This window comes from Ensifer sp. ZNC0028, from assembly GCF_000799055.1.
Taxonomy (GTDB): domain Bacteria; phylum Pseudomonadota; class Alphaproteobacteria; order Rhizobiales; family Rhizobiaceae; genus Ensifer.
In genome coordinates, this window is the sequence record NZ_JTLA01000075.1 from 1 (window position 1) to 45,000 (window position 45,000).

47 protein-coding genes and 2 pseudogenes are annotated in these 45,000 nt (G+C 62.3%); 40 read left to right on the top strand and 9 right to left on the bottom strand.

Annotated features, from left to right (window positions below; translation table 11 throughout):
* The 14 genes from L981_RS17625 to L981_RS17685 all read left to right on the top strand — a co-directional run.
* Positions 1–364 (top strand): zincin-like metallopeptidase domain-containing protein (locus tag L981_RS17625; protein WP_043618956.1); only part of this gene is annotated, 364 nt, incomplete at its 5' end.
* On the top strand, positions 361–756 hold the full coding sequence (locus L981_RS17630) for a DUF2958 domain-containing protein (protein ID WP_013368622.1): 396 nt from the start codon (positions 361–363) through the stop codon (positions 754–756). The genes L981_RS17625 and L981_RS17630, both read left to right, overlap by 4 nt.
* Before the next feature lie 124 nt (positions 757–880).
* Positions 881–3,019, top strand: coding sequence for a ParB N-terminal domain-containing protein (locus L981_RS17635; protein ID WP_043618960.1), 2,139 nt, complete (start codon positions 881–883; stop codon positions 3,017–3,019).
* A 97-nt stretch (positions 3,020–3,116) separates the two neighbouring features.
* Positions 3,117–3,422 (top strand): hypothetical protein, encoded by a 306-nt coding sequence (locus L981_RS17640; RefSeq protein WP_043618963.1) that lies wholly within the window; start codon positions 3,117–3,119, stop codon positions 3,420–3,422.
* Positions 3,423–3,839: 417 nt separating this feature from the next.
* Complete coding sequence (locus tag L981_RS34565) at positions 3,840–4,004, top strand: hypothetical protein (protein ID WP_013368625.1); 165 nt, start codon at positions 3,840–3,842, stop codon at positions 4,002–4,004.
* A 198-nt stretch (positions 4,005–4,202) separates the two neighbouring features.
* The gene (locus tag L981_RS17645) at positions 4,203–4,751 is read left to right on the top strand and encodes a hypothetical protein (RefSeq protein WP_043619062.1); all 549 of its coding nucleotides are present in this window, start codon (positions 4,203–4,205) and stop codon (positions 4,749–4,751) included.
* Positions 4,752–4,816: 65 nt separating this feature from the next.
* The gene (locus L981_RS17650; protein WP_043618966.1) at positions 4,817–5,233 is read left to right on the top strand and encodes a hypothetical protein; all 417 of its coding nucleotides are present in this window, start codon (positions 4,817–4,819) and stop codon (positions 5,231–5,233) included.
* Positions 5,226–5,870 (top strand): hypothetical protein, encoded by a 645-nt coding sequence (locus L981_RS17655; protein ID WP_043618968.1) that lies wholly within the window; start codon positions 5,226–5,228, stop codon positions 5,868–5,870. Before L981_RS17650 ends, L981_RS17655 begins: the two co-directional genes overlap by 8 nt.
* A gap of 158 nt (positions 5,871–6,028) precedes the next feature.
* On the top strand, positions 6,029–10,351 hold the full coding sequence (locus tag L981_RS17660) for a strawberry notch-like NTP hydrolase domain-containing protein (protein WP_043618971.1): 4,323 nt from the start codon (positions 6,029–6,031) through the stop codon (positions 10,349–10,351).
* On the top strand, positions 10,351–11,388 hold the full coding sequence (locus L981_RS17665) for a toprim domain-containing protein (protein WP_043618974.1): 1,038 nt from the start codon (positions 10,351–10,353) through the stop codon (positions 11,386–11,388). Before L981_RS17660 ends, L981_RS17665 begins: the two co-directional genes overlap by 1 nt.
* A 306-nt stretch (positions 11,389–11,694) precedes the next feature.
* The gene (locus L981_RS17670) at positions 11,695–12,621 is read left to right on the top strand and encodes a DUF2493 domain-containing protein (RefSeq protein ID WP_043618977.1); all 927 of its coding nucleotides are present in this window, start codon (positions 11,695–11,697) and stop codon (positions 12,619–12,621) included.
* Between the two features lie 151 nt (positions 12,622–12,772).
* Positions 12,773–13,213 (top strand): hypothetical protein, encoded by a 441-nt coding sequence (locus tag L981_RS17675; RefSeq protein WP_013368632.1) that lies wholly within the window; start codon positions 12,773–12,775, stop codon positions 13,211–13,213.
* A gap of 101 nt (positions 13,214–13,314) precedes the next feature.
* On the top strand, positions 13,315–14,442 hold the full coding sequence (locus L981_RS17680) for a DUF3800 domain-containing protein (protein WP_082006071.1): 1,128 nt from the start codon (positions 13,315–13,317) through the stop codon (positions 14,440–14,442).
* Positions 14,443–15,190: 748 nt separating this feature from the next.
* Complete coding sequence (locus L981_RS17685) at positions 15,191–15,517, top strand: DUF736 domain-containing protein (RefSeq protein ID WP_013368635.1); 327 nt, start codon at positions 15,191–15,193, stop codon at positions 15,515–15,517.
* A gap of 79 nt (positions 15,518–15,596) precedes the next feature.
* Here L981_RS17685 and L981_RS35905 read toward each other — a convergent pair.
* Positions 15,597–15,810: pseudogene (locus tag L981_RS35905) on the bottom strand (VapC toxin family PIN domain ribonuclease); the annotation flags it as partial.
* Positions 15,811–16,026: 216 nt separating this feature from the next.
* On the opposite strand from L981_RS35905, the gene L981_RS35580 reads away from it, so the two are divergent.
* A complete protein-coding gene (locus L981_RS35580) occupies positions 16,027–16,242 on the top strand; it encodes a transcriptional regulator domain-containing protein (protein WP_082006073.1) in 216 nt (71 codons plus the stop codon).
* 46 nt (positions 16,243–16,288) lie between these two features.
* Positions 16,289–16,822 (top strand): DUF2285 domain-containing protein, encoded by a 534-nt coding sequence (locus L981_RS17695; RefSeq protein ID WP_043619066.1) that lies wholly within the window; start codon positions 16,289–16,291, stop codon positions 16,820–16,822.
* 7 nt (positions 16,823–16,829) lie between these two features.
* Here L981_RS17695 and L981_RS17700 read toward each other — a convergent pair whose 3' ends face one another.
* Positions 16,830–17,120, bottom strand: a complete 291-nt coding sequence (locus L981_RS17700; RefSeq protein WP_043618984.1) for a DNA -binding domain-containing protein — start codon at positions 17,118–17,120, stop codon at positions 16,830–16,832.
* Between the two features lie 467 nt (positions 17,121–17,587).
* Between L981_RS17700 and L981_RS17705 the strand changes: the two genes are divergently transcribed.
* The 10 genes from L981_RS17705 (at position 17,588) to floR (ending at position 25,794) form a co-directional block, all read left to right on the top strand.
* Positions 17,588–17,860: an AlpA family transcriptional regulator gene (locus tag L981_RS17705; RefSeq protein WP_043618987.1), complete on the top strand. Its 273-nt coding sequence runs from the start codon at positions 17,588–17,590 to the stop codon at positions 17,858–17,860.
* Positions 17,861–18,952 carry a replication initiator protein A gene (locus L981_RS17710; RefSeq protein ID WP_043618990.1) on the top strand — a complete coding sequence of 364 codons (1,092 nt, stop codon included), beginning with the start codon at positions 17,861–17,863 and terminating at the stop codon, positions 18,950–18,952.
* On the top strand, positions 18,949–19,602 hold the full coding sequence (gene parA, locus L981_RS17715) for a ParA family partition ATPase (protein WP_043618994.1): 654 nt from the start codon (positions 18,949–18,951) through the stop codon (positions 19,600–19,602). The genes L981_RS17710 and parA overlap by 4 nt, the downstream gene beginning before the upstream one ends.
* Positions 19,599–19,853 (top strand): hypothetical protein, encoded by a 255-nt coding sequence (locus L981_RS17720; protein WP_043618997.1) that lies wholly within the window; start codon positions 19,599–19,601, stop codon positions 19,851–19,853. The genes parA and L981_RS17720 overlap by 4 nt, the downstream gene beginning before the upstream one ends.
* Complete coding sequence (locus L981_RS17725; RefSeq protein WP_043619000.1) at positions 19,850–20,368, top strand: DUF2840 domain-containing protein; 519 nt, start codon at positions 19,850–19,852, stop codon at positions 20,366–20,368. The genes L981_RS17720 and L981_RS17725 overlap by 4 nt, the downstream gene beginning before the upstream one ends.
* Positions 20,365–20,910, top strand: a complete 546-nt coding sequence (locus L981_RS17730) for a S26 family signal peptidase (protein WP_043619068.1) — start codon at positions 20,365–20,367, stop codon at positions 20,908–20,910. Before L981_RS17725 ends, L981_RS17730 begins: the two co-directional genes overlap by 4 nt.
* A 35-nt stretch (positions 20,911–20,945) precedes the next feature.
* Positions 20,946–21,281, top strand: coding sequence for a DUF736 domain-containing protein (locus tag L981_RS17735; protein ID WP_043619004.1), 336 nt, complete (start codon positions 20,946–20,948; stop codon positions 21,279–21,281).
* A 4-nt stretch (positions 21,282–21,285) separates the two neighbouring features.
* The gene (locus L981_RS17740; protein ID WP_043619007.1) at positions 21,286–21,996 is read left to right on the top strand and encodes a lytic transglycosylase domain-containing protein; all 711 of its coding nucleotides are present in this window, start codon (positions 21,286–21,288) and stop codon (positions 21,994–21,996) included.
* Positions 21,997–23,239: 1,243 nt separating this feature from the next.
* Entirely contained in the window at positions 23,240–24,361 is a 1,122-nt protein-coding gene (locus tag L981_RS35120) for a DUF3363 domain-containing protein (RefSeq protein ID WP_231555347.1), read from the top strand.
* 218 nt (positions 24,362–24,579) lie between these two features.
* Positions 24,580–25,794, top strand: a complete 1,215-nt coding sequence (gene floR / locus L981_RS17750) for a chloramphenicol/florfenicol efflux MFS transporter FloR (protein ID WP_036703303.1) — start codon at positions 24,580–24,582, stop codon at positions 25,792–25,794.
* A gap of 182 nt (positions 25,795–25,976) precedes the next feature.
* Here floR and fabF read toward each other — a convergent pair whose 3' ends face one another.
* The 5 genes from fabF to L981_RS17775 all read right to left on the bottom strand — a co-directional run bounded on the left by fabF (position 25,977) and on the right by L981_RS17775 (position 30,453).
* Positions 25,977–27,236 (bottom strand): beta-ketoacyl-ACP synthase II, encoded by a 1,260-nt coding sequence (gene fabF / locus L981_RS33920; RefSeq protein WP_081973111.1) that lies wholly within the window; start codon positions 27,234–27,236, stop codon positions 25,977–25,979.
* A 4-nt stretch (positions 27,237–27,240) separates the two neighbouring features.
* Positions 27,241–27,750, bottom strand: a complete 510-nt coding sequence (locus tag L981_RS17760; protein WP_043619017.1) for a helix-turn-helix domain-containing protein — start codon at positions 27,748–27,750, stop codon at positions 27,241–27,243.
* A gap of 105 nt (positions 27,751–27,855) precedes the next feature.
* Complete coding sequence (locus tag L981_RS36050) at positions 27,856–28,200, bottom strand: NAD(P)H-binding protein (protein ID WP_052201851.1); 345 nt, start codon at positions 28,198–28,200, stop codon at positions 27,856–27,858.
* 17 nt (positions 28,201–28,217) lie between these two features.
* Entirely contained in the window at positions 28,218–29,249 is a 1,032-nt protein-coding gene (locus L981_RS17770; RefSeq protein ID WP_043619020.1) for an NADP-dependent oxidoreductase, read from the bottom strand.
* Positions 29,242–30,453, bottom strand: a complete 1,212-nt coding sequence (locus L981_RS17775; RefSeq protein WP_052201852.1) for an MFS transporter — start codon at positions 30,451–30,453, stop codon at positions 29,242–29,244. Before L981_RS17775 ends, L981_RS17770 begins: the two co-directional genes overlap by 8 nt.
* A gap of 83 nt (positions 30,454–30,536) precedes the next feature.
* Between L981_RS17775 and L981_RS17780 the strand changes: the two genes are divergently transcribed.
* The gene (locus L981_RS17780) at positions 30,537–31,175 is read left to right on the top strand and encodes a TetR/AcrR family transcriptional regulator (protein WP_036703309.1); all 639 of its coding nucleotides are present in this window, start codon (positions 30,537–30,539) and stop codon (positions 31,173–31,175) included.
* Positions 31,176–31,410: 235 nt separating this feature from the next.
* Here the strand turns inward: L981_RS17780 and tetR are convergent, their stop codons facing one another.
* Complete coding sequence (gene tetR / locus L981_RS17785; RefSeq protein WP_043619023.1) at positions 31,411–32,037, bottom strand: tetracycline resistance transcriptional repressor TetR; 627 nt, start codon at positions 32,035–32,037, stop codon at positions 31,411–31,413.
* Positions 32,038–32,142: 105 nt separating this feature from the next.
* Here tetR and tet(G) point away from each other — a divergent pair, with 105 nt between their 5' ends.
* The 12 genes from tet(G) (at position 32,143) to trbF (ending at position 44,357) form a co-directional block, all read left to right on the top strand.
* Positions 32,143–33,318, top strand: coding sequence for a tetracycline efflux MFS transporter Tet(G) (gene tet(G) / locus L981_RS17790; protein WP_043619026.1), 1,176 nt, complete (start codon positions 32,143–32,145; stop codon positions 33,316–33,318).
* Positions 33,319–33,339: 21 nt separating this feature from the next.
* The gene (locus tag L981_RS17795) at positions 33,340–34,359 is read left to right on the top strand and encodes a LysR family transcriptional regulator (RefSeq protein WP_052171892.1); all 1,020 of its coding nucleotides are present in this window, start codon (positions 33,340–33,342) and stop codon (positions 34,357–34,359) included.
* 95 nt (positions 34,360–34,454) lie between these two features.
* Positions 34,455–36,443 carry a conjugal transfer protein TraG gene (locus L981_RS17800; RefSeq protein ID WP_043619029.1) on the top strand — a complete coding sequence of 663 codons (1,989 nt, stop codon included), beginning with the start codon at positions 34,455–34,457 and terminating at the stop codon, positions 36,441–36,443.
* 10 nt (positions 36,444–36,453) lie between these two features.
* Complete coding sequence (locus tag L981_RS17805; RefSeq protein WP_043619078.1) at positions 36,454–36,903, top strand: CopG family transcriptional regulator; 450 nt, start codon at positions 36,454–36,456, stop codon at positions 36,901–36,903.
* Between the two features lie 145 nt (positions 36,904–37,048).
* Complete coding sequence (trbB, locus tag L981_RS17810; RefSeq protein ID WP_043619032.1) at positions 37,049–38,032, top strand: P-type conjugative transfer ATPase TrbB; 984 nt, start codon at positions 37,049–37,051, stop codon at positions 38,030–38,032.
* Complete coding sequence (locus L981_RS17815) at positions 38,029–38,355, top strand: TrbC/VirB2 family protein (RefSeq protein ID WP_043619035.1); 327 nt, start codon at positions 38,029–38,031, stop codon at positions 38,353–38,355. Before trbB ends, L981_RS17815 begins: the two co-directional genes overlap by 4 nt.
* Positions 38,355–38,636, top strand: a complete 282-nt coding sequence (locus tag L981_RS17820) for a VirB3 family type IV secretion system protein (RefSeq protein WP_043619038.1) — start codon at positions 38,355–38,357, stop codon at positions 38,634–38,636. The genes L981_RS17815 and L981_RS17820 overlap by 1 nt, the downstream gene beginning before the upstream one ends.
* Positions 38,637–38,649: 13 nt before the next feature.
* A complete protein-coding gene (gene trbE / locus L981_RS17825) occupies positions 38,650–41,217 on the top strand; it encodes a conjugal transfer protein TrbE (RefSeq protein WP_043619041.1) in 2,568 nt (855 codons plus the stop codon).
* Positions 41,214–42,005, top strand: coding sequence for a P-type conjugative transfer protein TrbJ (gene trbJ, locus L981_RS17830; protein WP_043619044.1), 792 nt, complete (start codon positions 41,214–41,216; stop codon positions 42,003–42,005). Before trbE ends, trbJ begins: the two co-directional genes overlap by 4 nt.
* A 13-nt stretch (positions 42,006–42,018) precedes the next feature.
* A complete protein-coding gene (gene trbK-alt, locus L981_RS17835) occupies positions 42,019–42,306 on the top strand; it encodes a putative entry exclusion protein TrbK-alt (RefSeq protein ID WP_043619047.1) in 288 nt (95 codons plus the stop codon).
* 3 nt (positions 42,307–42,309) lie between these two features.
* Positions 42,310–43,671, top strand: coding sequence for a P-type conjugative transfer protein TrbL (gene trbL / locus L981_RS17840; RefSeq protein ID WP_043619050.1), 1,362 nt, complete (start codon positions 42,310–42,312; stop codon positions 43,669–43,671).
* Positions 43,668–44,357, top strand: coding sequence for a conjugal transfer protein TrbF (trbF, locus tag L981_RS17845; RefSeq protein ID WP_043619053.1), 690 nt, complete (start codon positions 43,668–43,670; stop codon positions 44,355–44,357). The genes trbL and trbF overlap by 4 nt, the downstream gene beginning before the upstream one ends.
* Positions 44,358–44,362: 5 nt before the next feature.
* Here the strand turns inward: trbF and L981_RS17850 are convergent, their stop codons facing one another.
* Complete coding sequence (locus L981_RS17850) at positions 44,363–44,740, bottom strand: nuclear transport factor 2 family protein (protein ID WP_043619056.1); 378 nt, start codon at positions 44,738–44,740, stop codon at positions 44,363–44,365.
* A gap of 18 nt (positions 44,741–44,758) precedes the next feature.
* Between L981_RS17850 and L981_RS35585 the strand changes: the two are divergent.
* Positions 44,759–45,000, top strand: a pseudogene (locus L981_RS35585) (P-type conjugative transfer protein TrbG); the annotation flags it as partial.

A 45,000-nucleotide genomic window follows, 5' to 3' on the forward strand; every position in this document is an offset into this window, starting at 1 on the left:
TTTCGAGCCGATCAACTGGCACCGGACGGCCCTGCACGAGCTGGGTCACGCCAGCGGCCATCACAGCCGCCTCAACCGCAATCTGACCGGCTCGTTCGGCTCGAAGAAATATGCCTTTGAGGAAATGATTGCAGAACAGACTGCGGCTTTCAGCTGCGCCGCGCTCGGGATCGTGCCGACCGTGCGTCATGCCGACTATATCGGGTCGTGGCTGGAGGTCATGCGCGAGGATTCCCGCGCCATCGTCCGCGCGGCCTCGCAGGCCAGCAAGGCGGCGGACTGGCTGCTGTCGCATCTGCCGGCCGAGGACGCCGGGGAGCCGGATGCCAGCGTAACCGAGACCGACCGGAGGGCTGCGGCATGATCCTCCTGACCGGCACACAGCGCGACCGCCTGCTGGCGAATGGTCGCCAGCGCGATCAGGATCACATCCCGGTCGTGAAGTTCTTCAACCCACTCGGTGAAGGCGTCTGGCTCGCCACCGAACTGGATGACGATGGCGACATCATGTTCGGCCTGGCCGATCTCGGCTATCCCGAACTGGGGTCATGGAGCCTGAGCGAGATGCAGTCAGTCCGGCTGCCCTTTGGCATGGGCATTGAGCGCGATCTGCTGTTCACCGGGGATTTCCCGATCTCGGTCTGGGCCGAGGCCGCCCGTGAAACCGGCAGCATCCGCGCCGCCGAGCGTCTGCTCTACCGCGTCGGCGCGGGCTTTTCCCGTACATCCGCCGATACAGAAAACCGGAGTGCCTGATTTCCGGGTTTCAGGTTCTGCGGCTGGCGTCGCTCTCTTCAGAGGAAGAGGGCGGCGCTTCGCTTCGTGACGGGCTGATAGCCGGAGAGAGAGGCTCACCGGCGTCCGTCATGGAGTCACTGACATGGCCACTGCCGTTCAGAAGATCACGCTGTCGTCCTCGCGCGACATTCCCTTCAACAAGCTGGTGCTCAGCCAGTCCAACGTCCGGCGCGTCAAGGCCGAGATCTCGGTCGAGGAACTGGCCGAGTCCATCGCCCGTCGCGGCCTGATCCAGTCCCTGCATGTCCGCCCGGTCGTGGATGCCGAGGGGAAGGAAACCGGCATGTTCGAGGTGCCCGCCGGCGGTCGCCGTTTCCGCGCGCTGGAACTGCTGGTCAAGCAGAAGCGCCTCGCCAAAATTGCGCCGGTTCCGTGTGTGGTGTCGGAGGCCAGCGCCGATGTGCTGATCGACGAGGTTTCGCTCGCCGAGAACATCGAGCGTGCTCCGCTGCATCCGCTGGATCAGTTCCGCGCTTTCCATGCCATGCGCGAAAAGGGCATGACCGAGGAAGCCATCGCCGCCGCGTTCTTCGTGGATGCCAAGGTGGTGAAGCAGCGCCTGCGTCTGGTTTCGGTCTCACCGGCATTGCTCGACATCTATGCCGAGGACGGCATGACGCTGGAACAGCTCATGGCCTTCACCGTCAGTTCTGACCATGCGCGTCAGGAGCAAGTCTGGGAAGCGATCAAGGATGGCTGGCAGAAGGAACCCTACCACATCCGCCGCCTGCTGACCGAAACCACGGTCCGCGCCGCCGACAAGCGGGCAGTGTTTGTCGGAATTGCCGCCTATGAGGAGGCTGGCGGCTGCGTGCTGCGCGATCTCTTTCAGCAGGACGATGGTGGCTGGCTGCAAGATCCGGTGCTGCTCGACCGGCTGGTGGGCGAAAAACTGAAGGCCGAGGCCGAAGCCATCGCCGCAGAGGGCTGGAAGTGGATCGAGCTCGCCATCACCTTTCCCTACGGTCACGATCATGGCCTTCGTCAGATTGTCGGCACTACGGTCGATCTGAGCGAAGAGGAACGCGCCACCCGCGAGGCATTGCGTGACGAATATGACCGGCTCGAAGCAGAATATGGCGAGGCTGACGAACTGCCTGACGAGATCGACGCCCGCCTCGGTGAGATCGAACAGGCGCTGGAAACCTTCGAGCGCCGCCCGATGACCTTCGAGCCGGAACAGATCGGCATGGCGGGTGTCTTCATCAGCATCGACACCGATGGCGCATTGCTGATCGAACGCGGGTATGTTCGCGCCGAGGACGAAACGCCTGCGGAACCGGAGGCTGAGATCATTGACCCGGAAACCGGCGAGGTGATCCAGCGGGCTGAACCGGAGGTGAGCCGCATGCATGCGGTTATCACGCTGGGCGGCCAGCCGGTCGAAACGGAGGAGGAAGACGAGGCCGACACCATCAAGCCGCTGCCCGATCGTCTGGTCAGCGAACTGACCGCGCATCGCACGCTGGCGCTGCGGGATGCGGTGGCGGTGAACCCGCATGTCGCCATGACGGCACTGCTCCACCGACTGGTCATGGATCGCTTCATGCCGCATTCCAGCAAAGGATGCCTCGAAGCGCAGGTCCGAAAAGTGGATCTGCCCGCACAGGCCGAAGATCTGCGCGATAGCGCCTCAGCCAAGGCCATTGCAGACCGGCACGAACGCTGGGGCGATCATGTCCCGGCAGACGATGCCGCTCTCTGGGATTGGCTGACCGATCTGGACGATGGTTCGCGCATGGATCTGCTCGCCCATTGCGTCAGCTACGGTATCAACGCGCTCTATGAAAAGCCCAACCCCCATAGCGGCACGGGCGTCAGTCAGCACGGGCTGGACATCCGCTTGTCACAAGCTGATCGGCTGGCCCGTTCGACCGGCCTCGACATGGTGGTCGTGGGCTGGCGGCCTACAGTTGGCAATTATCTAGGCCGCGTGACCAAGCCGCGTATCCTTGAAGCTGTGCGCGAAGGGGCCGGAGACCGGGCCGCCGATCTGATCGGGCACCTCAAGAAGGGCGACATGGCCAAGGAAGCCGAACGCCTACTGGCCGAGACTGGCTGGCTGCCTGAGCCGCTGCGCATGGTGGACGATGGTATCGAAGTCGATCCGACATCGGGCGCTGCGGCGGAAGTCGACGATCTGCCCGATTTCCTCTCCAGCGATGGCGAGGACGACCCGGCTGACGACGAGGAAGAACAGCATATGGTCGCTGCTGAATAGCACTCATGCGGGGCGGCTTCGGTCGCCCCGTTTACTACCCTCCGTTTCCGCAACTCGCCCGGTCCTCGTGATCGGGCTTTTTCTTTGGAGAGCCGCCATGGCTGCCAGCATCAGCATTGACGAAATCATCGCCCAGGATCGGGAGAACCGTCCGATTGAGCGCACGCTGCCCTGGGAGGAAACCCGCGACGGCATCACCGTCGTCGTGGAACCAAAGCCCCATTGGGCCGAAGAAATGCGGGTGTTCCGGCTCGATGCCCGTAAATATTGCCGCTACGCCGAATGGACTGCCCATGGCGGCCGCGCGCGCTTCTATGGTCATGTCGACACATCGGGCGACGATCTGATGATGAAAGCACGCGCCATGATCGCCCGCGAAATTGCCGATGGGCTTTGGAGCTGAAGGCCGGATCGCAGGGTGTTGGGCCGTGAGGATGGGAGGCCTGCACCGGACGGGTCCAATCCGGCTTCACCATGCAATCCGCCATCCCCACCAGGACAAGCGGCAGCCATCTCTGGCCTGAAGGGAACACGATCCTGATACCAGCATGGTGGCAAGGCTGGCGCGGCAGAGCATCTGCGACGGGTATCCGGCATCCTGTCAGATGCGAAAAACCACCCCCGCTTCCATTCGCAAACCTTGGTCCGATCCGTCTCTTTGACATTCAACCCCAAAGGGGTCGGCTTACGCGCGCGTGCCGCCCTCGGGGATTCGGAAAAAGTCCGAACGCCCTCGAGTGATTGCAGATCCGGTCAGACACTTCGGGCGCCTGTCGCGCGGGGGATGGTCCCCCGCCTCCCAAGACAGGAGCCGGAACCCATGTCCTATGCAGATGCCACTGCCTTCGCCGCCAGCCTCGCCACCACGCTGATGGTCTCAATCGTCGTGTTCCAGGCCGGAGACGGCACCCACGCCGCTTGCCCCGCCGCCGAGTTCGACGGCGACGAGGATATGGTGAAGCTGGAGCTGGACCCGTGGGAATAAGGCGCGAAAGCGCCTCATCCCCGACGGCCCGAGGGCAGCAGCCCGTGCTTCGGGCCTTCAGCCTTGCGATGGTCGCCCATCGCCGGCAGCGGAACCGGGAACAAGCCCGGTCAGAGAGGAAGAGTGCGGGCCGTTCGGCCGTGACGGGTTGAGGGCTGGAGAGAGAGGCTCACCGGCGCCCGTCATGGAGTGATCCCGATGACCTTTGCCCGTTCCGAAACCTTCCGTTCCATCGGTCATATTCTGGCTGCCGATGTTCTGCCCGCGCTTTATCGGTCGCAAAAGCTGCCGCTGCGCATCTCGTGCCTCGGCGTGGCCAGTTACGACGCCGGTGACGATGCAAACAGCTTCGACCGCGTGATCCCGCTTGGGGAATGCCCGTCACCGGAAGGGGCTATACAAGCCGCAGCCTTGCGCGTGGCGCGCGGTGATATTTGCACGGGGCCGGACAGCTTCCCGTATTTTCAGCCGCGCATCATGCTCATTCAGGACCGCGATCAGCGCCTGGTCCTCGCCGGCGAAATCCGCGCCGACATTATCCTCTGGGAACAGCCCGTCGCATCCGATGCCGAAGCCCGTCGGATCGTGACCGAAGCCAGCCGTCTGCGCGGCATGGCCTTCAGGACGCTGGCCCATGCAGATGCACGCGCGCTGCGCTACCGAGCCGCTGTGCTGGAGGCTCGGCTGGTCGATCCCTTCTGGCGCGAAACCTCCGCCGATCTGCTCCGTCTGCCGCAAGCGGCTTGAGCCTCACCCATTCTCCATCATCTCGCCCGGTCCTGCGCCGGGGGTTCTTATCTCAGGAGGCTGACATGGCCGACTATTTCACCCATTTCTCCTGCATTCTCGATGTTGGAACGCATGAGAATGCAGTTCGCGCACTTCATCTCTACACCGCACTGTCGGATCACAATGCCGGTGAAGACCCGCCCGAGAATGGCTTCCAGCTTTCCATCCAGCCGGAGCATCGCGGTTCTGAACTCTGGATGCACGATGATGGCAACGGCGATCCCGCGCATGTCATCAAATTCGTGCTTCGTTGTGCCAAACAGTTCAGCCTGACCGGCCTATGGGGGATGCAGTGGGCAAATAGCTGCTCACGCCCGAGGATCGACGGCTTTGCTGGCGGGGCGCATGTCCTCGATCTCGCTACCGGCGAGACGGTGGACTGGATCAATACCGATGGCTGGCTTTCCACCGTGCTGGAGGGAGGCGATCCCTATGCCTGAGATCATTGAAACCACCGTCTATCGCCTCGACGAGCTTTCCGATGGGGCAAAGGACAAGGCCCGGGCGTGGTATCGCGAAGGCGGCTTCGACTATGGCTGGTACGATGCCGTCTATGATGATTTCCAGCGCATCGCGAAAATCGTCGGGCTGAACCTCAAGACCCGCACCGTCCGGTTGATGGGCGGGAGCACACGGCAAGACCCCTGCATCTGGTTCCGGGGCTTCTCCTCGCAGGGGGACGGTGCCTGCTTTGAATCCTGGTATTCCTACCGGAAACATGCGCCACGCCTGATCCGGGAATACGCCCCGCAGGACACCGAACTGCACCGCATCGCCGATGCCCTTCAGGCAATCCAGCGCCGCAACTTCTATCAGCTTCGCGCCGAGGCCAGCCATCGCGGCCATTATTATCACGAATACTGCATGGCGATCTCGGTCGAGCGAGACAGCCCGACCTGGCAGGACATGACCGCCGATGCCGAGGAGACGATCACCGAGGCGCTGCGCGATCTGGCCCGCTGGCTCTACCGCCAGCTTGAGCGCGAATATGAATATCTATCCTCGGACGAAGTGGTCGATGAAACCATCGCCGCCAATGAATACACCTTTACCGAAGCCGGTCGCCGGTTCGGATGATCCCGGGAAAACACTGACAAGCGCCCCGCCGTCCGGTCGGGGCGCTTTTTTCATGCTGCGCTTTGAGAGTGAGAGGCGGGCCGGAAGGGGTTAAGTCCGGGCGGTCGAGAGAGAGAGCTGCCCCGGCTTGTCCTTCCCGCTCTCCTGAGGTTCCCGACATGAACATGGTTTTCCCCGTGACCGATCCGGTCACGCCGCTGGCGGCTGCGCCTGCGATCCTGGCTGCGGCCAATCTTCTGCTTCCCCATCTCGAATGCGGTCAGCGCGTCGATGCCGTCACCTTGCGCGGTGCTATGGAAACCGCCTTCGGCGCATCCGATGCTACCGGGGCCTGGGACTGGAAGTTGGCCTATGAGGCGTGCGAGGTCGCTACCGTCCTTTTCTTACGCAAATACGGAAAGGCGCTTTTCCGTAAAGCCGCGTCTCCGGCTGCACGGATTTCCGTGCTGGCAAAGATCGCGGCGCTGCTGCCCACGCAGACCCGGCGTTCCGAGGAAAGCCAGAACTTCCAGCAGTTTTCGACGCCGACCCGGCTTGGTCTTGCCGCTATGACGGCCGCTGCGATCACGCCTGATGACAGGGTTCTGGAACCATCGGCTGGCACCGGCCTTCTCGCGATCCTGGCGCAGACCATCGGCGGTTCGCTGATCCTCAATGAACTCGCCGATACCCGCGCCGATCTTCTTGCCCAGCTCTTTCCGGCCTTTGCCGTCACCCGCTTCGACGCCGCCCAGATCGACGATCATCTGGCTCCAGATGCCGTCCCGTCCGTTGTGCTGATGAATCCGCCATTCTCGGTTATGGCCAATGTCAGCGGGCGTGTCGCTGATGCGGCCTACCGCCATGTTGCCTCGGCGCTGGCCCGTCTTGCTCCGGGCGGTCGGCTGGTGACGATCACCGGCGCTGGCTTTGGCCCCGAAGCTCCAGCATGGCGGGAGGAGTTCATCCGCTTGCAGGCGCGTGGCCGCGTGGTGTTCACCGCCGCCGTCGATGGCGCGGTCTATGCAAAGCACGGCACCACAATCGACACGCGGCTGACGGTGATCGACAAACTGCCCGCCGACGACCCGACCAGTTTTCCGGCCTCACCGGGCATCGCGCCTGATATTGCCACGCTGATCGGATGGATCGAGGTGCATGTCCCGCAGCGTTCGCCGGTTTCATTACCTAAGATCGCGGTGCCCGCTTCAACCACCGCGCCGAGAACCGTGCGGGGCTATCTGGCCCGCGCGACAGTTGCGCGACCTGCCGCTGCTCCCGCCGATGATCCCGAGGGCGTCGAACTTTCCTATGAGACCGTGGACTGGACGCCACCGGACGGCGCTCGCCTGTCCGACGCGATCTATGAGGAATATGCGCTGCAATCGGTGCGCATTGCTGGCGCGCAGCCTCATCCGACCAAGCTGGTGCAATCCGCCGCCATGGCCTCGGTCGCACCGCCGAAGCCCTCCTACCGGCCCATGCTGCCCGCCGACATCTGCGCGCGTCTGTCGGACGCCCAACTCGAAACGGTGATCTATGCCGGGGAAGCCCATGCCGATCATCTCGCGGGTGCTTGGACCGTAGACGAGCATTTCGACACTGTGAGCGCCGCGCACGAAGATGCTGCCGGATCGATCCGCTTTCGCCGCGGCTTCATGCTCGGTGACGGAACCGGCGCTGGCAAGGGCCGCCAGTCCGCTGCCATCATTCTCGACAACTGGCTGCGCGGTCGGCGCAAGGCGATCTGGATCTCCAAATCCGACAAGCTGATCGAGGACGCGCAACGCGACTGGTCGGCGCTCGGCATGGAACGGCTGCTGGTCACGCCTCTGTCACGCTTCCCTCAAGGCGCAAAGATCGCGCTGTCGGAAGGCGTCCTATTTACAACCTATGCCACGCTACGCTCCGACGACCGGGGTGAGAAGGTTTCCCGCGTCAAGCAGATCGTCGAATGGTTGGGGTCCGATTTCGACGGGGTCATCATCTTCGACGAGAGCCATTCCATGCAGAATGCCGGTGGCGGAAAAGGTGAACGCGGCGATGTCGCCGCTTCTCAGCAGGGAAGGGCGGGCCTGCGGCTACAGCACGCTCTGCCCGATGCCCGCGTGGTCTATGTCTCGGCAACCGGCGCCACCACGGTTCACAATCTTGCCTATGCGCAGCGCCTTGGCCTCTGGGGCGGCGAAGATTTCCCGTTCCAGACCCGCGCCGAGTTCGTCGAGGCGATCGAAGCTGGTGGCGTTGCGGCCATGGAAGTGCTGGCCCGCGACCTGCGATCCCTCGGCCTCTATACCGCCCGTTCACTCTCCTATGATGGCGTCGAATATGAACTGATCGAGCATCAGCTCACGGACGAACAGCGGCACATCTACGATTCATATGCTGCCGCTTTCGCCGTGATTCATGGGAATCTCGATGCGGCGATGGAAGCCGCCAATATCACCGGCAGCGAGGGAACGCTGAACCGGCAGGCCAAATCCGCCGCCCGTTCGGCGTTCGAGAGCACCAAGCAGCGCTTCTTCGGCCATCTGCTGACTTCCATGAAGACCCCGACACTGATCCGCTCCATCGATGCCGATCTGGAAGCGGGCCATGCCGCCGTCATCCAGATCGTCTCGACCGGCGAAGCGCTGATGGAACGCCGGCTGTCCGAGATTCCGACCGAGGAATGGAACGATATTTCCGTCGATGTGACGCCCAGGGAGTATGTAGGCTCGTATTTGCAGCATTCCTTCCCGGTGCAGCTCTATGAGCCGTTCAGCGATGGCGAGGGGAACCTGTCGTCACGCCCTGTCTTTCGCGATGGTCAGCCGGTGGAATGCCGCGAAGCCGTGGCGCGGCGCGACGAGATGCTCGAGCAACTCGGTTCGCTTCCACCCGTGCCGGGGGCGCTCGACCAGATCGTGCAGCGCTTCGGCACGGATATGGTGGCGGAAGTCACAGGCCGTTCGCGCCGGATCGTGCGCAAGGGCGACGGAGAATCGGCACATCTTGCGGTCGAGAACCGAGCGCCTTCTGCCAACCTCGCCGAGACTTCGGCCTTCATGGATGACCAGAAGCGCATTCTGGTTTTCTCTGATGCCGGTGGCACCGGACGCAGCTATCACGCCGAACTCTCGGCGAGAAACCAGCGCCTGCGCGTGCATTATCTGCTGGAACCGGGCTGGAAGGCCGATGCCGCCATTCAGGGGCTTGGGCGCACCAACCGGACCAATCAGGCGCAGCCGCCGCTGTTCAGGCCCATCGCCACGGACGTCAAAGCCGAGAAGCGCTTCCTCTCGACCATCGCCCGCCGCCTCGACACGCTGGGCGCGATCACCCGCGGCCAGCGTCAGACCGGCGGTCAGGGGCTGTTCCGTCCCGAGGACAACCTCGAATCCGCCTATGCCCGCGACGCGATGCGCCAGCTCTATCTGCTGATCGTGCGCGGCAAGATCGAGGGATGCTCGCTCGAACGGTTTGAATCCGCCACCGGGCTGAAGCTGATGGACAGCAACGGGGTGAAGGATGAACTGCCGCCGATCACCACCTTCCTCAACCGCCTGCTGGCGCTGACCATCGAGTTGCAGGGCATTCTGTTCTCGGCCTTCGAGCAGCTTCTCCAGGCGCGGATCGACGGGGCGATTGCATCCGGCACATATGACATGGGGCTGGAAACGCTGAAGGCCGAAAGCTTCATCGTCACGGACCGGCAGGTGATCCACACCCATCCGGGCACCGGCGCGGAAACCCGGCTCCTGACCCTGACAGAGCGCAAACGCAATCAGCCGGTCACGCTCGATGCAGCCCTGGCAGAACTGGATGATCCCCGTGCAAGATTGCTCATCAACGAGCGATCCGGTCGTGCCGCTGTGCAGATCCCGACCACCAGCGTCATGCTGGATGATGGCGAGATCGAACGGCGCGTTCGGCTGATCCGCCCCATGGAGGCGATGAACGTTCCGGTGCGGGCGATGGGGGAAACCCATTGGCTTGAGGCCGACCGTGCCGACTTCTGCGCAGCCTGGAAGGCTGAACTGGCCGAGGTGCCAGAGTTCAACGATAACATCCTGCACATGGTGACGGGACTTTTGCTGCCAATCTGGAAGCGCCTGCCGCAGGACTCGGCCCGCGTCTATCGGCTCCAGACCGACGAGGGCGAGCGCATCATCGGTCGCCGCGTATCGCCAGCATGGGCTGCGAATGCCTCGACCAGTGGCGTTACCAGCAGCCTGACACCGGATGCCGCCTATGCCGCGCTGATCGAAGGCCGCACTATCCTTGATCTCGCCGAGGGGCTGCAACTGCGCCGCGTCCGGGTCATGGGCGCCAACCGGATCGAACTGACCGGCTTTACTGACGCGATGCGCGACCGGCTGCGGGCCTATGGCCTCTTCAGCGAGATCATCTCGTGGAAACTGCGCTTCTTCGTGCCCGTCGATGCAACGGGACCGGAGATCACCGGCAAACTGCTTGAACGCTTCCCGGTTGAACGCATCGGTGAGCGGGAGGCCGCATAATGGCGCGTCTCAACGCTTCCGAACTGGCGCAGCGTCTCGGCCGACAGGCCGAGGCGGTGTGCCGTCACTATTTGTCGAATGGTCGCAAACAGGGCAATTACTGGCAGGTTGGCGATGTCAGAAACACTGCTGGTCGCTCGATGTTCGTCCGGCTGCACGACAGCGTGAAAGGCATTGCCGGTAAATGGCAGGACTCGGCCACGGGTGAATATGGCGATCTGCTGGACGTGATACGCGACTCGCTCGGTCTGATCGACTTCGCAGACGTTGCCGAAGAAGCCCGGCGTTTCCTCAGCCTGCCGCATCCAGAACCGCAGCCACCATCCCGTCCGTCCCGAACGCCAGCACCATCGGGATCATCCGAGGCCGCACGCCGCCTCTGGCGCATGACGCAGCCGCTGATCGGCAGTATCGCAGAAACGTATTTACGCGGACGCGGCATTACGGATTTACGCCAGACCGCAAATCTGCGCTTTCACCCCAACTGCTACTGTCGGCCCGAGGAGGATGGCCCGACCGAAACATGGCCCGCCATGATCGCCGCCGTCACCGACTTCGATGGCAGGATCACCGGCGCACACCGCACATGGCTGGCCCCTGACGGTTCCGGCAAGGCACCTGTCGATCCGCCGAGGAAGGCAATGGGCGACCTGCTCGGACATGCGGTGCGTCTCGGTGATGCGCGGGATGTCATGGCAGCGGGGGAAGGTATCGAAACCATCCTGTCGCTGCGTCAGGCTCTGCCCACCATGCCGATGGTTTCCGCACTTTCGGCCGGACACCTCGCCGCCATCCTGTTCCCGCCGCAACTGCGCAGGCTCTATATCGTCCGCGACAACGATCCGGCAGGTGACAGCGCCCGCGATAGCCTGGTGGACCGGGCGCACGAGGCCGGGATCGACGCCATCACGCTCTCGCCCATGATGGGGGACTTCAACGAAGATCTCGCAACTTACGGGCTGGATGCCGTTCGGGCAGAGATCCGGGTGCAAATCGCTCCCGAGGACGTCAGCCGCTTCATGGCATCAATCGCATAGCCGGTACGGGGCCGTGATCGGGGCGTTCCGATCCTGTCATGCGCATAGGCTGCATCCTGTCATCAGTAGAGGACCGCGCCTTGGCCTTCCGAGAGGGCGATCGGCCCACAAACGCTCCGGTCAGGCAATGGCGGCGCCCGACTGATTTCCGTCGGCGGCAGAGCCGCCTTTACAGCGCGAAACAAATCAGCCCGGCTTTGCCATCAAGGCCCTCGCCAGAGGCTCGCGCTGCCAGACCGGAGCGCCCGTGAGCTTTCGTCGCCATGAAGGCCGCGACGGTCGCGGTCCAACTGACGGAAGCATCCCATGTACGCGCACGACGATTTCGAACCCGACCACAGCACGTCCCCGACCGGCCATGCCATCGAAGAACTCGAACTCTACGGCTACCGTCCCTCGGAAGACGAGGCCGATCCCCGGATCACACCCGAAGATCACGCCATCCAGGGCGCAGTCTCCGACATCTTCGACGCCCTGATTTCCACCATGGCCGATACCAGCCTCGATTTCGACCTCGACGAGATCCTCTGGTCCACCGTCAACACCTTCCACCGCGCTGTCGAGCGGATCGAGACCAAACTCGACGATAACGAGCAGGCACAGAAGCGCCTTCAGCGCGAACAGGATGGCAGCGAGGTCAAATCCGTCCAGCTCGAAACCCTGATCGGCGCGGGCCAAAGCCTGATCGAGCGTCGCGACAGCATGGAAACCTTCCGCGATACCGCCGCCGACATCTATCTGCGCACCATCGGAACGCCCTGGTCACAACGCTCCGGGTCACGGGTCAACCATCGCCAGATGACTTCGGCCATGATCGACAGCCGCGACTTCATCGCCGCAAAACGCCGGGCTGACAACGAGGTGCTGCTGCCCGCCGGACCAAAGATCGCCTTCTCGGGCGGAGACACCACCGATCATCGGACGATCTGGGCCAAGCTCGATCAAGTCCACGCCAAGCACCCGGACATGGTGCTGATGCACGGCGGATCGCCCAAGGGTGCGGAACGCATCGCGGCCACCTGGGCCAATAACCGCAAGGTCGCACAGGTCGCTTTCAAACCCGACTGGGCGAAACATGCCAAGGCAGCACCCTTCAAGCGCAACGACCAGATGCTCGCCACGATGCCGATCGGAGTCATCATCTTCCCCGGCACGGGCATTCAGGACAACCTGGCCGATAAGGCCCGCAAGATGGGCATCCCGGTCTATCGCTTCGGGACCGGCAGCGCGTGAGCGCTGCCTTCCCACCTCATCATGAGCATGACGATAGCGCTCGCCGACCATTCCATGTCGCACAGACAGGCATATTCATGCTATATGTCGCAGTGCGCCGTGGTGGTGGTGGAAGGCGCAACCGTCCAACCTTTTGCACGGAGACACCACCATGATCGTTCTTGGAATCCTCGTTTCCATCGCAGCCATCGGCGCCATGTGCTGGTTGCTGTTCAATCTCGCCGTATTCGCCCTGCCGTTCTTCATCGGACTGAACTCAGGCATCTGGGCCTATGGCACAGGAGCTGGTTGGCTCGGCGGCATCGTCGTCGGTCTTCTTGCCGCTGGTCTAACACTGGCCGTCGGTCAAGGCCTGCTCATGCTGATCCGCCCGATCTGGGCGCGTCTGCTAATTGCTCTGGCCTTCGTCGCTCCGGCGGGGATGGCCGGATTCTATGCCACGCTCGGTATTGTCAAACACATGATGCCGTCTGAGACATGGCAGATCATCTTCTCGGTGATCGGCGCGGTTGCAGTGGGCGTGACGGCGTTCCTGCGCGTTGCGGGCATGGCGGCAGCCGGTCCAGCGAACGAGAGCTTCGCGCGCGCTTGAAATTCCTTGCGTGGTTACTTGGAGCCCAAAGTGACACATCCGTGCCAGCGCGTTGTCCGTTTTCCTTTGGTGAAAGTAACAATACGTATTAGTTTGATCGGATGATTGATGTCGACGAAATACGTAATCCACAAATTCAGATGTTCGGGCTGACAGGGGCAGACACCGTCTACACGTTTTACCATGACGAGACGAACAACATCCGCAAGCTTCATGTCGGCGAGCAGGGGCTAAACGTCCCCGAGCTGAAAACATTTGTTCTCGGCGGCGTTGTTCATGAAGGACCGCAGCGCCCACTGGACCTTTCATCGCTTCGCCAGGTTATGCGCATTCAACCTTCAGCGCATGAGATCAAACTTAAACATGTCGCGAAGGGTGAATTCCTTGACATCCTTAAATCGAGCAAGTTAACCGCGTTTTTGCAGTGGATCGCCGACAACGATCTGATGCTGCACTATCACGAGCTTGATCCCTTGTACTGGTCGGTTGTCGATGTGATCGACTCCATTTTGCCAGAACTCGGGAACTCAATGCTGATTGAATATCATGCACTCTTGAAAAGCGATTTCGCAGAAATCGTCAGGCATGAGCTGCCGTTTGTGGTCGATCTGTTCCGCCGGTATGATTATCCGGATATCGCTCCGCAGAACCGAGAGCCGTTTCTGAACGAGCTGATCGATCTTGTTGAAAGAAATGCGGGCCTTCTTGATGAAGGGATGAATGCAATGATGCTCAAGGGCGTCCTGCAGGCAGGCCGTTCTCTGGATGAGCTTGCGTTTATCGAAGGGTTTTCCGCGCGTAAACTGATTGAAGATTTCAGCGCCTTTTATCGCAACCGTGTAGCCGTTTTCAAAAATTCTAAGCACATCATGGACATGGAAACAGAAATCCGTGATGCTTTCGAGGACGTGCAGCTTTCCTGTAATGGCGAGCCTTTCACTAATTACCTCTTTTCAGATTCGCACTCGGAAGCCGGAATTCAGCTCTCGGACATTGCAGTCGGCGTGATTGGCAAGATGCATACTTATCTGTCCCAAACATCGGCGGAAGAGGTCGACAGAGAACGTGCGGCCCTGACTGGAGCTGCTCTGGAAAATGCCGAATTGCTCCGCGACCTGATCGATAATTCCAATGCCGCCAATCGGGCGTTTCTACATCACGTTGCCAGCCTACATGACATTGATAAACTGGATCGGTTTCTTCGCTTTGCCGATGGTCGATATGCATAGAAACCGCAGACTGAGTACACACGATGTGTAGAGCTCAGTTTCCTCACTAGAACAAGGGAAAGAAAGGTAGCTTTGTCCCGCAGAACAGTCATGGCCTCCATCGTAGCATAGCTGCTTTTCGACCCCAAGTGGGCCTGGCGGCAGCCGGTCCAGCGGACGGGAACCTTGCACGCACCTGAACCGCAACGATCCGTTGATGGCGACCAGAAGTGGGAGTGGATCATCTTCCATCTTCGTCAGGAAAATGGTGGCAGACAGCGACCAGGCATCGGTTCAGCTTGAGTCACAGACGCGGCCCATAGGAGCGCAGAACTGTCCGCAGCAGCGTTTGTGGTCTGACCAGAACCCGGTTGGGGGCAATGCCGGTAGAACAGGCCGGGAAGAAAGATGCGCATGGCCTGAGACGCAGGGCGACAGGCAAGGCCGGTGTTACCCGTCTGGTCATCATGATGGGCTTCAAGATTGCCACGTCTCCGTTCAGCCCCCCGTGTCTCGACCGCTCCAAACGGCCTCTTCAATGGCCTGATCTGGCCGAAGAACAGCGCGATGCGCTTCGACCGCTTTAGCGCAACAGCGTCGTCACACCTTTCTTCCCCTGACGGCAGAGCCGCCATTCCGCGCGGAACAAGAAAGTTCCTCCTGTGCTGTCCAGCCCCCAAAGGGCGTGCGCCAGCGTTCGTCTCCGGCCCGTCGATCGCCATAGAGGCCGCAATGGTGCGGGCTCGGAAACGGAAAACGGAGACTTAAAATGGCAACCATCGGCACCTTCAAGAAGACCGGCTCGAACGACTTCACCGGCGAAATCGTCACCCTCAGCGTCCAGGCCAAAGGCGTGCGCATCGTTCCCGACCTGCGCGCCACCGGCGAGAACGCCCCCAGCCACCGGGTTCTGGTCGGCCGCGCCGAAATCGGCGCCGCCTGGTCCAAGCGCTCCAACGAGGGCCGCGACTATCTGGGCCTCAAGCTGGACGATCCGAGCTTCAACGCCCCGATCTATGCCAACCTCTTCGATGACGAAGAAGGCGACACCTTCTCCCTCATCTGGTCCCGCCCCAACGGTCGCCGCGGCGACTGAGGCGCGGAACAAAGGCCCCGACCGCAAGGTCGGGGCCTTTCTCATACCCGCAGGAGCGCTGTCACGCCCACCGCAACCGCTACACCCGGTTCTCCACCCGCACGCCGGGCATGCGGACGAACTCCTTTTACCACGATCAGCCACTCGCTGCGGGCGTGTGCGCCGATCTGCATGTCGTGCGGCCCGCAATGCGAGCCCGCACGCTCCAACTCGGCGCGGACCTGCGCAAAATGGGCGTCCGCCTTGTCGCCCTGCGGGCCGCGCTCTCGTCTGCGCCGGAACCGCGCAATCGCGCGTTTCCGCCATTCGGCTGCGATCACTGACACGGGAATGTCGTCAGGGTGTCTCCCATGTGACGCGCCAAAGTGCTAACGAGAGATTCTTTAATGGATTGATCGGGTTAGGCGATCCACTTATCGCGTTAGATGCGCTACCGCAAAACCATTCAATACCGCAGCCTTTTCAAGTCGGACGTAGCCTTGTGCCGTCCGGCTTTGGGAGGACGCGCCATGCAGAGCATAGATTGGCGTACTCCGGCGGCCTATAAACGCATTAAAGACCTTCCGCCCGCCGGTTTCGCCTGGGAATATCTTCGTCGCAACGAAGACTATCGCCGTGACGTCGAGAGACTCACGCAGAGGAGAGAACCCGCGGGAGATGAGGTTGACGCCTTTGCTTCCCGCTGGGGGGTGCGATTTCGCACACGACCCCGACGCGCAGCCTGACGGCGCACCGCCTTTCTGGTCACCGCATTTCAATCCGCAGGCCATTATTCTGTCTCCGGTCGAGCAGAACGATCCGGATGGCGGGCGGCTTGTCGCTCTCGCACATCTCGATGGCCTGATCCTGCGCCGCGCACCGGATGGCTGGCACGCAATCTGGCGTGTCGGTGGGATGGAGCATCAATTCTGGCTGCCACAGGGCGCAATCGATGCAGCAGCTTTCTATGCTGCAATCCTGCCCATGGACGAGTTCATGGAATTACGCGCCCACGCGGCCCGCCGCCTCTGGAGGTGCCTGACAGGCCGCTCTCCGGGGCCGGATATTCGCGCCATGCCAGCGCAACTTCGGCAATGGCACCTTCTGTCGCTGCGGGCGCTGGACGCTCGGCTGCATGGCGAAAGCTATCGCGCTGTTGCCGAAGTCCTGCTCGGCTTCCGTGGCGACAAGGAAGATTTCGAGACTGATCCGCGCAAGAACAAGGCACGTCGTCTTGTTGCCCACGGCATCAAGATGATGCGCGGAGGCTATCGACTGCTTTTGCATTATCCGGTCAAGCCGATTCCAGGATCAAAAGGCAAATGAGGCAATCTCAACGATTCCTGTTTGCCGCAGCCTGTTCCAGTATTTGCGTGTAACCTTCCCGCGACAGCCATTGCGCGCGCTCCAGATGGCTCTGCCAGCATCGCCGGGTTCGCATTTCATCTGATGCCGGATCGCGGTGCAGAACAATTCGCGCCACTTCCTTCCAGTCGGCTTCCTCGGACTTGGCGTCCAGAATACGCAGATAGGTCACAAAGTGCTGCTCGTCATAAGCGGTGATGACATGGCCGGACGGAGCCAGATCATCCACTTCGGGATCAAGTTCGACGGGTGTTTTCACGGTTATTCCCCTTCTTTCAGAAGAGTTTCTGCGGTTCGCCCCCGCAATAAAACTCTCTGACTCCTGGTGATCGGGGAGTTAGTAACCGTGTTGGACGGCCCCATGGCCTTTAGGCGAGAAGCCCTGAACATACGCCAAGGGCTCCCCGACCATAGGGTCAAGGAGTGTGGCATCGTCACGGCCGACACCAACCGCCAACAGGGGTTACTAAGCCCCGGAGCAGTGCGTCTGCTCCATCTGTGTTCATAGCCGAACTGCGTGCGGATGTCTTGGGCGAATCCGCATCGGGCTCACTGAGTCGCTGAAATCTCACGTCTTTTCGCGCTGACATAGCCCCTTTCGGGGGTGCCGTCTGCGCATAGGCGCAAATGCGGCACGCTACACGCCGCCGATCACTTTCCATGGTTCGCCATAGCGCGCCGCCGTCTCCGGCAGCCGCATCAACCTGACGAACCGGAGGTGATCTCATGGCCGAGCGCCGCAACACGGAAATGCCACCGCGCATGCTGCGCACTCAGGAAGCTGCACGCTTCCTCGGTATTTCTCTTCGCACACTGGAAAAACACCGGACCTACGGGACCGGCCCGACCTATCGCAAAATCGGTGGCCGGGTTCTCTATACGGTCGAGGATCTTCAGGCCTGGGCCGACATTGGCACACGCAAATCCACCAGTGACAAGGACGCGGGCACGGTCTTTCCGGCGCGCCCCCTGACGCCTGAAGAGCGGAGCAAGCTCTGAATGCGGCGCGCCGATCACCCTGACGCCCTGCGGCGAGAAGGCGGCAGCGAGCGCAGCCACCTCGATCCCTTCGTGGTCGCAACTGGCGATGCCAGTCCGCGCGACCAGCGCGATCTGATGGAACGGCCTTTCTTCTCGCTGGCAAAGACGCCGCGCGCGAAGCCCATCCTCTACAAGACCGCCGATGTCGAGGTGCAGGTGTTCGGGATGCCCGAACATGGAATGGCGACGATCTGGGATGCTGATGTGCTGATCTGGGCTGCAAGCCAGATCGTCGCCGCCGAAAACAACGGCATCAAGACATCCCGCTTCTTCCGTTTTACGCCCTATCATCTGCTGCGCGCCATCGGGCGCGACACCGGAAACCGGCAATATCTGCTGTTGAAGGCAGCGCTTGCCCGGCTGCAATCCACGGTCGTCGCCACCACGATCCGTAATGGCAAGCATTGGCGCCGCCGCCAGTTCTCCTGGATCAACGAATGGGAGGAGATGACCACGCGCGACGGTCGCGTCGAGGGCATGGAGTTTGTCCTGCCCGAGTGGTTCTACAACAGCGTCCTTGACCGTTCGCTGGTCCTGACCATCGACCCGGATTATTTCCGGCTGACCGGCGGTATCGAGCGCTGGCTCTACCGTGTCGCCCGTAAACATGCCGGACATCAGCCGCATGGCTGGCTGTTCGAGGTTGCGCACCTCCACCAGAAATCCGGCAGCATGGCCCGGCCATCAGACTTTGCGCTGGACCTGCGCCGCATTGCGGCCCGCCAGCCGCTGCCCGGCTACCAGCTCAAAATTCTGCGCGAAGATCGCCGCGAACTACTGCGAATCCGCCCTGAAAATCTATCCACAGTGCCTGTGGACAACATTGTGGATGCCGTCGGTACATCAGGCGCAAAGGGTATCGGTACATCAGGCGCAGCACTATCGGCACATCAGGCGCACGAACCCCAGTTAAGTCTCTGGAACGAAAAGAAGAATCCGACTGCTAACTTAGAATCTAACATAGAATCTAACTTTTCTTCTTTGACGCGCGCGCATGAAAGGCACGGTGCCAGTGCCACTTCCCGCCGACCTGGGCGGGGTACGCCATGATCGTCGCGCTCCTCAATCAGAAAGGCGGCGTGGGCAAGACCACGCTGGCGCTGCATCTTGCCGGAGCCTGGGCTGCGCAAGGCAAGCGCGTCATCCTGATTGATTCCGATCCGCAAGGCTCCGCACTCGATTGGTCGCAGAGACGCAGCCATGAAGGGCTGCCAAGGCTGTTCACCGTCATCGGCCTTGCCCGCGATACGCTGCACAGAGAAACGCCGGAGCTGGCGCGTGATGCCGATCATGTCGTCATTGATGGTCCGCCCCGTGTCGCTGGCCTGATGCGCTCAGCGCTGCTTGCAGCCGACCTGGTGCTGATCCCGGTGCAGCCATCCCCCTTTGACGGCTGGGCCTCGGCCGAGATGCTGGCGCTTCTGAACGAAGCACGCATCTATCGCCCTGAACTGGCCGCCCGTTTTCTGCTGAACCGATGTGGTGCGCGCACCGTCATCGCCCGCGAAACGGCCGAGACACTGGCGGACCATGATCCACCTTTGCTGGCCACGACGATCGGCCAGCGCGTCGCCTTCGCCGAAGCCGCACAGACCGGGCGACTGGTCTCCGAGACTGATGGTGGCGAACGGGCCGCACAGGAGGTCACAGCGCTGGCGGCCGAAATCGATGGCCTCGGTATCGGGAGGATCGTGCCATGACACGTCCGCCCGTGAAATCCGGCTTCGCATCACGTCCGGGCAATCCCGATAGCTGGGTCAGAGCCGCCGAGGCGCCAGCAACCGGCAAAATGCCGACGGAGGCGTTCACCGCGCGCCTGACCATCGACATCACGCCCGAATTGCGCGGGCGCATCAAGGTTGCCGCTTTCCGGCGTGGCGTCACCGTCGCCGTGATGCTGCGCGAGCTGCTGACCCGCGAGTTTCCACCCACCGAAGGAGATCAGCCATGACCGGCAAAACCGTGCACGCCGCTCTTGAACATCCGAAGGCCGACGGGCCTGCACCGTTCACCACATTGGTCGAACTGACCTTCCAGAAAAAGAAGGTCGAGCGGTGGATACGCTTTGGCCGCAAGAGCTTTGAGCAGATCATCGACCGCCGCCGCAGTCTGATCGGTTTTGAGCCCGAAAGCATCTTCGCCTTCGTCCGCTGGGCTTCCAACGATTACGGCACCATCGTTTCGCGGCTCGACATCCTGCGCGCTGTCAGGCGTGGCGAACCGTACCAGACCGTGCCCTTCGTTCGACCTGGCGGCGAGATCCTGCTGCGTATCGACGGCTGGCCAAAGGTCCAGCGGGTGTTGGCCCTGATCGATGCGGTGGACGCGCTTGGCGTCGATCCGGCGGATGTTGCCCCGGACCATTGGCGGCACGTCCACAACCGTTTGAGTGCCGGTCAGGAACCCAACCCCTACACCCCGGAGCGCCATGCTGCATGGGCCAGCCGACGGAGGATCGCACCATGAGCCGCCGTCATATCCTTGCCGTGTCCATGCTGGCCGTCGGCACGCTTGTCGCCACGGCTGTTGCCGATCTGCCAACCCGGCTGATCTGGAATGCGACTGCCAGCGCGCCCATTGGCTTCTACACAGTTGCTCCCGCCGAAGCGCTCGAAGTTCCCGAACTGGTCGCCATCATGCCGTCTGAGCCGCTGGAGCGGTTCATGGTCCAGCGCGGCTATATCGGACGCGGCGTGCCGTTGCTGAAGCGTGTCCTCGGCCTGCCGGGGCAGCGCGTCTGCCGTAACGGTGCGACCATAACCGTCGATAATGTCGAGATGGGGGACGCGCTGGAGCGCGACCGCATGGGCCGCGATCTGCCGGTCTGGCAGGGCTGCCGCATCATCGGCGACAGTGAACTCTTCCTTATGAATTGGGACATCCGGGATAGCTTCGATGGCCGTTACTTCGGACCTGTTCCCGCCAGTTCCGTCATCGGCCGGGCGCTGCCGCTCTGGACCGATGGGGAAGGTGATGGCCGCTACGAATGGCGGGCGGCCACGCATTGAATCCACGCCGAAACCTCGACGACAGGAGATTTTTCATGCCACAGATCGGATCGTTCACGCGCGATGAAACGGGCTTTTCCAGGCGCGTTCACACGCTCACCCTTTACCGTGAGCTTACCATCATGCCAGCCGAGCATTCGGACGCCGAAAACGCGCCGGACTACCGTGTCCATCACGGAGCTGATGACGGCCCAGAGGTTGGCGCTGCATGGAAACGCACCGGCGAAAAGGCTGGCGAATATCTCTCGGTGCTGCTCGACGATCCCGCTTTGCCGCAGCCGATCCGCGCCAATCTGTTCCGCGACGACGATGCAGGCTCGTCATGGTCGCTGCACTGGAGCCGCCCGCGGCCCCGCGAAGATCGGGACTGAGATCATGCGATCCCGCGCCCTTTTTCTCTTCACGGCCCTTCTGTCGGCGGGCAGCGGATTGACGCCAGCGATTGCGCAGGTCACGCCGCAACCCACGCCTGTCACTGCGCATCCCCATGCTGCTTTCATTGCCCAGGCGTCACAGCGTTTCGGCATTCCAGAGCACTGGATTCGGGCCGTGCTGCGTGTGGAAAGCGCGGGCGATGTGCGCGCCATCTCATCGGCGGGTGCAATGGGACTGATGCAGGTCATGCCCGATACCTGGGCGGGCCTGCGCAGCCGCCATGGCCTCGGACGCGATCCTTACGATCCGCGCGACAACATCCTCGCAGGTACGGCGTATCTGCGCGAGATGTGGGACCGGTATGGCAATGTCGCGGCCATGCTTGCCGCCTACAATGCCGGTCCCGGTCGCTATGATGAGCATCTGGCGACAGGTCGCACTTTGCCCGCAGAAACACGCGCCTATGTCGCCACGCTCGCACCTGTTCTTGGGCTTGCGACTGCGCCTGATGTGCCGACGATCGTGCCGCCGCCACCGCCAGATTGGCGCGAAGCTCCGCTTTTCGTGGCGCAATCCAGCGGCAATTCGGTTGCAGCCAATCAGCCGTCGAACGACGTCCGCGCAACCGTTCCTATGCGCGTTTCCGTCGATCAGGAGCCGCAGGACGGCGGCATATTCGTGGCCCGTGCGAGCAATGGAGATGCGCCATGACCATGACGTCTCCACGCGCTTTCGGTCCGCTTTCGGTGTGCAGTCAGGCAAGGGGGCGCCTGGCTGCATTCCCGGCAGGAGGGGCAAAAAGGGCAGGGAAGGCGGAGGGCAAGATAAAGGAACATGGCACCATGTCGGGCCAGTTCTGGAAATTATTGTTGTCTGCACACTGGTTAGGGGAGTCGCGAGCGGCACCCTGTTTTCGGACCCCGCGTGCCGCGGTCTTGCGCAAAGCCTTGGCTTTGCAGGGTTTTGACCGGCACCATAGGCCCCTATCGGCCTGTTTTCGGCAATTTTGGGCGGAGCCGCGCCCATGAGCGCCGACGACGAAAACCGCTTTCGCCCGAAGCCCGGACGCATCCGATCCGACACGCCGAAGGCGGGCAGGACCAAAAGTTTTCTCACCCAGGCGAAGAAGCTCGCCCGGCAGCACAGCATTGCCTATCCCAAATACGCGCCGCGCCTCGAAACCCGCACGGCCGCGAAGGGCGGCAAGGCTTCCCGTTCGGCCAAGGGGCCGGGTGTCCGGCGCGGTCGCGGCGCGGCCTTCGTTCGCTCCCGCAGCTTGTCGGGCGGCTGGCGGCACAGCGCGCCGGGGATGCGCCGCGTCGTCGTCAAGACCCGCTACGTCAAGGACGCCGGCCGGAACGGCAGATCGGCGGCCCATCTTCGCTACATCCAGCGCGACGGGACATCCCGCGATGGCGAACGCGGTCAGCTCTATTCGGCGAGTGAGGATCGAGCGGATGGCGATGCCTTCGTCGAGCGCGGCAAGGAGGACCGTCATCAGTTCAGGTTCATCATCTCACCGGAGGACGGTGCGGATCTCGTGGATCTGACGGCGCACACGCGCGACCTGATGAGCCAGATCGAGGCCGATCTTGGCACGAAACTCGATTGGGTCGCGGTCAACCACTACAACACCGGCCATCCCCATGTGCATGTCATCGTCCGGGGCAAGGACGAGTTGGGCGAGAACCTTGTCATCAATGGCGACTATCTCGCCAACGGAATCCGCGAGCGGGCGAGCGAGTTGACCACGCTCGAGCTGGGGCAAGTGACCGAGATCGAGCAGAGCCGCAAGCTATCCGCCGAGATTGACCAGGACCGTTTCACCCGCATCGACCGGGCGATGATGGAGGAAGCCGACGAGCGGTTCCTTGATCTTCGCCATGAACCTGCCGAGCCTCGCCGCCAGTTCAATCGCGCGCTGCGTCTGCGCCGCCTCGCCAAACTGGAGAAGATGGGCCTCGCCACCCCGCATGCGCCGGGCGTATGGGAATTGAGCAAGGACATGGAGCCGGCCCTGCGCGAACTGGGAGAGCGCGGCGACATCATCCGCAACATGCACAAGGCGCTGAAGGCCGATGGTCTGGAGCGCGATCCGATGACCTTCCACATCCATGACGGGCCGCCGGCGGCGCCCATCGCCGGGCGCGTCGTGGACAAGTATCTGTCCGACGAGATGGGCGAGAACCTGACGGTCGTTGTGGACGGGATCGACGGGCGAACGCACCATATCGCCGGCGTCGCACCCGAGCGGCTGGAGGATGCCCGCATCGGCAGCATCATCCAGATCGGCCCGGCCGAAGCGGCAGCCCGGCCATCTGATCGCACCATCACGGCCATTGCAGAGGATGGCATCTATCGGCCGAGCCGCCATCTGGAACGGGCGAAATTCGAGGGTCGCGTTCCCGGCGGCGACTATGAGGGCTATGTCGATGCTCATGTCCGCCGGTTGGAGGCGCTGCGCCGGGCCGGGATCGTCGAACGGATCGACGCCGATCAATGGCGCATCCCCGACGATTTCCAGAGCCGCGCCACGGCCTACGATGCCGGCCGGAATCGGCAGGCCAGTGTGCGCGTGCTGTCGGCCTTCGATCTGGATAAGCAGATCGGCGCGGACGGCGCGACCTGGCTCGACCGCCGGATGTTGGCGAATGACGCATCGGATCTCGCGCCGGCAGGATTCGGCCAGCAGGTGCGCGAGGCGATGGACCAGCGCCGCGAACATCATGTCGAACAGGGCGATGCCACCCGAGCGCGGGACGGCCGCATTTTCTATCGGCGCAGCCTTCTCGCCACCTTGCGCGAGCGCGAGGTTGCCCGCGTCGGCGCGGAGATGGCCGAGAACAAGGGACTGCCGTTCCGTGCCGCCACGGACGGCGAGAACGTCAGCGGCAAGTTCACCGGCACCGTGCAGATCACCAGCGGTAAGTTCGCTATCGTCGAGAAGGCGCATGAGTTCACCCTTGTCCCTTGGCGGCCCGTCATCGACCGCCAGCTTGGCCGGGAGGTTATGGGCGTTGTGCAAGGCGGCTCGGTGTCGTGGCAGTTGGGGCGGCAAAGGGGGTTGGGACTTTAGAGCACCTGAAACGGCGTTGCGACACCGGCGCTATTCGGATAGGAGATAGATACTCGTATTGCCAAGTGTGGAGCTATCAGCATGGGAACCGCTAAGTCAGCAGACAAGTAAGCCGCAACAACAAACACTGTTGTTGCGGCGTTCTGTAAGACCAATCCCAATCTGATTGTTGACGAGCAGACGCCGCCCGGAATCCTTAATCGAGCGGTTGATTCGTCATGACTATCACACGCCCTGCGTGGGCCTATACGTTGCCGGCAGCCCTGCTGCTGATGGCTCCCTTCGACATCCTCGCGTCACTGGCGATGGATATTTATCTCCCCGTCGTTCCAGCGATGCCCGGCATCCTGAACACGACGCCATCCGTGATCCAGCTCACGTTGAGCCTCTACATGGTTATGCTCGGCGTGGGGCAGGTGATCTTTGGCCCAATGTCGGATCGCATCGGGCGACGGCCGATCTTGCTTGCGGGCGGGGCGCTTTTCATCGTCGCTTCTCTCGGAGCGGCATGGTCGTCAACGGCCGCAGCCTTCGTCGCGTTTCGCTTGCTACAAGCGGTCGGAGCGTCGGCGGGGTTGGTGGCGACGTTCGCGACGGTTCGCGACGTTTATGCCAGCGGCCCCGAGGGTGTCGTCATCTACGGTCTTTTCAGTTCGATGCTGGCCTTCGTCCCCGCCCTTGGTCCCATCGCTGGAGCGTTGATCGGCGAGTTTTTCGGATGGCGAGCGATATTCGTCACGCTGGCCGCACTTGCGTTGCCTGCACTCTTGAACGCCGGTTTCAGATGGCACGAAACCCGCCCGTTGGATGAAGCAAAGACGCGCCGATCCGTACTGCCGATCTTCGCGAGTCCAGCTTTTTGGGTTTATACGGTCGGCTTTAGCGCCGGCATGGGGACCTTCTTTGTCTTCTTCTCGACAGCCCCCCGCGTGCTCATAGGCCAAGCGGACTATTCGGAGATCGGGTTCAGCTTGACCTTTGCCACTGTCGCGTTCGTCATGATCGTGACAACGCGTTTCGCGAAGTCCTTTGTCGTAAGATGGGGCATTGCCGGATGCGTGGCGCGCGGGATGGCTTTGCTCATTTGCGGAGCGGCCCTGCTGGGGGTCGGCGAACTCTACGGCTCGCCGTCATTCCTCACCTTCATCCTACCGATGTGGGTTATGGCGATCGGCATTGTTGTTACGGTGTCCGTTACCGCCAACGGCGCACTTGCAAAGTTCGATGACATCGCAGGATCGGCAGTCGCGTTCTACTTCTGCATCCAAAGTCTGATCGTCAGCATCGTCGGAACATTGGCGGTGACGTTGTTGAATGGCGACACTACATGGCCCTTGATCTTCTACGCGATGACGATGGCGGTGCTGGTATCAACGGGTCTGGCGCTACTTCGCTCCCGTGACGTTCCTGTCGAGAGGTCGTCAGTCGTCTAACCGGCGATTGGCAGGACGGCTGTCACCCATACGGCGCACCCGTCATCGCAGGCTCGTGAATGGCGGTATCCTGCCCGGCAGGATACCGCTCATTTCACTTATTCAGTTTATGGCTGTTGCCGATGTAACGCAAACCGAATCGCTTGGAAACTTCCGTCCGAGATGAATGATGAATATAGTTACTACCATCGCCGGAAAGCGACACTTGAATTAACGCCGCCAAAGCCGAACCCGTTGGAAATGGCATGTTCCATGAGAATGGGTCGCGCAGATTGGTGAACGAGGTCGATACCAGCGGCAACAGGATCGGGGTTTTCTAAATTTCTCGTTGGGGGAGCGATTTGATCCCGTAGGGCGAGTATCGTGAAGATTGCCTCAATACCGCCTGCGGCACCAAGTAGGTGTCCGGTCGCCGATTTCGTGGCGCTCACGGCCACATTATGATTGCCAAAGACGGATTTAATCGCCGCTATTTCTCCGCGGTCACCTACGGGGGTGGAGGTCGAATGAGCGTTCAAATGTTGAATATTGACTGGCTTCAACCCAGCACTCTGGAGCGCGATTTTCATCGCACGGGCCGCGCCTCGACCGTCCTCTGGGCCGGCAGTCATATGGTGTGCATCAGCGCTAGTGCCGTATCCTACCAATTCGGCTATGGGTTTGGCACCCCGAGCGAGGGCATGTTCCAACTCCTCTATGACGATCAGACCAGCCCCTTCGGACATTACGAAACCATCGCGCTCGGTGTCGAATGGCCTCGACGCCAGTTCCGGGGTAGTATTGTAGCCGGTGGATAGTGCTCGCGCGGCAGCAAATGCCCCAAGACTAACCTTATCAATGCATGCTTCTGCCCCGCCGCACAGAGCGATGTCGGCCTCGTTGGAGCGTATCAGCCGTGCGGCGTCGCCGATGGCCTGAACGCTAGCAGCGCAGGCGGTTACAGGCGTGCCAATTGGACCTGTAAATCCATACCTGATGGTAACATGTCCTGCCGCGAGGTTGGCGAGAAACGATGGCACGGTAAAGGGTGAGAGCCTCCTTGCTCCCCGTGTATCCGTTATGCGAACTGCCGAAGCGATAGCAGGAAAGCCGCCTATACCAGAGGCAATAACTGTCGCCGTGCGCTCACATTCGTAGTCGCTCGCGGGATGCCATCCCGCCGTTTCGAGAGCCTCCTTCGCGGCCGCAAGTGCAAACAGAATGAAGCGATCCATTTTTCGTTGATCCTTTGTGTCAACGATCAAATCGGGATCAAAACCAGCCTCGGAATCTTCAATCGGGCTAGGAACGAGTCCGCCGATTTTCACCGGAAGATTTCTGGAAATTTCATCAGGCAAACTCTTAATTCCCGATTTCCCGTCGAGAAGTCTTTTCCAGCTTATTTCAACGCCACAGCCAAGAGGACCTACCAAACCCATGCCGGTTACAACAATTCGACGCATTGGATTATTCCGCTCCTTTTTCTGAGCTTATCCGCTTCACGCGATTTATGACGCGCATCGTTTCCTCCGTTGCCGCTGGGCCTGCTAGAAGAACGGTGTTTTCAGGAGTAATTTTTTCTCCAGTATCCGCATCGACCATGATGGCGTTTCGTTCCCTGCCGGTTTCTTTGTCGCCGAGCCGCATGGCTATTTCATGTGGCGCAAGGTTCCGGTTCCCCCATGCGAACAGGGCGATTGCTACGGGATAGAAATCCCGCCCTTTGTCGGTAAGGACGTATTCAAATCGAGGCGGATGATCATTGTATCGTTGCCTTTCAAACAACCCTTCCGCCGTGAGATGCTTCAATCGCCTCGCCAAAATGTTCGCGGAAATTCCGAGATTCTTCTCGAATTCATCGAATTTTCTAAGCCCTTGGAAGGCGTCTCGCAGGATCAAGATGCTCCACCAGTCACCGACGCTTTCCAGCGCTCGGGCTGCGGGACACTCGAATGACAGAAAGCTTGTTCGCTGCATCACACATTCATAACGATGTGACTTCCATTATGCAAGTTACATATGTGACAGCTGGCAACATAGCGTGAGGGCTATCCGATGCGTCATCAATCCAAGGAAGCCATGCTACTGCACCCACGGCCGGACGCAGCGAGACTGCTGAGAACGTGACTGATGCGGCGGCGATCGGCAGGTGCCCGGTTCACAGAGGCCGGACACCTCTTTGTCGAGCGCGCCACTGCCGGCGTCAATCGACTGCATCGAGGTCGAGACAACGGCGTCCCTGCCTTCAAGCGCGATTGCTATGTCGGCTCGGTTTCTGAGGTCTCCGCGCACCGTCTCCAGCCGCTCTCCCGCGTTTCGCAGCGCCGAGTTGTGAACGAATGCTCCGACCTTATGCCCGCGGGCGAGGCATTCGTCCACGCATAGCCGTCCAGTGGCGCCGGCAGCGCCGAGTATAAGGATGTTCATGCAACTTTCTCCTGTGATCAGTCGGATTGTGAGGAGCACACCTGCACGAGCTGCTTCCCGAGATTGCGTCCTTCGAACAGGCCGGCGAGCGCGGCGGGTGCCGTTTCGAGGCCGGGGCTGATGGTCTCCTCGTAGCGGATGTCGCCGGCCTGAACCCAGGCCAGCATCCGGTAGAGCGCCTGCGGAAACTGCGCCACGAAATCGAGGAAGATGAAGCCTTCCATGCGCGCGCGTTTGAATGCGAGCTGCATGTAGTTCGACGGGCCGCGGCCGTAGGCGTCGTTGCGGTAGCCGGAGGAAATGCTGCCGCACAGAACGACGCGCGCATGCGGCGCGATATGATCGAGTGCGGCTTCCAGCGTCGCGCCGCCGACATTGTCGAACACCACGTCGATGCCGTCGGGCGCCAGTGCGCCGAGCCTCTCGCGCATGTCTTCCGCGCGATAGTCGATGCAGGCGTCGAATCGCGCGACGTCGCGGGCCCAGGCGCATTTGCGTTCCCCACCGGCGGACCCGATGACGCGCGCGCCCAGCTTGCGGGCGATCTGGCCTGCGATCGACCCGACGCCGCCGGCGGCGGCGCTGACGAAGACGGTCTCGCCTTCGAGCGGCTTTGCGATTTCCGTCATCCCGAAATAAGCGGTCAGCCCGTTGACGCCGAGGACGCTCAGCATCGCTCTCGGTTCGACCCCTTCGGGAATGCGGGTGAACCCGTGGAGCCCCTCGCCGGCAGCCAGAGCGTAGTCCTGCCAGCCCGTCTCGCCGACGACCCAGTCGCCGACCTTGAAAAGCTCGCTTCTGCTGGCGACGACCTGCCCGACGCCGCTTCCCGGCATGACGCTGCCGATACGGGCGGGAGACGTGTAGGTCTCACGCTCGTTGAGCCATGTCCGCTGGGTGGCGTCGATTCCCAGCCAGTGCACGCGCACCAGCGCCTGACCCGCTTCGAGCGCCGGCACGGTCGAACGGCGCATCTCGAAATGCTCGGGGCCGACATTCGCGTCCGGACGCGCGATGAGGACGAGCTGGCGATTGAGGGTATCAGACATCTGCGCCCCCGGTAGCCGAAGTGTTAGGAAATGGGGCACCATGCACCGGAATGAAGGCGAACCTCAGGATGAGAACGACCATCAGCCCGGCGAGCGACCAGAACGGCAAGGTCTCGTTCCATTCATAGAGCATGGTGCTGGCGGCCGGACCGATGATGAAACCGATGCCCTGCGAAGCGGAGACGAGGCCCGCCGCCACCCCCTGATCGTCATGGCCGACGGCCAGAGATGCCCCGGCCATGATCCCCGGCAGGAGGAATCCGGCTCCAAGCCCCAGCAGCGTGTAGGCGAGATAGTATGCCGATGCGTTCGCCGTCGACAGGAGGAGAAGCAGCCCTGCGATCCAGCTACCCGCTCCGGAAAGCACGAGAGCACGCGGCGTGAACCCCATGATTCTGACCTGCAGGAATTGCACGACGAACATCGCAATTCCGACGAGGGTGAGCGCGACAGAGAGCATCCCTGCAGCGGTCTCTCCGTCCAGATTGAGCCTGTCCTGAAAATAGAACCCTGCGCTGATCTGAACGGTCGCGATCGCGACCCAAAGCAGGATGCCGGCAACGAGCCAGGGTTGCAGAGCGGCGGAGAACAGGCTTGTCCGCTGCGGACGGACCGGCGAAGCCACAGGCGGAGCCTTCAGGAAGAACAGGGCCGCGAGCGCGCCGGAGGCACAGAGCGCAGTCGCCGCATAGAGCGGCCACGTGATGCCGCCGGCCACGAGGACGCCGCTCACCGCGGGACCGACAATCAGGCCGAGACCGGTTGCGCCTCCTATGATGGCCATGCCTCCGGCCCGCTCGGACGGGCTCGTGATATCCGCCATCAACGCCTGGGCGCCCGACGGCACGGCAGACAGGAAAGCGCCGACGAAAGCGCGCGACGCCGTGAGCGCAAGGAAGATGGCGGTCACGGACATGGCACCCGAAAGACCGCCGACCACGACCAACGTATAGACCGCGTAGCCCGCGAAGACGCCGAGAAAGCCGGCGACGATGGTTTTCTTGCGCCCGTAGCGATCGCTGACGATGCCCCACAAAGGAGCCGCGACCACCATGGCGACGGAGCCGATCGAAAGCATCAACCCGCCCTGAACGACGGAAAGATGCAGCTCCCGGATGAGAGGAGCCAGGATGGGCAGGATGAGCGTCGTCGCCACGATGGACAACGCGATGCTGATGGCGATCGTGGCCTTAGTCCGGTTCATGGGAAGCTCCCTTGATCTCGTTTGACCGATGGCTCAAATATGTGACGAATCCATCATATTTTGTATTCGCATTCGGACGACCGATGCCCGGCACCGCACAAGTGAATGTAAACCCACGAAAAATCCCCCGGCAGGCGCGCGCTCAGGCCACCGTGGAGGCGATCATCGTCGCCACCGCTCAGCTTTTGACGGAGCAGGGGTTCGTGAACCTCACGACGGCGCGGGTCGCGGAGCGCGCCGGCGTGAGCATCGGTTCGCTCTACCAGTATTTCCCCAACAAGCAGGGGCTCGCGGCCGCCGTCGTCGATCACTACAGCGACGAGGTCCTCGCGCGCTTCACCGCGATGGTCCGGGCGCGGCCAGGGAAGACGCTGGTGGATACCGTGGATGCGATGATCGGGTTCGCGCTCGTTTCCCATCCGCATGAGCCGGAAATGCATCGCGCGTTGAACGATCTCGCACCGCGCATCGGCCGCGAGGAAAAGACGCGCGCCATCAGCCGGGGGATGGCGAAGGTGATCGAGACGGAACTGGAGCGACATCGGCAGGAAATCTCGCCCGATCTCGACCTTGCGGATGCGGCCGCCATGATCGAGACGGTGCTGGAAACGGTCGCGCACCGGGCGATCCAGCGGCATCCCGTCAGGGTCGGCGCCGATGGGCTGATCGGCCAGTGCCGCAGGCTGATCATCGGCTATCTGAGAAGTCCATCACCAAGCTAATATGATGCTAGACTAGGGGAAGATGCTGAGCTTACGTCAGAAGCCTTATTGCACGCAATTGCCGTCGCTACTCTCCCGAGGCAGGCATTGCTGTTCGCTTGGCATTTTCACCTGGTTGCACGCTCTTGCTTTCGCGAAATAAAGTATGTGGCCAGCGTGTTGGTTCCGGTCATCGGCTCCCTCCATCAAGCGAGACCGTGAGTCATGCCTCAACCCAAATTAGTAGGTCTTGATCCTAATTTGTTGTACATGAACGCAGCCGCTCGAAACCGGCGATGAGGCTGTCGAGTCCAAAGTTGAACGCAGCATCCATGCTGTCTGTTTCCAACTCGTGAAACAGACCGTGTAGGAAGGACGATGGTGCTTGCTCGGATACATCTGACCTGTCCGAAATTCTCTCATCGGCATCAGATGCCTGCTGTTCGAGAACGGAACCGACTACATAGTTGCTGACCGCCAAAAGCGTCCAAACGGCATGCTTCGGACTAAAGCCCGCCGTGCAGAGAAAGCGTATTTGTGCCTCGGCGGTGCCAAAATTCGGTTCTGTCGGTCGAGTTCCCGCATGGATACGCGCGCCGTCGCGATAAGAGAGCAACGCCATTCTGAAACTCAGGGCGTTTTCTTTCAGGTACACCCGCCAGTCCTCGTTTTCCTTGGGTAGGGACCGAGTGTGGCGTTCCGTCAGCATCGCCTCGGCCAGTGCGTCAAGCAGCGCACGCTTGTTTTGGAAATGCCAGTAAAGCGCTGGCTGCTGAACCTTGAGGCGTTCAGCGAGCTTTCGCGTCGTCAGGTTGTCCATGCCAACCTCGTTCAGCAGTTCCAGCGCCGTCGCGATCACGGTGCCCTTGTCCAGTTTGGTCATTCATGCTCCTTCGTCAACGCTTGACAATTTATCACCGATAAGTTCTATGTCCATATACTTATCGATGATAAAGTCGCTCGCGCTTGAGCGGCACTGGAGTTTCAGGTGCACAGCTCTGCCATCATTGCCCTGCTGATCGTGGGTCTCGACGCCATGGGTCTCGGCCTCATCATGCCGGTCCTTCCAGCGCTTCTGCGCGAGCTTGTGCCGACGGAGCAGGTCGCTGGTCACTATGGTGCCTTGCTGTCGCTCTATGCGTTGGTGCAGGTCGTCTTCGCGCCCCTGCTTGGACAACTTTCGGATGCTTACGGTCGGCGTCCGGTGCTTCTGGCTTCTCTCGCGGGAGCCGCAGTCGATTACACGATCATGGCATCTGCGCCGGTCCTGTGGGTGCTTTATATCGGCCGACTCGTCTCCGGCGTCACGGGAGCAACCGGAGCCGTAGCTGCTTCAACCATTGCCGATTCGACGGGGGAAGGTTCGCGCGCACGGTGGTTCGGCTACATGGGGGCCTGCTATGGTACGGGCATGATTGCCGGGCCAGCTCTTGGTGGTATGCTCGGCGGTATTTCTGCTCATGCTCCGTTTGTCGCCGCTGCCCTTCTCAACGGGATCGCGTTCCTGCTTGCCTGCATTTTCCTCAGGGAGACTCGTCGCGGTCATGGCAAGACCGGAAAGTCGGTTCACATCGAACCATTGGTTCTGTTCCGGCTGGACGATGCGTTGCGTGGGCTAACTGCGCTTTTCGCAGTTTTCTTCATTATTCAACTGATTGGCCAAGTGCCGGCGGCCCTATGGGTCATATATGGTGAGGATCGTTTTCAGTGGAACACCACGACCGTCGGCTTGTCGCTCGCGGCGTTTGGAGCAACACATGCGATTTTTCAAGCGTTTGTTACCGGCCCTCTTTCAAGCCGACTTGGAGAACGGCGCACGCTGCTGTTTGGCATGGCCGCGGATGCGACTGGCTTCATTCTTCTGGCTTTTGTCACGCAGGGATGGATGGTGTTTCCGGTTCTGTTGCTGCTTGCCGCCGGGGGTGTCGGCATGCCGGCCTTGCAGGCAATGCTTTCGAATAATGTCAGCAACAACAAGCAGGGAGCCTTGCAGGGAACGCTTACGAGCCTCACCAATTTAAGCGCCATCGCGGGACCGCTTGGCTTTACGGCACTCTATTCTGCCACCGCCGGAGCATGGAACGGTTGGGTTTGGATTGTCGGTGCGTTTCTTTATGTAATGTGCTTGCCAATGCTCCGCAGGCCTTTCGCCACTTCGTCGTGATTGAGATCGTAGCGGATAGGCATGGGCAGGCTGAAGAAAAAGAGCAGGTTAAATCCGCCAAGCCATCAACTTAGTTTGGGGCGCATTCCACTTGCATCGTTGATCCAGACGCTTGCCGTCGCCGAACATCTCAGCTTCTACCGCGCCGCTCAGGCGCTCGGCACCAGCCAGTCCAACGTCAGCGCGAGGATCAAGGCGCTGGAGCAAGACCTCGGCATCCTTCTGTTCGAGCGCAATACCAGAGGCGTCCGCCTTACCGAGGCCGGGCGCCTCTTTGTCGAGCGGGTCGCCGCCGGCGTCGATCAACTCGACCATGCGGTGAAGACTGCTGGTATGGCGGCGTCGGGAGAGTGCGGCCGACTGCGCGTCGGTATCCATGCTCTGATGCCGCGCAGCTTTCTTGCCGAACTGATCGCGCAATTCCGCGAAGACCATCCTGGCATCGACGTCGAGATCACCGAAGGCACAGCCCGCGAGGCGGTGATGCAGCTTCGCGCCGACCGGTTGGATGTGGCGTTCGTGGCGGGGGCTCCCGAACTGCCCGACTACCACGCCCGTCCGATCTGGACCGAGCCGCTGGTGGTTGCGCTGCCGGAGAATCATCGCCTTGCCGGACGACCGGAGATCACCTGGGCCGATCTGGTGGGAGAGACGTTCCTTGTTCGGCATGGCGGCACTGGACCGCAGGTTCATGACCATATCGTGCTGCGTCTGGCAGGGCTTTGGCCCGCACCGTCGATCCAGCGCTTCGACGTAGGGCGGGGAACGCTACTGTCCATGGTTGGGCAGGGTTTCGGCGTCACCATCGTCAGTGCCGCCACGGCGCAACTGCCGTCAACGGGCATCGTGTTCCTGCCGTTGGCCGATGAGCCAGAGCCAGTCCCTTTCTCGGCTGTCTGGTCGCCGTTCAATCGCAACGCCGCGCTGCGCAACCTGCTTATGCTCGCAGGCACGATGGGCCGCGATTCGCGAAGCCGTCTGCGCAGTAGTAGCAGGGTGACCGTGAACACCGAAGCAACCCGTCCTATATACCGCCGATAGTATCCGGCAGCCCTCTCGCATCATCTTTGCTGTTGCCTGTCCCGATTTTGCCTACTCTCTGATCGGCTCTGTCTCTCTTGCCGACTGGAGCCCGTATGCGCGGAGGCCGAATTTTATGGGGTCAGATCGCTGTCGTCTTCACCATCGTTCTGGTGATGGTGTGGGCAGCGACGCAATGGACGGCGTTCCGCCTCGGCTTCCAGCCGCAGCTTGGAGCACCGTGGTTCGAGTTGGCGGGCTGGCCGGTCTATTGTCCGCCGGCCTTCTTCTGGTGGTGGTTTTCTTTCGACGCCTATGCGCCCGCGATCTTCGTAGAGGGTGCAATCATCGCCACGTCCGGCGGCTTCCTCGCCATCGCCGCCGCCATCTTCATGTCGATCATCCGGGCGCGGGAAGCGCGCAACGTCGCCACATACGGATCGGCGCGATGGGCCGAGGACAAGGAAATCCGCAGCGCCGGCTTGCTCGGCTCCGATGGCGTCGTGCTCGGCCGATACGAACGGGACTATCTACGCCATGACGGTCCCGAGCATGTCCTATGCTTCGCCCCGACGCGCAGCGGCAAAGGTGTCGGGCTGGTAGTGCCGACGCTGCTGACATGGCCGGCATCCGCTATTGTCCACGACATAAAAGGGGAAAACTGGACACTGACAGCCGGCTTTCGTGCGAAGCACGGCCGCGTTTTGCTGTTCGATCCGACCAACGCCAAATCGGCCGCCTACAACCCGCTGCTGGAGGTCAGGCAAGGCGAGTGGGAGGTCAGGGACGTTCAGAATATCGCGGATATTCTGGTCGATCCTGAAGGCAGCCTCGACAAGCGCAACCATTGGGAAAAGACTTCCCATTCGCTTCTGGTCGGCGCGATCCTGCATGTTCTCTATGCGGAGAAAGACAAGACGCTGGCGGGCGTCGCCAACTTCCTGTCCGATCCGCGCCGCCCGGTCGAGGCGACCTTGCGCGCCATGATGGACACGCCGCATCTCGGCGAGGCGGGCGTTCATCCCGTCATCGCGCCGTCGGCTCGCGAACTGCTGAACAAAAGCGAGAACGAGCGCAGCGGCGTGCTGTCCACCGCCATGTCGTTTTTGGGATTGTATCGTGATCCCGTGGTGGCGCGCGTCACCGCACGATGCGACTGGCGCATTGCCGATCTGGTCGGCAGCTGCCAGCCGGTCACGCTCTATCTGGTCGTGCCGCCGTCCGACATAAACCGCACCAAGCCCCTCATCCGCCTGATCCTCAACCAGATCGGCAGGCGGTTGACGGAGGAATTGACCACCTCCGGCAAGCGCCATCGGCTGCTGTTGATGCTCGACGAGTTTCCGGCGCTCGGCAGATTGGATTTTTTCGAGTCCGCCTTGGCCTTCATGGCGGGCTACGGAATCAAAGGTTTCCTGATCGCGCAGAGCCTCAACCAGATCGAGCGCGCCTATGGGCCGAACAACGCCATTCTCGACAATTGCCATGTGCGCGTCAGCTTCGCCACGAATGACGAACGCACCGCCAAGCGGGTGAGTGACGCGCTCGGCACCGCGACCGAACTGCGCGATTCCACCAACTATGCCGGGCACAGATTGGCCCCGTGGCTCGGGCATCTCATGGTGTCGCGGCAGGAGACGGCCCGGCCGCTGCTCACGCCGGGCGAGATCATGCAGCTTCCGCCAACGGACGAAATCGTGATGGTCGCGGGCACGCCGCCGATCCGCGCGACCAAGGCACGCTATTTCGAGGATGCGCGGTTTCAGGAACGCATCCTGACCCCGCCCGATCTGGTCGCCGCTCCGCTGGCGCCCAGCCCATCCGCCGATGATTGGTCCGGCCGCGTGGTCGCGGCGGAAAGCCGTTCCGCTCCGGCTGCCGCAGACGGGAACGAGGGTGATCCAGCCAATGCCGGCATCCGCCGCGAGCCGGAATTGCCCGAGCATGAGGAAGTCGTCGCCCCGCCGCCGTCGCCCGAACAGGAGTTCGAGTTTCTGGACGACGAGCCGGATGTTGACGCGGCCAAGGCCCGCGCCATGCGCCAGCGCATGAGGATGGTCGCGCGGCAGGTGGCGCTGAACCCCGATGATGGAATCGACCTTTGAGGATACGCCCATGGCAACCAGAACCCGCATGAACGTCTATTTCGACCCGGAGCTGCTTAAACAGGTTGAAATGCTGGCCCTGCGCCGGCAAGTCTCGAAATCCGCCATCATCGAGGCTGCCGTCGCTTCCTTCTTGTCCGGCGACGCGGCGGATCGGCTGGAAGCGGCCATGTCGCGCCGCCTGGACAGGATCGGGCGCCAGATCGACATACTCGACGAAGATCTCGCCGTGCTCGGCGAAACCGTCTCGCTGTTCGTCTACTTCTGGCTTGCCGCCACGCCTCCGCAGCCCGAAAGCGCACAAGCCTCGGCCCGCGCCAAGGGGGCCGAACGGTTCGAGGGATTCATGCAGACCCTCGGCAAGCGGCTGGCAACCGGCGACAGGTTCCTGAAAGAGCTTTCGCGCGACGTTGATTCGTTTCCGCAGGACCAGTCCGGCGCGGACGGCGACCGATCCTGACTCCGCATCCTGTCCTATTTTCCGCAGATCACCGCATCCCGCCGCATGCGCTTAAATACTTGTTGAAGCGGCCCGATTCCGGGCTTTCTTAATCGACCCCGATCCGGGGACCACCTGTTGCGCCCCGCCAGAAACCGGGGCCGACATGACCTTCACCGACCACAGACAGGAAATCATCGGGCGCGGGGCACGGATGTTGCGCACCGCGCTCGGCCCGGCCATTGCCCGGTTTCTGGAAGACCCCTCCGTCATCGAGGTCATGCTGAACCCCGATGGCCGCATCTGGATAGATCGGCTTTTGGAAGGTCTGGCCGATACCGGCGAGCGCCTGTCTGCTGCCGATGGCGAGCGCATCGTGCGCCTGGTCGCGCACCATGTCGGCGCGGAGGTCCATGCCCGCAGCCCGCGCGTCTCCGCGGAACTGCCGGAGAGCGGGGAGCGCTTCGAGGGTTTGCTGCCGCCTGTCGTCGATGCGCCGGCCTTTGCCATCCGCAAGCCCGCCGTCGCGGTCTTCACGCTGGACGACTATGTGGCGGCTGGCATTATGACCCGGTTTCAGGCCGAGGCATTGCGCCTGGGCGTTGCCACACGCGCCAACATCCTCGTGGCCGGCGGGACATCGACCGGCAAGACCACACTCACCAATGCGCTCCTGGCGGAAGTCTCGAAGGGCGCCGATCGTGTCATTATCATCGAGGACATGCGCGAACTGCAATGCACCGCCGAAAACAAGGTGCCGATGCGCAGCGTGGACGAGGTGATCGATCTCCTCGAGCTGTCGCGCGCGACCATGCGCTTCCGGCCTGACCGCATCATAGTCGGCGAGGTGCGCGGCCCGGAAGCACTCGGGCTCCTGAAACTTTGGGGCACCGGCCATCCCGGCGGCATCGGCACCCTCCATGCTGGTTCCGCGCTCGGCGCACTCCACCGCCTCGAACAGCTTGTCCAGGAAGCCGTCATCACGGTCCCCCGGTCGCTGATCGGGGAGGCCATCGACCTTGTTGCTGTCCTGTCCGGGCGCGGTTTCGCGCGCCGGCTCGCCGAACTTGCCCGCATCGACGGGCTCGATCCCGCCGGCAACTACCGCATTACCCCGATCATCCCCGATCCAGAAGGAGATTCCGAATGATCCGTCATGCCATGCGCCTGCGTCGCCACGTCGCCACGGCCACCACCTATGTCAGCCTGTTCATGGCACCGGCCGCCCATGCGTCCGGCTCGTCGATGCCGTGGGAAGCGCCCCTCGAAAGCATCCTCCAGTCCATCGAGGGGCCGGTCGCCAAGATCATCGCCGTCATCATCATCATCGTCACCGGCCTGACGCTGGCCTTCGGCGATACGGGCGGCGGCTTTCGCAAGCTGATCCAGATCGTGTTCGGCCTGTCCATCGCCTTTGCAGCGTCGAGCTTCTTCCTGTCGTTCTTCTCCTTCGGTGGCGGGGCTCTCGTTTGATGGCGGGCGGACTCGAACAGCTCGACGCGGTGCCGGGATTCTCGATCCCGGTCCACCGGGCGCTGACCGAGCATATCCTGCTCGGCGGCGCACCGCGCTCCATCGCCATCATGAACGGAACGCTGGCGGGGGCCGTGGGCCTCGGCCTGCGCCTCTGGCTGGTCGGCATCGCCATTTGGGCAATCGGCCATTTCGCGGCCGTGTGGGCGGCGAAGCGCGATCCCCAATTCGTCGAGGTCGGGCGCAGGCATCTGCGCGTCCCCGGCCATCTGGCGGTTTGAGGGAGGCGCGTCGATGATGAACCTTACCGAATACCGCCGCACCACCACCCGGCTCGCCGACTATCTGCCATGGGCCGCGCTGGTCGGCTCCGGCGTCGTCTTGAACAAGGACGGGAGTTTCCAGCGGACGGCGAAGTTTCGCGGTCCCGATCTGGATTCCGCCGTCGCGGCCGAGCTGGTCGCCGTCGCCGGCCGCATCAACAACGCCGTGCGCCGTCTCGGCTCCGGCTGGAGCATCTTCGTAGAGGCGCAGCGTAGCGAGGCAGCGACATATCCCGACAGCATCTTTCCCGATGCCGCGTCGGCGCTGGTCGATGCCGAGCGGAAAGCCGGTTTCGAGGAAGCGGGCACGCATTTCGTGTCGGGCTACTTCCTGACCTTCCTCTGGCTGCCCCCGGCCGAGGAAGCGGCCCGCGCGGAAACATGGCTCTACGAGGGCCGAGAGAAAACCGGCGTGGACCCGTGGGAGCTGCTGCGCGGCTTCATCGACCGCACCGACCGCGTGCTGGCCTTGCTCGACGGCTTCATGCCCGAGTGCCGTTGGATGGATGACGGCGCGACGCTTACCTATCTCCATTCCACCATTTCGACCAACCGGCATCGCGTGCGCGTGCCCGAGGTGCCGATGCACCTCGACGCGCTGCTGGCCGACCAGCCCTTGACCGGTGGGCTGGAGCCGCGCCTTGGCGACGCGCATCTGCGCGTCCTGACCATCGTGGGATTCCCGACCGCGACGACGCCAGGCCTGCTCGACGAAATGAACCGCCTGCCGTTCCCCTACAGATGGAGCACGCGCGCGATCCTGCTCGACAAGACCGATGCGACGCGGCTGCTGACCCGCATCCGCCGCCAATGGTTTGCGAAGCGCAAGAGCATCGCCGCGATTCTGAAAGAGGTGATGACCAACGAGGCGTCCGCCCTTGTGGACACCAATGCGGCCAACAAGGCGCTCGACGCCGACATGGCCTTGCAGGAGCTTGGGGCGGATGTTGCGGGCATGGCCTATGTCACGGCCACCATCACCGTTTGGGATGCCGACCCGCGCATTGCCGACGAGAAGCTGCGCCTTGCCGAAAAGGTGATTCAAGGCAGAGATTTCACCGCCATGCCGGAAACCGTCAACGCGGTTGACGCATGGCTCGGCAGCCTGCCCGGACACGCCTACGCGAATGTGCGGCAGCCGCCCATCAGCACTTTGAATCTCGCCCACATGATCCCGCTTTCGGCGGTGTGGGCGGGGCCGGAACGGGACGAGCATTTCGGCGACGCTCCACTGCTTTACGCCAGGACCGAAGGCTCTACCCCGTTCCGGCTAAGTCTCCATGTCGGCGACGTAGGCCACACCCTTGTCGTCGGCCCAACAGGCGCGGGCAAGAGCGTTCTCCTTGCTCTCGCCGCACTCCAGTTCCGCCGTTACGCACGAAGCCAGATCTTCGCCTTCGACTTCGGCGGCAGCATCCGGGCCGCTACGCTCGCCATGGGTGGCGACTGGCATGATCTCGGCGGCGAACTGACCGCCGCCGGGGTTTTCAGCCCTGACAGTTCCGTGGATCGGGATTTGCGCATTTCTCTCGCTCAGGACATTGCCGGGGTCGCCCTGCAACCACTGGCGCGAATCCACGAGACTGCGGAACGTGCCTGGGCCGCCGACTGGATCGCGGCAATCCTCTCGCGCGAGACTGTTCAGATCACCCCCGAGGTCCGGGAGCATATCTGGACGGCGCTGACGTCGCTGGCCTCGGCACCGGCTGGGGAGCGGACCATCACCGGGCTGAGCGCGCTGCTCCAGTCCAACGATCTGAAACAGGCGTTGCGTCCCTATTGCATTGGCGGAGCTCATGGCCGGCTGCTCGATGCCGAGGCCGAATATCTCGGCACGGCGGACGTGCAGGCCTTCGAGATCGAGGGGCTGGTGGGGACTGGCGCGGCTCCTGCCGTGCTGTCCTACCTGTTTCACCACATCGGCGACAAGCTGGACGGACGGCCGACGCTGCTCATCATCGACGAAGGCTGGCTTGCGCTGGACGACGATGGCTTCGCCGGCCAGCTCCGCGAATGGCTCAAAACGCTGCGCAAGAAAAATGCCAGCGTCATCTTCGCCACGCAAAGCCTGTCGGACATCGACAATTCGCCCATAGCGCCGGCGATCATCGAGAGCTGCCCGACACGGCTCCTGCTTCCCAACGAGCGCGCCATCGAGCCGCAGATCACCGAGATTTACAGGCGGTTCGGTCTCAATGACCGCCAGATCGAAATCCTCGCGCGGGCCACACCCAAGCGCGACTATTACTGCCAAAGCCGCAGGGGCAATCGCCTGTTCGAGCTGGGCCTGTCCGAAGTCGGCCTCGCGCTCTGCGCAGCATCCGCCAAATCAGATCAGGCTGACATCGAGCGCATCCATCTCGCCAACGACCGCGACGGGTTTATGGCAGCCTGGCTGCGCCATCGCGGCGTCGCTTGGGCAGCCGACCTGATCCCGAGCCTCACCAATCTCGCCCCGTGGGATGAAGCCCCACCCATCGACGCCGCCGTCGGCGACGAGATCGAACTCACCCTGGACGAAAAGGAGATTTCCCCATGACGCGCAAAATGCCCCGCATCACCCATATGGTCGGCGCCTCCGCACTGGCCCTCACACTTGCCGCACCGCTGGCGCTGGCCCCGGTGTTCACGACACCGGCCCATGCCTTCTTCGGTGGGTTTGGCCGGATCGTCTATGACCCGACCAACCACGCCGAGAACCTGCTGACCGCCGCCCGCACCCTTGAGCAGATCAACAACCAGATCGCCAGTCTCCAGAATGAGGCCCAGATGCTGATCAACCAGGCTCGCAACCTTGCGAGCCTGCCGTATTCCTCCCTCCAGCAGCTTCAGCAGAACGTCCAACGCACGCAGCAGCTTCTCGGGCAGGCGCAGAACATCGCCTTCGACGTGCAGAACATCGACCAGATGTTCCAGCAGGATTACGGCAATCTGTCTCTGACCGCGACCGACCAGCAGCTCATCGCGGATGCGCGCAGCCGGTGGGAGAACACCGTTGGCGGCTTGCAGGACGCCATGCGCGTCCAGGCGGGTGTTGTCGGCAATATCGATAGCAATCGCGCCGAGATGGCCGCGCTGGTCGGCCAGAGCCAGGGCGCGACCGGCGCGCTGCAAGCCACGCAGGCCGGCAACCAGCTTCTCGCCCTGCAATCGCAGCAGCTTTCGGATCTGATCGCGGTCATGTCGGCCAACGGCCGGGCCGAGGCGCTGATCGAGGCGGAGCGCGCGACCGCTGCCGAACAGGGCCGCATCCAGCGCGAGCGGTTCCTGACGCCGGGCACCGGCTACCAGCCCGGCAACGCGCAGATGTTCAACGGCAACAACTGACGGGAGGCTCGCCATGGACGGCAAGATACTGGCCCGCCTCGGGGCCGTGGTGTTCGTCGCCATCGCCGTTACGGCGACCGCAATCGACATGGCGCGGAAGGACGAGCCTTCCGCGCCAAGGCCAGCATCGGCCCTCCAGCCCCCGGCCGATCCGCTGCGCGAAACCTTGCGCCGTTGCCAGCAGCGCGGCGAGGCGGCGGCGAATGACGCCGGCTGCCTCGCCGCCTGGGCTGAATCCCGCGACCGCTTCCTTGGCAGGACTCCTGCGCCCGAAGCTCCGCAGCAGACCGGAGGACAGTGAGCTATGGGGGGAACGGGGGTCATCGACAACTTCCTGGGCATCTTCACCAGCTATATCGACAGCGGGTTCGGGCTGCTCGGCGGCGAAGTCGCCTTCATCGCCACGACGCTGATCGTCATCGACGTGACGCTCGCCGCGCTCTTCTGGGCATGGGGCGCCGATGACGATGTGGTCGCGCGGCTGGTGAAAAAGACCCTTTCCGTCGGCGTCTTCGCCTACATCATTTCCAACTGGAACAATCTCGCGCGGATCGTCTTCGAGAGCTTCGCCGGCCTCGGCCTGATGGCCTCGGGCACCGGCTTTTCCGTCACCGATCTGATGCGGCCGGGTCGCGTGGCGCAGACCGGCCTCGACGCGGGCCGTCCATTGCTCGAATCCGTTTCCGACCTGATGGGCTGGATCGCGGTTTTCGAGAATCTGGTCCAGATCGTCTGCCTTCTCTTTGCCTGGGCGCTGGTGATCCTTGCTTTCTTCATCCTGGCCATCCAGCTTTTCGTGACGCTGATCGAGTTCAAGCTGACCACGCTCGCCGGCTTCGTGCTGATCCCTTTCGGCCTTTTCGGCAAAACCGCCTTCATGGCCGAGAAGGTTCTGGGGAACGTGGTTTCTTCCGGTATCAAGGTGCTGGTGCTGTCGGTCATTATCGGCATCGGCTCGACGCTCTTCTCGCAATTCACAGCCGGTTTCGGTGGGGCGACCCCCACCGTGGACGACGCTATGGCGATTGTTCTGGCAGCCCTGTCGCTGCTCGGCCTCGGCATCTTCGGTCCCGGCATCGCCAACGGCATTGTTTCGGGCGGACCCCAGCTTGGCGCAGGCGCAGCTGTGGGAACCGGGCTTGCGGTCGGCGGCGCGGCCATCGCCGCTGGCGGCGGGGCCATGCTTGCCGCCAAGGGCGGTGCCGCTGCCCTGTCCGGTGGAGCCGCTGCCGTTCGTGGCGGCGCGGCAACCGCAGGCGCTGCCTCCGCTGCCTATAGCGTCGGATCGCTCGGTCAGTCCGGTGCGGCTGGTGTTGCTGCCGGCATGGGCGGTTTGGCGCGCGCCGCTGGTTCCGCCGCTATCTCGCCCCTGAAACGCGCCGTCGCGCGTGCCGGTGAATCCGTCAAATCCAGCTTTTTCGATGGCGTGAAGGGCAGCTTCGGGGCCAGCGGCGGCAGTTCCACCATGGGAACGGTCGGCGGCGCAAGCGCCGAACCCGCAGCCGCGCCATCCAACCCGGCCGGCAGCTCTCCGGCTTGGGCGCAGCGGATGCAGCGCCGGCAGGCCCTCAATCATGGCACCACCATGACCGCCCATGCCGTCCGCTCCGGCGACAGCCACGGCTCCGGTTCCTCCGTCAACCTTTCCGAAAGTGACCGCTCATGAGCATCTTCAAACGACCAGCAACCCATTACGGCAAGACGCCGGAACCCGAGACGCCCTATCAGCGCGCCGCGCAAGTCTGGGACGAGCGTATCGGCTCGGCTCGCGTGCAGGCGCGGAACTGGCGGCTCATGGCCTTCGGCTCGCTGATCCTGTCTGTCGGCTTCGCTTCGGCATTGGTCTGGCAATCGGCGCGCGGCACCGTGGTGCCTTGGGTTGTTCAGGTGGACAATCTCGGTCAGGCGCAAACCGTCGCGCCCGCCAATGCCGACTATCGCCCGACCGATCCGCAGATTGCTTTCCATCTTAGCCGATTCATTGAGCAGGTCCGCGCGATCCCGGCCGACGCCATCATTGTCCGCCAGAACTGGCTTCGCGCCTATGAATGGACCACGGATCGCGGCGCGGCGGCGCTGAACGATTATGCCCGCGCCAATGACCCCTTCACCAAGGTTGGCCGCCAGCAGATCGCCGTCGAAGTGTCATCGGTCATCCGGGCATCGCCGGATTCCTTCCGGGTGTCGTGGGTGGAGCGGCACTACGAGAACGGCCAGCTTTCCACTACGGAACGATGGACCGCCATCCTGACCATCGTGATCCAGACCCCGCGCGATGCCGAGCGACTGCGCGCCAATCCGCTCGGCATCTACGTCAATGCAATTTCGTGGTCGCGGGAGATGAGCCAATGAAAGCCTCAGCTTGCATCAATCACCTCGCTGATCTTTCCCTCGGAGATCATGAAGAACGAGGTGCCCGTCATCTTGATCTCCTGCCCGGCCTTCCAGCCATTGGGCAGGTCGGTTTTGACCTTGGCGCGATAGCCGATGCGCACGGCTGCACGGTCGTCTATCGCGATACAGTCGAGGATCGTCTGTTCTCTTTCAGCAAACAACTGGACGCCCTGTTCCGCCAGCGCGCGAAATGCCTCGATCCCGTGCGTTTCGTTCGTCGTCTCTCCGTTCGATCTGTTGATAAACCGAACGTCGTCCGACAGGCAGTCGAGCATCGCCTGAACATTCATCCTGTTGTAGGCGTCGATATACCGGGCAACAATCGTCGGCACAGAATCCATTCTGTCGGTTCCTCCTTACTGATCCTGAAGTCGCTAACCTATGCGATTTTTGCGACGGCGTTTGCAATTACTTTGGCAGGCTGCGCGACCAACCGGACGCCGCAATTCAGCTACGACGCCAGCGTGCCGCCGCTGCCAACCATGCAGGCGGCGGCAACCGACAACACGCCTCGGCCGCTGCATGTGCCCCCGGCATGGACCGTGGCGCGCGGCGGCACCGCCGCCGGCACGCCGACCGGCCGCGTTGAGAACGCCAATGC

What these genes read in the sequence shown, in the direction of transcription:
- L981_RS17630 (WP_013368622.1), top strand. Translation starts at nt 361, where the DNA reads ATGATCCTCCTGACCGGCACACAGCGCGACCGCCTGCTGGCGAATGGT.
- L981_RS17635 (WP_043618960.1), top strand. Translation starts at nt 881, where the DNA reads ATGGCCACTGCCGTTCAGAAGATCACGCTGTCGTCCTCGCGCGACATT.
- L981_RS17640 (WP_043618963.1), top strand. Translation starts at nt 3,117, where the DNA reads ATGGCTGCCAGCATCAGCATTGACGAAATCATCGCCCAGGATCGGGAG.
- L981_RS34565 (WP_013368625.1), top strand. Translation starts at nt 3,840, where the DNA reads ATGTCCTATGCAGATGCCACTGCCTTCGCCGCCAGCCTCGCCACCACG.
- L981_RS17645 (WP_043619062.1), top strand. Translation starts at nt 4,203, where the DNA reads ATGACCTTTGCCCGTTCCGAAACCTTCCGTTCCATCGGTCATATTCTG.
- L981_RS17650 (WP_043618966.1), top strand. Translation starts at nt 4,817, where the DNA reads ATGGCCGACTATTTCACCCATTTCTCCTGCATTCTCGATGTTGGAACG.
- L981_RS17655 (WP_043618968.1), top strand. Translation starts at nt 5,226, where the DNA reads ATGCCTGAGATCATTGAAACCACCGTCTATCGCCTCGACGAGCTTTCC.
- L981_RS17660 (WP_043618971.1), top strand. Translation starts at nt 6,029, where the DNA reads ATGAACATGGTTTTCCCCGTGACCGATCCGGTCACGCCGCTGGCGGCT.
- L981_RS17665 (WP_043618974.1), top strand. Translation starts at nt 10,351, where the DNA reads ATGGCGCGTCTCAACGCTTCCGAACTGGCGCAGCGTCTCGGCCGACAG.
- L981_RS17670 (WP_043618977.1), top strand. Translation starts at nt 11,695, where the DNA reads ATGTACGCGCACGACGATTTCGAACCCGACCACAGCACGTCCCCGACC.
- L981_RS17675 (WP_013368632.1), top strand. Translation starts at nt 12,773, where the DNA reads ATGATCGTTCTTGGAATCCTCGTTTCCATCGCAGCCATCGGCGCCATG.
- L981_RS17680 (WP_082006071.1), top strand. Translation starts at nt 13,315, where the DNA reads ATGATTGATGTCGACGAAATACGTAATCCACAAATTCAGATGTTCGGG.
- L981_RS17685 (WP_013368635.1), top strand. Translation starts at nt 15,191, where the DNA reads ATGGCAACCATCGGCACCTTCAAGAAGACCGGCTCGAACGACTTCACC.
- L981_RS35580 (WP_082006073.1), top strand. Translation starts at nt 16,027, where the DNA reads ATGCAGAGCATAGATTGGCGTACTCCGGCGGCCTATAAACGCATTAAA.
- L981_RS17705 (WP_043618987.1), top strand. Translation starts at nt 17,588, where the DNA reads ATGGCCGAGCGCCGCAACACGGAAATGCCACCGCGCATGCTGCGCACT.
- L981_RS17710 (WP_043618990.1), top strand. Translation starts at nt 17,861, where the DNA reads ATGCGGCGCGCCGATCACCCTGACGCCCTGCGGCGAGAAGGCGGCAGC.
- parA (WP_043618994.1), top strand. Translation starts at nt 18,949, where the DNA reads ATGATCGTCGCGCTCCTCAATCAGAAAGGCGGCGTGGGCAAGACCACG.
- L981_RS17720 (WP_043618997.1), top strand. Translation starts at nt 19,599, where the DNA reads ATGACACGTCCGCCCGTGAAATCCGGCTTCGCATCACGTCCGGGCAAT.
- L981_RS17725 (WP_043619000.1), top strand. Translation starts at nt 19,850, where the DNA reads ATGACCGGCAAAACCGTGCACGCCGCTCTTGAACATCCGAAGGCCGAC.
- L981_RS17730 (WP_043619068.1), top strand. Translation starts at nt 20,365, where the DNA reads ATGAGCCGCCGTCATATCCTTGCCGTGTCCATGCTGGCCGTCGGCACG.
- L981_RS17735 (WP_043619004.1), top strand. Translation starts at nt 20,946, where the DNA reads ATGCCACAGATCGGATCGTTCACGCGCGATGAAACGGGCTTTTCCAGG.
- L981_RS17740 (WP_043619007.1), top strand. Translation starts at nt 21,286, where the DNA reads ATGCGATCCCGCGCCCTTTTTCTCTTCACGGCCCTTCTGTCGGCGGGC.
- L981_RS35120 (WP_231555347.1), top strand. Translation starts at nt 23,240, where the DNA reads ATGGGCCTCGCCACCCCGCATGCGCCGGGCGTATGGGAATTGAGCAAG.
- floR (WP_036703303.1), top strand. Translation starts at nt 24,580, where the DNA reads ATGACTATCACACGCCCTGCGTGGGCCTATACGTTGCCGGCAGCCCTG.
- fabF (WP_081973111.1), bottom strand. Translation starts at nt 27,236, where the DNA reads ATGCGTCGAATTGTTGTAACCGGCATGGGTTTGGTAGGTCCTCTTGGC.
- L981_RS17760 (WP_043619017.1), bottom strand. Translation starts at nt 27,750, where the DNA reads ATGCAGCGAACAAGCTTTCTGTCATTCGAGTGTCCCGCAGCCCGAGCG.
- L981_RS36050 (WP_052201851.1), bottom strand. Translation starts at nt 28,200, where the DNA reads ATGAACATCCTTATACTCGGCGCTGCCGGCGCCACTGGACGGCTATGC.
- L981_RS17770 (WP_043619020.1), bottom strand. Translation starts at nt 29,249, where the DNA reads ATGTCTGATACCCTCAATCGCCAGCTCGTCCTCATCGCGCGTCCGGAC.
- L981_RS17775 (WP_052201852.1), bottom strand. Translation starts at nt 30,453, where the DNA reads ATGAACCGGACTAAGGCCACGATCGCCATCAGCATCGCGTTGTCCATC.
- L981_RS17780 (WP_036703309.1), top strand. Translation starts at nt 30,537, where the DNA reads ATGCCCGGCACCGCACAAGTGAATGTAAACCCACGAAAAATCCCCCGG.
- tetR (WP_043619023.1), bottom strand. Translation starts at nt 32,037, where the DNA reads ATGACCAAACTGGACAAGGGCACCGTGATCGCGACGGCGCTGGAACTG.
- L981_RS17795 (WP_052171892.1), top strand. Translation starts at nt 33,340, where the DNA reads ATGGGCAGGCTGAAGAAAAAGAGCAGGTTAAATCCGCCAAGCCATCAA.
- L981_RS17800 (WP_043619029.1), top strand. Translation starts at nt 34,455, where the DNA reads ATGCGCGGAGGCCGAATTTTATGGGGTCAGATCGCTGTCGTCTTCACC.
- L981_RS17805 (WP_043619078.1), top strand. Translation starts at nt 36,454, where the DNA reads ATGGCAACCAGAACCCGCATGAACGTCTATTTCGACCCGGAGCTGCTT.
- trbB (WP_043619032.1), top strand. Translation starts at nt 37,049, where the DNA reads ATGACCTTCACCGACCACAGACAGGAAATCATCGGGCGCGGGGCACGG.
- L981_RS17815 (WP_043619035.1), top strand. Translation starts at nt 38,029, where the DNA reads ATGATCCGTCATGCCATGCGCCTGCGTCGCCACGTCGCCACGGCCACC.
- L981_RS17820 (WP_043619038.1), top strand. Translation starts at nt 38,355, where the DNA reads ATGGCGGGCGGACTCGAACAGCTCGACGCGGTGCCGGGATTCTCGATC.
- trbE (WP_043619041.1), top strand. Translation starts at nt 38,650, where the DNA reads ATGATGAACCTTACCGAATACCGCCGCACCACCACCCGGCTCGCCGAC.
- trbJ (WP_043619044.1), top strand. Translation starts at nt 41,214, where the DNA reads ATGACGCGCAAAATGCCCCGCATCACCCATATGGTCGGCGCCTCCGCA.
- trbK-alt (WP_043619047.1), top strand. Translation starts at nt 42,019, where the DNA reads ATGGACGGCAAGATACTGGCCCGCCTCGGGGCCGTGGTGTTCGTCGCC.
- trbL (WP_043619050.1), top strand. Translation starts at nt 42,310, where the DNA reads ATGGGGGGAACGGGGGTCATCGACAACTTCCTGGGCATCTTCACCAGC.
- trbF (WP_043619053.1), top strand. Translation starts at nt 43,668, where the DNA reads ATGAGCATCTTCAAACGACCAGCAACCCATTACGGCAAGACGCCGGAA.
- L981_RS17850 (WP_043619056.1), bottom strand. Translation starts at nt 44,740, where the DNA reads ATGGATTCTGTGCCGACGATTGTTGCCCGGTATATCGACGCCTACAAC.